General features: G+C 69.5%; 53 protein-coding genes (1 of these 53 running past the window's edge). 34 read left to right on the plus strand and 19 right to left on the minus strand.

Annotated features, from left to right (window positions below; all coding sequences use genetic code 11):
* Window positions 1-148: 148 nt before the first annotated feature.
* Genes ABZ420_RS29090 through ABZ420_RS29105 form a run of 4 tightly spaced genes read left to right on the plus strand, consistent with a single transcriptional unit; the run spans window position 149 to window position 3,002 of the window.
* Window positions 149-1,393 carry a bifunctional 3,4-dihydroxy-2-butanone-4-phosphate synthase/GTP cyclohydrolase II gene (locus tag ABZ420_RS29090; protein WP_062973658.1) on the plus strand — a complete coding sequence of 415 codons (1,245 nt, stop codon included), beginning with the start codon at window positions 149-151 and terminating at the stop codon, window positions 1,391-1,393.
* Window positions 1,394-1,423: 30 nt separating this feature from the next.
* Window positions 1,424-1,903 (plus strand): 6,7-dimethyl-8-ribityllumazine synthase, encoded by a 480-nt coding sequence (gene ribH / locus ABZ420_RS29095; protein WP_357129235.1) that lies wholly within the window; start codon window positions 1,424-1,426, stop codon window positions 1,901-1,903.
* Between the two features lie 2 nt (window positions 1,904-1,905).
* Entirely contained in the window at window positions 1,906-2,406 is a 501-nt protein-coding gene (locus ABZ420_RS29100) for a PH domain-containing protein (protein WP_357129238.1), read from the plus strand.
* Window positions 2,407-2,462: 56 nt separating this feature from the next.
* Entirely contained in the window at window positions 2,463-3,002 is a 540-nt protein-coding gene (locus tag ABZ420_RS29105) for a GNAT family N-acetyltransferase (RefSeq protein ID WP_357129241.1), read from the plus strand.
* Between the two features lie 178 nt (window positions 3,003-3,180).
* Here the strand turns inward: ABZ420_RS29105 and ABZ420_RS29110 are convergent, their stop codons facing one another.
* Window positions 3,181-5,073: a gamma-glutamyltransferase family protein gene (locus tag ABZ420_RS29110; protein WP_357129401.1), complete on the minus strand. Its 1,893-nt coding sequence runs from the start codon at window positions 5,071-5,073 to the stop codon at window positions 3,181-3,183.
* A 211-nt stretch (window positions 5,074-5,284) separates the two neighbouring features.
* On the opposite strand from ABZ420_RS29110, the gene ABZ420_RS29115 reads away from it, so the two are divergent.
* From ABZ420_RS29115 to tpiA, 9 genes are all read left to right on the plus strand, one after another.
* Window positions 5,285-5,974: an HAD-IA family hydrolase gene (locus ABZ420_RS29115; protein WP_357129246.1), complete on the plus strand. Its 690-nt coding sequence runs from the start codon at window positions 5,285-5,287 to the stop codon at window positions 5,972-5,974.
* A gap of 140 nt (window positions 5,975-6,114) precedes the next feature.
* Complete coding sequence (locus tag ABZ420_RS29120; protein ID WP_357129249.1) at window positions 6,115-6,543, plus strand: hypothetical protein; 429 nt, start codon at window positions 6,115-6,117, stop codon at window positions 6,541-6,543.
* Window positions 6,544-6,597: 54 nt separating this feature from the next.
* The gene (uvrC, locus tag ABZ420_RS29125; protein ID WP_357129251.1) at window positions 6,598-8,607 is read left to right on the plus strand and encodes an excinuclease ABC subunit UvrC; all 2,010 of its coding nucleotides are present in this window, start codon (window positions 6,598-6,600) and stop codon (window positions 8,605-8,607) included.
* A 113-nt stretch (window positions 8,608-8,720) separates the two neighbouring features.
* The gene (rapZ, locus tag ABZ420_RS29130; protein WP_357129254.1) at window positions 8,721-9,701 is read left to right on the plus strand and encodes an RNase adapter RapZ; all 981 of its coding nucleotides are present in this window, start codon (window positions 8,721-8,723) and stop codon (window positions 9,699-9,701) included.
* On the plus strand, window positions 9,698-10,744 hold the full coding sequence (gene yvcK / locus ABZ420_RS29135) for a uridine diphosphate-N-acetylglucosamine-binding protein YvcK (RefSeq protein WP_043693713.1): 1,047 nt from the start codon (window positions 9,698-9,700) through the stop codon (window positions 10,742-10,744). The genes rapZ and yvcK overlap by 4 nt, the downstream gene beginning before the upstream one ends.
* Window positions 10,735-11,718 (plus strand): DNA-binding protein WhiA, encoded by a 984-nt coding sequence (gene whiA, locus ABZ420_RS29140; protein WP_043693711.1) that lies wholly within the window; start codon window positions 10,735-10,737, stop codon window positions 11,716-11,718. The genes yvcK and whiA overlap by 10 nt, the downstream gene beginning before the upstream one ends.
* 206 nt (window positions 11,719-11,924) lie before the next feature.
* Window positions 11,925-12,944 carry a type I glyceraldehyde-3-phosphate dehydrogenase gene (gene gap / locus ABZ420_RS29145; protein WP_040867484.1) on the plus strand — a complete coding sequence of 340 codons (1,020 nt, stop codon included), beginning with the start codon at window positions 11,925-11,927 and terminating at the stop codon, window positions 12,942-12,944.
* 5 nt (window positions 12,945-12,949) lie between these two features.
* On the plus strand, window positions 12,950-14,164 hold the full coding sequence (locus tag ABZ420_RS29150) for a phosphoglycerate kinase (protein WP_357032153.1): 1,215 nt from the start codon (window positions 12,950-12,952) through the stop codon (window positions 14,162-14,164).
* Between the two features lie 2 nt (window positions 14,165-14,166).
* Complete coding sequence (gene tpiA, locus ABZ420_RS29155; protein WP_357129257.1) at window positions 14,167-14,952, plus strand: triose-phosphate isomerase; 786 nt, start codon at window positions 14,167-14,169, stop codon at window positions 14,950-14,952.
* Between the two features lie 289 nt (window positions 14,953-15,241).
* On the opposite strand, the gene ABZ420_RS29160 is transcribed toward tpiA, so the two are convergent.
* Window positions 15,242-16,024 carry an META domain-containing protein gene (locus ABZ420_RS29160; protein WP_357129260.1) on the minus strand — a complete coding sequence of 261 codons (783 nt, stop codon included), beginning with the start codon at window positions 16,022-16,024 and terminating at the stop codon, window positions 15,242-15,244.
* Window positions 16,025-16,312: 288 nt separating this feature from the next.
* Between ABZ420_RS29160 and ABZ420_RS29165 the strand changes: the two genes are divergently transcribed.
* The 3 genes from ABZ420_RS29165 to secG all read left to right on the plus strand — a co-directional run bounded on the left by ABZ420_RS29165 (window position 16,313) and on the right by secG (window position 19,168).
* A complete protein-coding gene (locus ABZ420_RS29165; RefSeq protein ID WP_357129263.1) occupies window positions 16,313-17,254 on the plus strand; it encodes a DMT family transporter in 942 nt (313 codons plus the stop codon).
* Between the two features lie 10 nt (window positions 17,255-17,264).
* Window positions 17,265-18,863: an MFS transporter gene (locus ABZ420_RS29170; RefSeq protein WP_357129266.1), complete on the plus strand. Its 1,599-nt coding sequence runs from the start codon at window positions 17,265-17,267 to the stop codon at window positions 18,861-18,863.
* Window positions 18,864-18,934: 71 nt separating this feature from the next.
* Window positions 18,935-19,168: a preprotein translocase subunit SecG gene (gene secG, locus ABZ420_RS29175; protein ID WP_039798855.1), complete on the plus strand. Its 234-nt coding sequence runs from the start codon at window positions 18,935-18,937 to the stop codon at window positions 19,166-19,168.
* A 462-nt stretch (window positions 19,169-19,630) separates the two neighbouring features.
* Here secG and ABZ420_RS29180 read toward each other — a convergent pair whose 3' ends face one another.
* Window positions 19,631-20,479, minus strand: a complete 849-nt coding sequence (locus ABZ420_RS29180; protein ID WP_357032130.1) for an SDR family NAD(P)-dependent oxidoreductase — start codon at window positions 20,477-20,479, stop codon at window positions 19,631-19,633.
* A gap of 54 nt (window positions 20,480-20,533) precedes the next feature.
* Here ABZ420_RS29180 and ABZ420_RS29185 point away from each other — a divergent pair, with 54 nt between their 5' ends.
* Together ABZ420_RS29185 and ABZ420_RS29190 are read left to right on the plus strand one after the other, a co-directional pair.
* Complete coding sequence (locus ABZ420_RS29185; protein ID WP_357129268.1) at window positions 20,534-21,523, plus strand: alpha/beta hydrolase; 990 nt, start codon at window positions 20,534-20,536, stop codon at window positions 21,521-21,523.
* 61 nt (window positions 21,524-21,584) lie between these two features.
* The gene (locus ABZ420_RS29190; RefSeq protein WP_040867476.1) at window positions 21,585-22,187 is read left to right on the plus strand and encodes a hypothetical protein; all 603 of its coding nucleotides are present in this window, start codon (window positions 21,585-21,587) and stop codon (window positions 22,185-22,187) included.
* Window positions 22,188-22,213: 26 nt separating this feature from the next.
* On the opposite strand, the gene ABZ420_RS29195 is transcribed toward ABZ420_RS29190, so the two are convergent.
* The 7 genes from ABZ420_RS29195 to tkt form a co-directional block, all read right to left on the minus strand.
* Window positions 22,214-22,693: a hypothetical protein gene (locus tag ABZ420_RS29195; RefSeq protein WP_062974903.1), complete on the minus strand. Its 480-nt coding sequence runs from the start codon at window positions 22,691-22,693 to the stop codon at window positions 22,214-22,216.
* Window positions 22,694-22,740: 47 nt separating this feature from the next.
* Complete coding sequence (locus tag ABZ420_RS29200; RefSeq protein WP_357129270.1) at window positions 22,741-25,044, minus strand: thiamine pyrophosphate-dependent enzyme; 2,304 nt, start codon at window positions 25,042-25,044, stop codon at window positions 22,741-22,743.
* 215 nt (window positions 25,045-25,259) lie between these two features.
* The gene (gene pgl, locus ABZ420_RS29205; protein ID WP_357129273.1) at window positions 25,260-26,015 is read right to left on the minus strand and encodes a 6-phosphogluconolactonase; all 756 of its coding nucleotides are present in this window, start codon (window positions 26,013-26,015) and stop codon (window positions 25,260-25,262) included.
* Window positions 26,008-26,916 (minus strand): glucose-6-phosphate dehydrogenase assembly protein OpcA, encoded by a 909-nt coding sequence (gene opcA / locus ABZ420_RS29210; protein WP_174554921.1) that lies wholly within the window; start codon window positions 26,914-26,916, stop codon window positions 26,008-26,010. The genes pgl and opcA overlap by 8 nt, the downstream gene beginning before the upstream one ends.
* Complete coding sequence (gene zwf / locus ABZ420_RS29215; RefSeq protein WP_357129276.1) at window positions 26,913-28,487, minus strand: glucose-6-phosphate dehydrogenase; 1,575 nt, start codon at window positions 28,485-28,487, stop codon at window positions 26,913-26,915. Before zwf ends, opcA begins: the two co-directional genes overlap by 4 nt.
* A gap of 3 nt (window positions 28,488-28,490) precedes the next feature.
* Complete coding sequence (tal, locus tag ABZ420_RS29220; protein WP_357129279.1) at window positions 28,491-29,627, minus strand: transaldolase; 1,137 nt, start codon at window positions 29,625-29,627, stop codon at window positions 28,491-28,493.
* Window positions 29,628-29,633: 6 nt separating this feature from the next.
* Window positions 29,634-31,775 (minus strand): transketolase, encoded by a 2,142-nt coding sequence (tkt, locus tag ABZ420_RS29225; RefSeq protein ID WP_357129282.1) that lies wholly within the window; start codon window positions 31,773-31,775, stop codon window positions 29,634-29,636.
* A 617-nt stretch (window positions 31,776-32,392) separates the two neighbouring features.
* Here tkt and ABZ420_RS29230 point away from each other — a divergent pair.
* On the plus strand, window positions 32,393-33,283 hold the full coding sequence (locus ABZ420_RS29230) for a heme o synthase (protein ID WP_040867469.1): 891 nt from the start codon (window positions 32,393-32,395) through the stop codon (window positions 33,281-33,283).
* On the opposite strand, the gene ABZ420_RS29235 is transcribed toward ABZ420_RS29230, so the two are convergent.
* On the minus strand, window positions 33,276-34,691 hold the full coding sequence (locus tag ABZ420_RS29235; RefSeq protein ID WP_357129285.1) for an FAD-dependent monooxygenase: 1,416 nt from the start codon (window positions 34,689-34,691) through the stop codon (window positions 33,276-33,278). The two genes, ABZ420_RS29230 and ABZ420_RS29235, sit on opposite strands and share 8 nt — an antisense overlap.
* Before the next feature lie 84 nt (window positions 34,692-34,775).
* On the opposite strand from ABZ420_RS29235, the gene ABZ420_RS29240 reads away from it, so the two are divergent.
* A complete protein-coding gene (locus ABZ420_RS29240) occupies window positions 34,776-35,378 on the plus strand; it encodes a TetR/AcrR family transcriptional regulator (RefSeq protein ID WP_357129288.1) in 603 nt (200 codons plus the stop codon).
* A gap of 42 nt (window positions 35,379-35,420) precedes the next feature.
* On the opposite strand, the gene ABZ420_RS29245 is transcribed toward ABZ420_RS29240, so the two are convergent.
* On the minus strand, window positions 35,421-36,386 hold the full coding sequence (locus ABZ420_RS29245; RefSeq protein WP_357129291.1) for a quinone oxidoreductase: 966 nt from the start codon (window positions 36,384-36,386) through the stop codon (window positions 35,421-35,423).
* 61 nt (window positions 36,387-36,447) lie between these two features.
* Between ABZ420_RS29245 and ABZ420_RS29250 the strand changes: the two genes are divergently transcribed.
* From ABZ420_RS29250 to ABZ420_RS29260, 3 genes are all read left to right on the plus strand, one after another.
* A complete protein-coding gene (locus ABZ420_RS29250) occupies window positions 36,448-36,798 on the plus strand; it encodes a hypothetical protein (protein ID WP_357129294.1) in 351 nt (116 codons plus the stop codon).
* Between the two features lie 3 nt (window positions 36,799-36,801).
* Window positions 36,802-37,605, plus strand: coding sequence for a transporter substrate-binding domain-containing protein (locus ABZ420_RS29255; protein ID WP_357129296.1), 804 nt, complete (start codon window positions 36,802-36,804; stop codon window positions 37,603-37,605).
* A 180-nt stretch (window positions 37,606-37,785) separates the two neighbouring features.
* Entirely contained in the window at window positions 37,786-40,017 is a 2,232-nt protein-coding gene (locus ABZ420_RS29260; RefSeq protein WP_357129299.1) for a serine/threonine-protein kinase, read from the plus strand.
* Window positions 40,018-40,029: 12 nt separating this feature from the next.
* Here ABZ420_RS29260 and pip read toward each other — a convergent pair whose 3' ends face one another.
* From pip to ABZ420_RS29290, 6 genes are all read right to left on the minus strand, one after another.
* On the minus strand, window positions 40,030-41,019 hold the full coding sequence (pip, locus tag ABZ420_RS29265; protein WP_357129302.1) for a prolyl aminopeptidase: 990 nt from the start codon (window positions 41,017-41,019) through the stop codon (window positions 40,030-40,032).
* A gap of 116 nt (window positions 41,020-41,135) precedes the next feature.
* Window positions 41,136-42,110: a heme A synthase gene (locus tag ABZ420_RS29270; protein WP_357129305.1), complete on the minus strand. Its 975-nt coding sequence runs from the start codon at window positions 42,108-42,110 to the stop codon at window positions 41,136-41,138.
* 66 nt (window positions 42,111-42,176) lie between these two features.
* A complete protein-coding gene (locus tag ABZ420_RS29275) occupies window positions 42,177-42,968 on the minus strand; it encodes an ABC transporter permease (protein ID WP_357129308.1) in 792 nt (263 codons plus the stop codon).
* A complete protein-coding gene (locus ABZ420_RS29280; protein WP_062974856.1) occupies window positions 42,965-43,897 on the minus strand; it encodes an ABC transporter ATP-binding protein in 933 nt (310 codons plus the stop codon). Before ABZ420_RS29280 ends, ABZ420_RS29275 begins: the two co-directional genes overlap by 4 nt.
* A gap of 73 nt (window positions 43,898-43,970) precedes the next feature.
* On the minus strand, window positions 43,971-45,653 hold the full coding sequence (gene mptB, locus ABZ420_RS29285) for a polyprenol phosphomannose-dependent alpha 1,6 mannosyltransferase MptB (RefSeq protein ID WP_357129311.1): 1,683 nt from the start codon (window positions 45,651-45,653) through the stop codon (window positions 43,971-43,973).
* Between the two features lie 45 nt (window positions 45,654-45,698).
* Complete coding sequence (locus tag ABZ420_RS29290; RefSeq protein ID WP_357129314.1) at window positions 45,699-46,427, minus strand: TetR/AcrR family transcriptional regulator; 729 nt, start codon at window positions 46,425-46,427, stop codon at window positions 45,699-45,701.
* A 68-nt stretch (window positions 46,428-46,495) separates the two neighbouring features.
* Between ABZ420_RS29290 and ABZ420_RS29295 the strand changes: the two genes are divergently transcribed.
* The 11 genes from ABZ420_RS29295 to ABZ420_RS29345 all read left to right on the plus strand — a co-directional run bounded on the left by ABZ420_RS29295 (window position 46,496) and on the right by ABZ420_RS29345 (window position 56,599).
* On the plus strand, window positions 46,496-47,356 hold the full coding sequence (locus tag ABZ420_RS29295) for an NmrA family NAD(P)-binding protein (protein ID WP_357129317.1): 861 nt from the start codon (window positions 46,496-46,498) through the stop codon (window positions 47,354-47,356).
* 196 nt (window positions 47,357-47,552) lie between these two features.
* Entirely contained in the window at window positions 47,553-48,245 is a 693-nt protein-coding gene (locus tag ABZ420_RS29300) for a TetR/AcrR family transcriptional regulator (protein ID WP_357129320.1), read from the plus strand.
* Between the two features lie 31 nt (window positions 48,246-48,276).
* Window positions 48,277-49,296, plus strand: coding sequence for an alcohol dehydrogenase catalytic domain-containing protein (locus ABZ420_RS29305; protein WP_357129323.1), 1,020 nt, complete (start codon window positions 48,277-48,279; stop codon window positions 49,294-49,296).
* A 313-nt stretch (window positions 49,297-49,609) separates the two neighbouring features.
* Window positions 49,610-50,410, plus strand: coding sequence for a metalloregulator ArsR/SmtB family transcription factor (locus tag ABZ420_RS29310; RefSeq protein WP_357129404.1), 801 nt, complete (start codon window positions 49,610-49,612; stop codon window positions 50,408-50,410).
* On the plus strand, window positions 50,407-51,843 hold the full coding sequence (gene sufB, locus ABZ420_RS29315) for a Fe-S cluster assembly protein SufB (protein ID WP_357129326.1): 1,437 nt from the start codon (window positions 50,407-50,409) through the stop codon (window positions 51,841-51,843). Before ABZ420_RS29310 ends, sufB begins: the two co-directional genes overlap by 4 nt.
* A complete protein-coding gene (sufD, locus tag ABZ420_RS29320; protein WP_357129329.1) occupies window positions 51,843-53,021 on the plus strand; it encodes a Fe-S cluster assembly protein SufD in 1,179 nt (392 codons plus the stop codon). Before sufB ends, sufD begins: the two co-directional genes overlap by 1 nt.
* Window positions 53,022-53,059: 38 nt before the next feature.
* Window positions 53,060-53,836 carry a Fe-S cluster assembly ATPase SufC gene (sufC, locus tag ABZ420_RS29325; protein WP_357129332.1) on the plus strand — a complete coding sequence of 259 codons (777 nt, stop codon included), beginning with the start codon at window positions 53,060-53,062 and terminating at the stop codon, window positions 53,834-53,836.
* A 1-nt stretch (window position 53,837) separates the two neighbouring features.
* Window positions 53,838-55,091, plus strand: coding sequence for a cysteine desulfurase (locus ABZ420_RS29330; RefSeq protein ID WP_357129335.1), 1,254 nt, complete (start codon window positions 53,838-53,840; stop codon window positions 55,089-55,091).
* 3 nt (window positions 55,092-55,094) lie between these two features.
* On the plus strand, window positions 55,095-55,592 hold the full coding sequence (gene sufU / locus ABZ420_RS29335) for a Fe-S cluster assembly sulfur transfer protein SufU (RefSeq protein WP_357129337.1): 498 nt from the start codon (window positions 55,095-55,097) through the stop codon (window positions 55,590-55,592).
* Window positions 55,589-55,981, plus strand: coding sequence for a metal-sulfur cluster assembly factor (locus tag ABZ420_RS29340; RefSeq protein ID WP_357129340.1), 393 nt, complete (start codon window positions 55,589-55,591; stop codon window positions 55,979-55,981). Before sufU ends, ABZ420_RS29340 begins: the two co-directional genes overlap by 4 nt.
* Before the next feature lie 189 nt (window positions 55,982-56,170).
* The gene (locus ABZ420_RS29345; RefSeq protein WP_357129343.1) at window positions 56,171-56,599 is read left to right on the plus strand and encodes a DUF4189 domain-containing protein; all 429 of its coding nucleotides are present in this window, start codon (window positions 56,171-56,173) and stop codon (window positions 56,597-56,599) included.
* Between the two features lie 194 nt (window positions 56,600-56,793).
* Here the strand turns inward: ABZ420_RS29345 and ABZ420_RS29350 are convergent, their stop codons facing one another.
* Window positions 56,794-57,047: the end of a hemerythrin domain-containing protein gene (locus ABZ420_RS29350; RefSeq protein ID WP_357129346.1), read on the minus strand. Its footprint extends 331 nt past the window's final position; 254 of the gene's 585 nt are visible here — the last part of the coding sequence; its start codon lies off the right edge, out of view — the gene reads right to left on this strand; it ends in the stop codon at window positions 56,794-56,796.

Genomic DNA, 57,047 nt, shown 5'->3' on the forward strand with positions numbered 1-57,047 from the left:
CGCGACCGCCGCGTCCGCGACGAAGTCGCCAGCGGCGGTCGCGCGAACGCGAGCCACAAAGGGGCCGCGAACACGCAGCGCCGCAGGCGCTGCAAATCGAACACAGTACTGTGGTGAGGCACCTATTTCGAGATGGAGCACAACAGACGTGACCAGGTTCGACAGCATCGAGCGCGCAGTCGCCGATATCGCCGCCGGTAAGGCGGTCGTCGTCGTCGACGACGAGGACCGCGAGAACGAGGGCGACCTCATCTTCGCGGCGGAGAAGGCCACCCCGGAGCTGGTCGCCTTCATGATCCGCTACACCTCCGGTTACATCTGTGTGCCGCTCACGGGTGACGATTGTGATCGGCTGGGCCTGCCGCCGATGTACGCGATGAACCAGGACAAGCACGGCACCGCCTACACCGTCTCGGTGGACGCGCGTGAGGGCGTCACGACCGGTATCTCCGGCGCCGACCGCGCCACCACCATGCGGCTGCTGGCGGACGCCGACGCCAAGGCCGACGATTTCACCCGCCCCGGCCACGTGGTGCCGTTGCGCGCCAAGGACGGTGGCGTGCTGCGCAGGCCCGGCCACACCGAGGCGGCTGTGGATCTTGCGCGTATGGCCGGTTTGCGTCCGGCGGGTGTGATCTGCGAGATCGTCAGTCAGAAGGACGAGGGCCACATGGCCCGCACCGAGGAGTTGCGCGTCTTCGCCGACGAGCACGAGCTGGCGCTGATCTCGATCGCCGACATGATCGCGTGGCGGCGCAGGCACGAGAAGCACGTGGTGCGCGTCGCCGAGGCGCGCATCCCCACCGCGCACGGCGAGTTCATGGCCGTCGGCTATCAGAGCATCTACGACGAGGTCGAGCACGTCGCGCTGGTGCGCGGCGACATCAGCGACGGTGAGGACGTCCTGGTTCGGGTGCACTCGGAGTGCCTGACCGGCGACGTGTTCGGGTCGTTGCGCTGCGACTGCGGTCCGCAGTTGGATGCCGCGCTGGAGATGGTCGCGGCCGAGGGGCGCGGCGTGGTGCTGTACATGCGCGGTCACGAAGGGCGCGGCATCGGCCTGATGCACAAGTTGCAGGCCTACCAGTTGCAGGATTCCGGCCACGATACGGTCGACGCGAATCTGGAGCTGGGACTGCCCGCGGACGCGCGCGATTACGGCACCGGCGCGCAGATCCTGGTGGATCTGGGCCTTCGCTCGATGCGATTGCTCACCAACAACCCGGCCAAGCGGGTCGGCTTGGACGGCTATGGCCTGCGGATCACCGATCGGGTGCCGATGCCGTTGCGCGCGAACGCGGAAAACCTGCGCTACCTGCGCACCAAGCGGGACCGGATGGGGCATGACCTGATCGGCCTCGACGAACTCGATCTCGGCGAGACGGCGCACTGAACTGCGAGCAGACCCGAAAGGCGGACATCGATGAGCGGTACCGGGGTACCGACCTTCGCGCTGGCGGATGCCAAGGACCTCTCCTTGGGTATCGTCGCCTCGCGCTGGCACACCCAGATCTGCGACACCCTGGTGGCGAACGCCGAGCGGGTGGCCAAGGAGGCGGGTGTCCAGCAGGTCACGGTGGTGCGCTGCGCCGGCGCGATGGAGCTGCCGGTGGTGGCTCAGGAGCTGGCCAGGTCGCACGACGCGGTGGTGGCGCTCGGTGTGGTGATCCGTGGTGACACCCCGCATTTCGAGTACGTCTGCGACGCGGTGACCGCTGGGCTCACCCGGGTTTCGCTGGACGAGGGCACGCCGGTCGCGAACGGGGTCCTCACCACCAACAACGAGCGGCAGGCCCTGGACCGGGCCGGGCTGCCGGAATCCCAAGAGAACAAGGGCGAGCAGGCGGCTGCCGCGGCGCTGGACGCCGCGCTGACCCTGCGCGCCCTGCGACAGTCCGCGTGACGATGCCGGTCGTCCGTATCTTCCGCAGGAACGCTGGCCCGGCCACGGCGGCCGGCGACGGGGCCGAGTGGGAGTTCGAGGTGCGTCCCCGTCGTGCGGTGCGGACGGCCTGGATCGCGGCGGTGCTGATCGCGGCCACTTTCACCGTGGGCGGCGTCTGGCTGCGCAGCGGGTCGACGGGCGTCAACTTCCGGGTGGCCGATCAGATCGCGATGATCGGGATCGGCGTACTCGGCGCCGCCGCGGTACTGCTGTTGACAAGGCCGCGGGTTCGCGTCGGCGCTCGCGGCGTGTCGGTGCGAAACATCTTGGGCGACAACGATTTCCCCTGGGACTACATCCGCGGCGTGTCGTTCCCGGACCGGAAGGCTTGGGCGCGCCTGGAATTGGTCGACGACGACTACGTCCCGATGCTGGCGATCCGCTCGAACGACAAGGAGCACGCGGCCAGGGCCATGGCTCGGCTGCGTGAACTCGGCGCGAAGTATTCCGGGAGCAAGTGAGCTGGTGCGGCATTCAGCGCTCGCACGGGCTCGGAAGCTGGTCTAGCCTCGCCGGTATGGAGCCGGGTGCGTTCGTCCTCGCGGCGGCTTTCGCCGACGATCCGCTGATGACCTATTTCTGGCCGGGGTCGCCGCGGCGGCGCAAAGCCCTGCCGCTGTTCTGGGATTCGCGCATCGCGTCGCGCCGGATGAACGGCTTCGTCGATCTCGCGCACGACGCGGAGGGCAATCTCGCCTGTGTGGCGCTGTGGGAACCGGCGGACGTGGTGGCGCCGACGGCGAAGCCGGTGACCTTGCTGCGAGCCTTGGGGCCGAGCGCGGCGCGGGCGCTGGCCGCCGGCCGGCAAATGGAGCGCGCACGCCCGGCCACGCCGCATCTGTACCTGGCCGCCATCGGGACGCTGCCCGGCGCGCAGGGCAGAGGATTGGCGAGTGCGTTGCTCCAGCGACGGCTGTCGGCGGCCGGGCAGGACGGCTTCCTCATCTCGAATACCCGCCGCACGGTGCCCTTCTATGAGCGATTCGGTTTCGAGCCGCAGGGTGAGCTGCCGATCGGTCGGGGTCCGGTGGTGTATCCGATGATCCGGAGGAAGTAGCCGCCCTTATTCCGGCGGCCATGTCGATCCTCGTCAGCCGTCAGCCGTCAGCCGTCAGCCGTCAGCCGTCAGCCGTCAGCCGTCAGCCGTCAGCCGTCAGCCGTCAGCCGTCAGCCGTCAGCCGTCAGCCGCCCGGGCTCGTTGGGACTCTCCCCAGCGAGCCCGGGACCGGGCCGATTCAGTGGGTGTCGCCGAGGACCGCGCCTTCGCGGCGCGGGTCCGCACCGCCGATCCAGCCGTCCGCGCCGTTGCGTTTGAGGGCGCTCAGGCCGCTGGACTGCGGTGCGACCGAGACCTGATGGCCCAGCTCCCGCAGCCGCACCACGAGCGGGTCGTGGTCGCCGTTGTCGGTGGCGTTGATCGCCGGATGCTCACCGCCGACACCGGTGGACGGGCCGTTCCCGGCGCCGAACGCGACCGCGGAGACCGCCTGCTGCGGATCCAGGCCCCAGTCGAACATGTTGACCAGCGTCTTCACCACGAATTGGATGATCACCGAGCCGCCTGGCGAGCCCGCGACATGGGTCAGCTCGCCGCGCGAGCCGTCGGGGGCCTTGCCGAAGATCAGCGTCGGGCTCATCGAGCTGCGCGGGCGCTTGCCCGGCTGCACCCGGTTGGCCATCGGCACGCCGTCGGCGCCCAGCGGATCGGCGTTGAAGTCGGTGAGCTGATTGTTCAGCACGAAGCCGTCGACCAGATGGAACGAACCGAACGCCGACTCCACGGTGGTGGTCATCGCCGCGGCGTTGCCGTACTTGTCGACCACCGAGATGTGGCTGGTGCCGTGCTCGGGCGGTTGCGGGCCCACGCCGAGCGGCACGGGGCCGAAGTCACCCGGCTGCGCGGTGCCCATGCTGCGGTTCGGGTCGATGAGCCCGGCGCGCTGCCGCAGATAGTCGCGATTCAGCAGGGTTTGCGCCGAATTGCCGGGCAGCGGTACGAAATCCGTGTCGGCCACGTACTTGTTGCGATCGGCGTAGGCGAGGCGTTCGGCCTCGGAGATGAGGTGCACGGCCTGCGGGTTCGGCTTGCCGCCGTTGCGGTCGATGTTGTCCGGCCGCATGGTGGCCAGGTCGAAGTTCTCCAGGATGCCCAGGGTCGCGGCGACGGCGATGCCGCCCGACGAGGGACTGGGCATGCCGCAGATCTCGTGCTCGCGATAGCCCGTGCACAGCGCGGTGCGCTTCTTCGCCTGGTAACCGGCCAAGTCCTCGGTCGTGATCAGGCCGGGGGTGCGCCCGCCGGAGGATCGGCCCGCTGCCGCGGCGATGTCCCGGGCGATGGCGCCCGTATAGAAGGCCTGCGCGCCCTCGGTGGCGACGGCGCCGAGCGTCTTCGCCATGGCGGGGTTGGTGAGGACGGTGCCCGCGGTCTTCGGGCTGCCGCCCGGCTCGAGGAAATACGCTTTGGCGTCCTCGTCCGCGGCGAGGTCCTTGGCCGATTCCGCGATCTGCCCCGCGAGGCGGGGACTGATCGGGAAACCTTGATCGGCCAGTCCGATGGCCGGGTCGAACAGCTCGCGCCACGCGGTCTTGCCGTGGTCGCGGTGCGCCAGCTCGAGCATCCGCAGCACACCGGGGACGCCGATGGATCGGCCACTGGCCCGCGCGTTCGGTTTGGGCTCGGTGCGGTCGGTGTCGCTGATCCAGCGCAGATAGTTCTCGGTGGCCGCCGTGGGGGCCACCTCGCGACCGTCGTAGGCGTCCACGGTCTTGGTGTTCGCGTCGTAGTAGAGCAGGAACGCGCCGCCGCCGATGCCGGAGGCCTGCGGTTCGACCAAACCGAGCACCGTCTGTGCCGCGATCAGCGCGTCCGCCGCGGTGCCGCCGTCGCGGAGGACCTCGCAGGCGGCCTTGGTCGACACCGGATTCGCCGTCGACACCGCGAAGGTATGCGTTCGCACCGGCGTCATGTTCGTGCGATAGCCGCTCGCTATTTCCGGGTTGGTGCTGAGATCCTTGGTGCCGCCGCCCGCCGGTCCCGCCGCGGTGGCCGTCACCGGCGTGCCGTTCGGAACCGTCTCGCACACCCCGCCCGCCTGGCTCTCGCCGGACGAACACGCGGTGGCCATTCCGACGGTGAGTGCGAACGCCGCCGCGGCGGCGACCCGACTTCCTCGCTTGTGCCCCATGCCCGGACTCTAACCCCAGGCACCGGCAGCCGCGCCGGTTTCCTTCCCACGGACGAAATCGCCGTGGCCGCAGCGTGTGTCGAGGTCGGGCCGGTGTGGACCGTCCCGCGCGAACCGGCTGCGCGATGCGAGCGGTCGGTAGGCTGGCCGGGTGGCGATCGAGGCGGTGCTGTTCGACTTCTCCGGGACCTTGTTCCGCCTGGAGGCCGACGAATCCTGGTACGCGGATCTGACCCGGCCGGACGGACGGGCGTTCGACGTGGACGAGAAGGCCGAGATCATGCGGCGGATGACGGCGCCGGTCGACCATATCGCCGAATTCGACGAAGAGACGCAATACGCGTGGGACCACCGTGACCTGGACCCTGCACTGCATCGCAAGGTGATGATGAAGGTGCTGCGCACGTCGGGCGTGCCGACCTACGAGGACGCCGAACGGCTGTACGCCCGGTTGCTCGACCCGTTGGAGTGGACGCCGTACCCGGACACCGAGGCCGTCCTCGATCTGTTGGCCGCACAAGGCGTTCCGGTCGCGGTGGTGAGCAACATCCCGTTCGACATCCGTCCGTCGTTCGCGGCGCGCGGCTGGGATCGGCTGGTCGCCGCGTTCACCCTCTCCTTCGAGGTCGGCGCCATGAAGCCCGACCCGGAGATCTTCCATGCCGCGCTGCGCGATCTGGGCGTGCCCGCCGAGGCGGCGCTGATGATCGGTGACAGCGCCGAGGCCGACGGCGGCGCCGAGGCCCTGGGCAGCCGATTCGCTCTGGTGGAGGCCCTGCCCACCGGGGAGCGCCCGGACGCACTGCTGGCCGCGCTGCGGCGGCACGGTCTCGTGGACTGACCCGCGCGGTCGGTCCGCGCCGCGACCGTCTGGGTTCATTTGCCGAACTCCGAGTTGCGCGGGATGTCACCGTGTTACGGTGCGATTCCGGCGTATTCGCAGGATGTGCCGGAAGGTTCGGTACCAACGGAGGTACGGCTGTGAGCTCGGCGTTCTCCGGTGAGGAGCCGTCCGTCGGCGTGGAAACCGCCATGCCGGAGGCGGTTCGGGATGTGCGGGAAGCCGTAGCCGGGATGGCGGGATTCGGACTCGCCTATCCCGTGCTGATGAATCTGACGCGCGGTGGCGACGCGGCCGCCACGGCGTCCACCCAGTTCTGCGTGGCGTGGGCACTGGGTCTGCTCGTGCTCGGATTCGCGGAGGGCGCGCCCGCCGTGCGCAAGCTGACGATCGGGCTGGCACTCCTGCAGGCGGTCGTCGGATGCTGGGCGATCAGGGACTCGGCGACCGTCCCGCCCGTCGTCGCCATCGTCGCGGCGGCGTATTCCCTCGCCACCTCGGCTGCCGTCGTGTACCTGCTGTGCCGCCCGGAAGCCAAGGCGTGGTTCGGGGTCCCGGGGGCCGGATAGTCACGCGCGGCCGCCGTCGGCCGGGCTGTCGGTCGCGGTCGATACGCTGGATGGGTGGCAGATCCAGCGACGTACCGGCCCGCGCCGGGCACGATTCCCGTCGAACCAGGTGTCTACAAATTCCGGGACGCCCATCGGCAGGTCATCTACGTCGGCAAGGCAAAGAGCCTGCGCAGCAGACTGAACTCGTATTTCGCCGACGTCGCCGGCCTGCATCCGCGCACCAGGCAGATGGTCACCACGGCCGCGAGCGTCGAGTGGACGGTCGTCTCCACCGAGGTGGAGGCGTTGCAGCTGGAATACAACTGGATCAAGGAATTCGATCCCCGCTTCAACGTCCGCTACCGCGACGACAAGTCCTACCCGGTGCTCGCGGTCACTTTGAACGAGGATTACCCGCGGCTGTTCGTCTACCGCGGCGCGCGCCGCAAAGGGGTGCGCTACTTCGGTCCGTTCGCGCACGCCTGGGCCATCCGCGAGACGCTCGATCTGCTGCTGCGGGTGTTTCCCGCGCGCACCTGCTCCAACGGGGTCTTCCGGCGGCACCACCAGATCGGGCGTCCCTGCCTGCTCGGCTATATCGACAAGTGCTCGGCGCCGTGCGTCGGGCGGGTGAGTGCCGAGGAGCACCGCGCCATCGTCGAGGACTTCTGCGACTTCCTCGCAGGCCGCACCGATCGGTTGGTCCGCGAACTGGAGCGCCGCATGCACGACGCCGCGGAAGATCTGGATTTCGAGGCCGCCGCCCGGCTGCGCGACGACGTGCAAGCGCTGCGCCGCGCGCTGGAGAAGCAGGCGGTGGTGCTCGGCACGGGCACCGACGCCGACGTCATCGCCTTCGCCGCCGACGAGTTGGAGGTGGCGGTGCAGGTCTTCCATGTGCGGGACGGCCGGGTGCGCGGCCAGCGCGGGTGGGTGGTCGACAAGTCGGGTGACGCGGTCGACGTCCCGGAGGCGGGCGGTGAACTCGCCGCGCTGGTCGAGCAGTTCCTCACCCAGTTCTACGGCGAGCAGGTCACGGTGGCCGAGCAGTCCGCCGACGAGTTGCTCGCCACCGTGGTGCCGCGTGAAGTGCTCGTGCCCGAATTGCCCGCCGATATCGAGCAGGTCCAGCAGTGGCTGTCCGGCCTGCGCGGCTCGGCGGTGAAGGTGCGGGTGCCCCAGCGCGGAGACAAGAAGGCGCTCGCCGAGACCGTGCAGCGCAACGCGATGGAGGCGCTGGCCCAGCACAAGCTCAAGCGGGCGGGCGATCTGACCTCGAGATCGCAAGCGCTGCAAGAGATCCAGGACGCCTTGGAACTCGACACCGCGCCGCTGCGTATCGAGTGCGTCGATGTCAGTCACGTGCAGGGGACCGATGTGGTCGCCTCGCTGGTGGTCTTCGAGGACGGTCTGGCCCGCAAGTCCGATTACCGCCACTACACGATCCGGGAAGCGGCAGGCGACGGCCGTTCCGATGACGTCGGCAGCATCGCCGAGGTGACCCGCCGCCGGTTCCTCAAGCTGCGCCGTGAGCGCGACATGATGGAGCAGGACGATCTCGCCGCGACCGGAAGCGACGACGACGCGCTCGACCTCACCTCCCGTCCGGGTATCGATCCCCGCACGGGGCGCCCGCGCAAGTTCTCCTACCCGCCCAACCTGTTCGTCGTCGACGGCGGCGCGCCCCAGGTCGCCGCGGCCGCCGAGGTGCTCGATGAACTGGGCATCACCGATGTCGCGGTGATCGGCCTGGCCAAACGGCTCGAGGAGGTGTGGGTGCCCGGCGAGAGCGACCCGGTGATCCTGCCGCGCAACAGCGAGGCGCTGTTCCTGCTGCAACGGGTGCGCGACGAGGCGCACCGCTTCGCCATCACCTTCCATCGCAGCAAGCGCTCACGCCGGATGACCGCCTCGGCCCTGGACTCGGTGCCGGGGCTCGGCACGGCGCGCCGGACCGCGCTGGTCACCCATTTCGGATCGGTCGCCAAGCTGAAGCAGGCCACGGTCGAGGAGATCACCGAGGTGCCCGGAATCGGGATGGCGACCGCGAAAGCGGTCCTTGCGGCGCTCGAGTCCGAATAGACAGTCGACAGTGCACCGGAAATTTCGGTATCGCGTACGTTGTGTGTCTGCGGCCGATACCGAAACCGGTGCGCGATGATCGGAAGGCACCCCAGACACGGATCCGGTAGGACATGACACGCGTCGAATCGAACAGCAGTGCGGGCAGTCCGCCGACGAGTGCGGGACGAGTGGCTTCGTCCGGCGCCGTCGGCGGAGCGAATCCGCAGGTCGAGGTGGTGATCGTGACCGGGCTCTCGGGCGCGGGCCGCGGCACAGCCGCCCGCGTACTCGAGGACCTCGGCTGGTACGTGGCCGACAACCTGCCGCCCGAGCTGTTCGGGCGGATGGTGGAGCTGGGTGCGTCCGCGAAGCCGCCGATCCGCCGTCTCGCGCTGGTCATGGACGTGCGCAGCCGGTTCTTCACCGGCGATCTCTCGGTGGTCACCGAGCAGCTGCGGATCCTCGGCGTACGCACCAGGGTCCTGTTCCTCGAGGCCTCCGACGACGTGCTGATCCGCCGTTTCGGCTTCGCCCGGCGCAGGCATCCGCTCCAGAGCGAGAGCAAGGACGGCACGTTGTCGGCGGGTATCGCCGCCGAGCGGCTGCGGCTGTCCGCCGTGAAGGCCGCCGCCGACCTGGTGATCGACACCACCGAGCTGTCCATCCATCAGTTGCACCGCAAGATGGAGGAGGCCTACGGCGGCGGCGCGCCCAGCGCGTTGCAACTCACCGTGCAGTCGTTCGGCTTCAAGTACGGGGTTCCGCTGGACGCCGACATGGTGTTGGATGTGCGTTTTCTACCCAATCCGCATTGGATACCGGAGTTGCGGGAACACACCGGTCAGGAGACGGTGGTCAGCGAGTACGTGTTGTCGCGTCCCGGCGCGGACGATTATCTGCGTACCTGCCACCACCTGGTCGAGCTGACCACGAACGGTTACCGCCAAGAGGGGAAGCGATACATGACGGTCGCAGTGGGCTGCACCGGAGGCAAGCACCGGAGCGTCGCGATTGCCGAGGCACTGGGCGAGTTGATGAGTGAGGTCACCGGTGGGCCGGAGGAGTCCGCCGATGTGGTCCGGGTCGTCCATCGAGACCTGGGGCGCGAATGACCGGTTGGGAATCCAATCCCAGCATCGTCGCGCTGGGTGGTGGACATGGGCTGTACGCGACACTGACCGCGGTGCGGCGGCTGACCAGGAAGATCTGCGCGGTGGTCACCGTCGCCGACGACGGCGGCTCCTCGGGCCGGCTACGCGCCGAGCTGGGGGTGCTGCCGCCGGGGGATCTCCGGATGGCCCTTGCGGCCCTGGCCGCGGACGCCGACGGCGTCTGGACGCAGACCGTCCAGCATCGTTTCGGCGGCACCGGCGCGCTGGCCGGGCATTCGGTGGGCAATCTGATCCTGGCCGGGCTCACCGAGGTGCTCGGCGATCCGGTCGCCGCGCTCGATGAAGTCGCCCGCATGTTGCGCATTACCGGACGAGTGCTCCCCATGTCGCCGATCGCGCTGGACATCGAGGCGGATGTGTCTGGGCTGGAGGCGGATCCACGGGTGAGCCGTTGCATTCGCGGCCAAGTTGCCATCGCGACCACGCCGGGTAAGGTGCGGCGGGTGCGGCTGATTCCGTCCGACCCACCGGCCAGCCCGGAGGCGACCTCGGCGATCGAACACGCGGATGTCGTGGTGCTCGGGCCGGGATCGTGGTTCACCAGCGTGATTCCGCACGTCCTCGTTCCGGAGCTACGGGAAGCCCTGGTGTACACCAGGGCCCGGAAAGTCCTCGTGCTCAATCTCGCCGCGGAGCCGGGGGAGACCGCCGGGTTCTCCGCGGAGCGGCATTTGCATGTATTGTCCCAGCACGCACCGGAATTCGTCGTCGATGAGGTGCTGGTCGACTCCGGCTCGGTGCCGGAGGGTCGTGAACGGGAACATGTGGCCAGGGCTGCCGAACAGTTGCGGGCACGAGTAACGTTCTCCGATGTCGCCGAAGCGGGAACGGACCGGCATCACCCCGGAAAGCTTGCCGCCGCACTGGATCAACTGATCCGGCAACCTCGGCCGCAAATGGCAGGGCTTCGAGTCGAGGGACGGCACATGGGCCAGGATGTGCGTTCCGGGTTGGGTGGAAAGGAGCGCGTCCCGTGGCGATGACAGCCGATGTGAAAGACGAGCTGAGCAGGCTTACGGTGTCGCAGGTGAGTTCCCGCAAGGCGGAACTGTCCGCTCTGCTGCGTTTCGCGGGCGGCCTGCACATCGTCGGCGGCCGGGTGATCGTCGAGGCCGAGGTGGACATGGGGTCCATCGCGCGCAGGCTGCGCCGGGAGATCTTCGAGCTCTACGGTTACGGCTCCGACGTGCACGTGCTCGGCGCGGGCGGACTGCGCAAAACCTCCCGGTACGTGGTGCGCGTCTCCAAGGAGGGCGAGGCGCTGGCTCGGCAGACCGGTCTGCTCGACGTGCGGGGCCGTCCGGTGCGCGGCCTGCCCGCGCAGGTGGTCGGCGGCAGCATCGCCGATGCCGAAGCCGCTTGGCGCGGTGCGTTTCTCGCGCACGGCTCGCTCACCGAACCCGGCCGCTCCTCGGCGCTCGAGGTCAGCTGTCCCGGACCCGAGGCGGCGCTGGCGCTGGTCGGCGCGGCCCGGCGGCTCGGCATCACGGCCAAGGCCCGCGAAGTGCGCGGCACCGACCGCGTGGTGGTGCGCGACGGTGAGGCGATCGGCGCGCTGCTGACCAGGATGGGCGCGCACGGCACCCGGATGGTCTGGGAGGAACGCAGGCTGCGCCGCGAAGTGCGCGCGACCGCGAATCGCCTGGCCAATTTCGACGACGCCAATCTGCGCCGTTCGGCGCGCGCCGCGGTCGCCGCCGCGGCGCGGGTGGAACGCGCGCTGGAGATCCTCAGCGACGACGTGCCCGACCATCTCGCCGCCGCGGGCCGGCTGCGCGTGCAGCACCGGCAGGCGTCGCTGGAGGAACTCGGCCAGCTCGCCGACCCTCCGATGACGAAAGACGCTGTCGCGGGCCGCATCCGGCGGCTGCTGTCGATGGCCGACCGGCGCGCCAAGGAACTGGGCGTTCCGGACACCGAATCGGCCGTCACGGCCGAACTGCTCGACGAAGCCTGAGCCCGCGCTCCGGACGTTCGCCGCGATCCCCGCGACTGGGCCAGTCGCGGGGATCGCGGCGTTTCGACTGCGGAAACCGTGTTGGTCGGGCGTCTGACCAGGCATCCCGTCCTGGCGAATGCCAGGTGCGTGTCGGCGAGGTCGCCGCAGGACGTTAGTGTGAGTGGGCATCGGAATGATCCGCTGGAAAGTTGAGGAGCGATAACGTGACTGTCCGGGTAGGCATCAACGGCTTCGGTCGTATCGGACGTAACTTCTTCCGGGCGGTGGAGGCGCAGAAGGCGCTCGGCACCACCGACATCGAGATCGTCGCGGTCAACGACCTCACCGACAACGCGACCCTCGCGACCCTGCTCAAGTACGACTCGATCCTGGGCCGTCTGCCCCAGGACGTCTCGCTCGACGGCGACGACACCATCGTGGTGGGCGACCAGCGGATCAAGGCGCTGGCGATCAAGGAAGGCCCCGCCGCGCTGCCCTGGGGTGACCTGGGTGTCGACGTGGTGGTCGAGTCCACCGGCATCTTCACCGATGCCACCAAGGCCAAGGGCCACCTCGCCGCGGGCGCCAAGAAGGTCATCATCTCCGCCCCGGCCAAGGGCGAGGACATCACCATCGTCATGGGCGTCAACGACGACAAGTACGACGGCAGCCAGAACATCATCTCCAACGCGTCCTGCACCACCAATTGCCTGGGCCCGCTGGCCAAGGTGCTCAACGACGAGTTCGGCATCGAGCACGGCCTGATGACCACCATCCATGCCTACACCCAGGACCAGAACCTGCAGGACGGCCCGCACAGCGACCTGCGTCGCGCCCGCGCCGCCGCGCTGAACATCGTGCCCACCGGCACCGGCGCCGCGAAGGCCATCGGCCTGGTGCTGCCCGAGCTGCAGGGCAAGCTGGACGGCTACGCGCTGCGCGTGCCGGTCCCGACGGGCTCGGTCACCGACCTGACCGCGACGCTGCGCAAGTCGGCCTCGATCGAGGAGATCAACGCCGCCTACAAGGCCGCCGCGGAGGGCCCGCTGAAGGGCATCCTGAAGTACAACACCGACCCGATCGTCTCCAGCGACATCGTCACCGACCCGGCCTCGTCGATCTACGACGCGCCGCTGACCAAGGTGATCGACAACCAGGTCAAGGTCGTGTCCTGGTACGACAACGAGTGGGGCTACTCGAACCGTCTCGCCGATCTCATCGGCCTCGTCGGCAAGTCGCTCTGACGCGCATGGCTGTCAAGACACTCGCGGATCTGCTCGGCGAGGGCGTCGAGGGCCGGGGCGTGCTGGTGCGCTCCGACCTGAACGTCCCCCTCGACGACCAGGGACAGATCACCGATCCCGGCCGCATCATCGCCTCGGCGCCGACCATCAAGGCACTCGCCGAGGCAGGCGCCAAGGTCGTCGTCACCGCGCACCTCGGCCGCCCGAAGGGTGAACCGGACCCGAAGCTCTCGCTGGCGCCGGTGGCTGCCCGCCTCGCCGAGGAACTGGGCCGCAATGTCCAGCTCGCCGGTGACGTGGTGGGCCAGGACGCGCTCGCGCGGTCGGAGGGCCTCACCGACGGCGACGTGCTGCTGCTGGAGAACATCCGGTTCGACGCGCGCGAGACCAGCAAGGACGACGCCGACCGGGCCAAGCTGGCCGCGGCGCTGGTCGAGCTGGTCGGCGACGACGGCGCGTTCGTCTCCGACGGTTTCGGCGTGGTGCACCGCAAGCAGGCGTCGGTGTACGACGTCGCCGAGCTGCTGCCGCACTACGCGGGCACGCTGGTCGCGGCCGAGGTCGAGGTGCTGGCCAAGCTGACCGAGAACCCGGACCGGCCGTACGCGGTGGTGCTCGGCGGTTCCAAGGTCTCCGACAAGCTGGCGGTCATCGAGGCGCTCGCGCCGAAGGTCGACACCCTGGTGATCGGCGGCGGCATGTGCTTCACCTTCCTTGCCGCACAGGGCCTTTCGGTAGGCGACTCGCTGCTGCAGGAGGAGATGGTGGACACCTGCAAGCAGCTGCTCGAGCAGTACGCCGACGTCATCCACCTGCCGCGCGACATCGTGGTGGCCGACAAGTTCGCCGCCGACGCGGAGTCGAAGGTGGTACCGGCGCACGAGATCCCGGACGGCTGGCTGGGTCTGGACGTGGGCCCGGACTCGGTGCACCGCTTCGCGGTCCTGCTGACCGAGGCGCGGACCGTCTTCTGGAACGGGCCGATGGGCGTGTTCGAGTTCGAGAAGTTCGCCGCGGGCACCCGCGGGGTCGCCGAGGCGATCGTGACCGCCACCGGCAAGGGCGCGTTCACCGTGGTCGGCGGCGGCGATTCGGCCGCGGCCGTGCGGGCGCTCGGCCTGCCGGAGGACGGCTTCTCGCACATCTCCACCGGTGGCGGCGCGTCACTGGAGTACCTGGAGGGCAAAGAGCTCCCCGGCATCGCGGTGTTGGAGGACTGAGCATGGCACGCAAACCGCTCATCGCGGGCAACTGGAAGATGAACCTCAATCACCTCGAGGCCATCGCCCTGGTGCAGAAGATCGCGTTCGCGTTGCCGGAGAAGTACTTCGACAAGGTGGACGTCGCGGTGATCCCGCCGTTCGTCGACCTGCGCAGCGTGCAGACGCTGGTCGAAGGCGACAAGCTCCTGCTCACCTACGGCGGCCAGGACGTCTCGGTGCACGAGGCGGGCGCCTACACCGGTGAGATCAGCGCGAGCATGCTCGCCAAGCTGGGCTGCACCTTCGTCGTGGTCGGGCACTCCGAGCGGCGGCAGTACCACAACGAGGACGACGCCACCGTGCTGGCCAAGGCCAAGCAGGCGTTGAAGCACGGGATCACCCCGATCGTCTGCATCGGCGAAGGCTTGAACGTCCGCGAGGCGGGAACGCACGTCGAATACAACATCGAGCAACTGCGCGGATCGCTGAAAGGCCTGTCGGCGGAGGACATCTCGAAGATCGTCATCGCCTACGAGCCGGTGTGGGCGATCGGCACCGGCAAGGTCGCCACCCCCGCCGACGCACAAGAGGTCTGCGGCGCGATTCGCGGGGAGCTGGAGAAACTCGCCTCGTCGGAAGTCGCGGCAGAGGTGCGCGTGCTCTACGGCGGATCGGTGAACGCCAAGAACGTCGGAGAACTGGTCGCGCAGAGCGACATCGACGGCGCACTGGTGGGCGGCGCTTCGCTCAAGGGTGACGAATTCGCCACCCTTTCCGCGATCGCCGCGGGCGGCCCCCTGCCCTGACCCGGGTCCGACGCGCGACAGCCCGGTATCGCCTCCCGCGATACCGGGCTGTGCTGTAAGCGCCGAGAGCGATCAGGGGAGGAAGCCGAGGACGTCCACGGCAGCAGCGCGTACGACTGGCTCGGGCGCCTCGGATTCGGACCGACCGACAATCGCTACGAGTGGACGACCGTAGACGGTGTCACGCCGATGGCCATGAGCTACAAGGGCGCCAAGGGGAGCGGCGGTGACCCCGACATCGTGATGGCCGGTAGATTCTCCGATCTCGATGCGCACGGTGATCCGGGCGTCACTGCGCGTGCAGGACCAGACCCGCGCCGTTGTCGTTGCGCAGGGTCAGCGTGTCGGCGTCCACCGTGGCGGTCGCCGTGCCGTCCAGGGTTCTCAATACGGCCTGCTCGACCTCCATCACCTCCGGTGAGCACAGCATCTTCGTGGTGGCGATCCGGAAGGTGATCCGGGTGCCGGACACCTGGGCGCTGCCGGTCATGCGATTGCACCCGGCGCCGCCGGAGACGCTGTCGTCCGCGGCGATGGTGAGCGTCGGCTGTGCCTCGTCGAGGGCACGCGAACGGATCCGGCTGTTGTCCGTGATGAACGCGGTGACCAGCCAAGGCGTGCCAACGATCGGTTTGTCCGGCTGAGCGACCTTCTTGTCGATCAAGCTCACCGTGCGGTCGGGGCTGTGCAGGGTGAGCCGCGAGTCGTCCAGCCGCCAGGTGGGCTGCGAGTTCAGCAGGCCGCTGAGCCACTCGTCGGCGCCGCGCCGATCGTCCTCGCAGGCCATCAGGGTGGTGGCCAGACCGGAGACGTGCAGCACCTGATCGTCCAGGGAGGCCGCGCCGGTGAACTTGTTGCATCCCGCGTCGGCCGCTACCCGACCCTCGGTGAAGCTGATGGTCAGCGGCCCGCCACCGGGAATCGGGGTGCCTTCGACGCCGGTGGAGAGAAATGTGCGGCCCACCGGGGTCGGCTCGTCGGCGCCGCGGTCGGGCTCGCCGCTCGAACACGCCGCCACCGTGCAAAGGGCGAGCAAGACGAGCGGTCCTGATCGCGCGAGGAGTGCCGCCATGCGGCGATGTTACCGACGACCGGCCGGGCCACCGAGGTCGCGTCGGTCGTCACGGCCTGCCGGTGAACTCGCCGGCCGCCGGAATCAAGACTCATGGGATGACTCACTCGGCCCCGTATTAGTATCTGTGCCGTGCACCGGTGCTTCCCGATCACTCCGCCGCCCGCTTCCTGAGCGAGGTGTAGGCATCCAGCGCGCCGCCGAACGGGTGGGCGCGCTTCTTTCGGCAGCACTGTGCACCTCGCTTCCGCGACCCCAATCCCTCTTGTCGCAGGAGCGCGATCTCTCATGTCCTCCACTGTGTTCGCCGCCCGTCCCGGGCTGGTCTACCTCGTCGGCGCCGGCCTCCTGTGGGGCACCGGCGGTCTGCTCGGCACGTTGGTGCACCGGGCCACCGGATTGTCGCCCGTCTCGGTGGCCACCTGCCGGCTCGCTGTCGGCGGGCTGCTGCTGGTGGTTCTACTCGCGGGCACGCGGCGGCCGTGGCCGCGAGACCCGCTGGCCTGGCGCCGGATCGGCGCGGTCGCCGTGCTCGCGGCGGCCTTCCAGGCGGCCTACTTCGGCGCGGTCGCCGCCTCCTCGGTCAGCGTCGCGACGCTGATCACGATCGGTATGTCGCCGGTGGTCGTCGCCGGGTTGGAGCATGTCACCGGACGACACGCGGTGGACCGTCGCCGCGCGGCGACGATCGGCATCGCGGTGTGCGGACTGGCCTTGCTGGTCGGGGTACCGAGCGATGCCGGCGGCGCGCACGGGTTGCTGGTGGGCGCGGCGTTCGCGGCGGTGGCCGCTGCGGCGTTCGCGACGGTCACCGTCCTCAACGCCGTGCCGGTGCCCGGGCTCGACGCGATGACCACCACCGGCCTCGGGTTCACCGGAGGCGCGTTGCTGCTGGCGCCACTCGCGGCCACGAGCGGGCTGGCGTTCGTCCCGACGCCCGGCAGTATCGCGCTGGTCCTGGTGCTGGGGCTCGCGCCAACCGCGGTCGCCTACACGTTGTACTTCCGCGGCCTTTCGGACGCCGGTCCGGGGATCGCCGCGGTACTGGCCCTGCTGGAACCGCTCACGGGAGCGGCGCTCGCGGCGGTGATCCTCGGTGAACGCCTCACGTCGGCGGGCTTGGCGGGAGCCGCGCTGCTGATCGTGGCGTTGCTGCTGGCCGCGACAGCGGCGCGTCCGGCGGTCGGGGGGCCGGACGCGGCGTCGGGGCGGGGGCACCGCCGCGACTAAGCTTCGGCGAGTGACGATAGCCGCGACGACCCCGATTTCCACTTGGGCGCCGCTGCGTTCACCGGTGTACCGCGCGCTGTGGGTGGCGCAGCTGGTGTCGAATCTCGGCACCTGGATGCAGACCGTCGGCGCGCAGTGGATCATGGTCGACCAGCCCAACGCGGCGGTGCTGGTGTCGTTCGTGCAGACCGCCATCACGCTGCCGGTGATGCTGCTGGCCATCCCGTCCGGGGTGATCGCCGACCTCGTGGACCGGCGCAGGCTGCTGCTCGGCGCCCAGTCCGCGATGGCGGCGCTGGCCGCGCTGCTCGCCGTGTCGACGGCGACGGGTCACACCACCCCCGGCGTGCTGCTCACCTTGTTGTTCCTGCTCGGTTGCGGGCAGGCGCTGACCGCGCCTGCCTGGCAGGCGATCCAGCCCGAACTGGTCTCGCGCGAGCAGATCCCGGCGGCCTCCGCGCTGGGCAGCATGAACATCAACATCGGCAGGGCGGTCGGTCCCGCGCTGGCCGGCGCGCTGGTCTCGTTGTCCGGGCCGACGCTGGTGTTCGCGCTGAACGCCGTGTCGTTCGTCGGCATCGTCGCCGTCCTGACGGTCTGGCGCAGGCCTGCGATCGACCGGCGCCTGCCCACCGAGCGCCCGCTGGCGGCGTTGCAGGCGGGCACCCGGTTCATCCGCGCGGCGCCAGCGATCCGCCGGGTGCTGCTGCGGTCGATCCTGTTCATCGCGCCCGCGAGCGCGGTCTGGGCGCTGCTGCCGGTGATCGCGCGCGACCGGCTCGCGCTGTCGTCGTCCGGGTATGGCCTGATGCTCGGGGCGCTCGGCGTCGGCGCGGTGCTCGGCGCGGCGATGCTGTCCCGGTTGCGGGCATGGCTCACCCCGACGCAGCGGCTCACCATCGCCGCGATCCTGTTCGGGGCGGCGACGGCGGGCACCGCGCTGCTGCGTGTGGTGCCGGTGGTATTGGTGCTGCTGGTCTTCGCGGGACTGGCGTGGCTGCTGGCGATGTCCACGATGAACTCGACCATGCAGCTGCTGCTGCCCGCCTGGGTGCGTGCGCGCGGGTTGTCGGTGTATCTGCTGGTCTTCATGGGCGGCCAGGCGATCGGCTCGCTGGTCTGGGGCTTGGTCGCCGGCGCGATCGGCTCGGTGCCCGCGCTGCTGTGGGCCACGGCGCTGCTCGCGTTCTGCGCGGTGAGCACGGTGTGGCTGCCCATCCGGAACGATCCCGAGGTGCTCGACCTGACGCCCTCGGCGTTCTGGCCCGAGCCGCAACTGGCGGTGGAACCCGATCCCGACGACGGTCCGGTGCTGATCCTGCGCAGCTACGACGTGCCGCCGGAAGACGTCGAGGAATTCCTCGCCGCCATGGCCTTCGTCGGCCGGTCCCGGCAGCGCACCGGCGCGATGGAATGGCGCCTGTACCGCGACGTGGGGGTGATCGACCGTTATGTCGAGGCGTTCGTCGTGCGGTCCTGGGCCGAGCACATGCACCAGCACCAGGTCCGGCTCACCGCGCAGGATCAGCTGCGGGAAGAGGCCGTCGCGAAATTCGGCGCCGTCGAGGGAGAGCAGGTCACCCACCTCGTGGCGGTCGACCGGCGCTAGGGCGGTGCCCTGCGCGCGGCTGCCGAGTGCCTGATTCGGTGCGGTCGCCCCGACCGCATACACTGTCCGGCATGCGGATGTTCCTGGATATCCTCCTGATCATCACCAGCGTGCTGCTGGTGCTGCTGGTGCTGCTGCACCGCGCCAAGGGTGGAGGTCTGTCCAGCTTGTTCGGCGGCGGCGTGCAATCGAGCCTGTCCGGATCCACCGTCGTGGAGAAGAACCTCGACCGCGTCACCATCTTCACCGGCGTCATCTGGTTGATCGCCATTCTCGGCATCGGCCTCGAGATCAAGTTCGCCTGATCCCGGCGATCACCACGCCCGCCGTGAGCGTCGCCGCGCCGAGCACGACCGCGGCGATGACGAACGCGGCGGGATAGGACGTCCCGAGCACCGGGGCCACCGGCCCGAGGATCTGTCCCGCCCCGTAACGCGCGGTCAGCGGCGCCGCCGCGGCCCGCGTCGGGCAACTCTGCGCCGACTCGCAGCGCGAGCATGACGATTCCGACGAACGTTCCCCCGAATAGCGCCGCGGCCGTCACCGCGGCCCAGATCGCACCGATACGGCCGGGAGCACCGCCGAGACAATCGGTCGCGGTCGATCGCGGTATCGATGTCGTACCCGATCTCGTGCGCACCAGGGCAGCCGCATCCCGGCGTCGTCTATCCGGACATCCCCGACGCCCGCCCTCGTACGTGTACGTGGCGGCCAGGCCGGTCCCGCCGCGCTCGGTGCGGCGCTTCCTCGGCGCGCTGTGAACGGAGTCAGTCGACGCGCGGGATGCGCCCGTCGATGTCGGTGAACCCGTAGTACTCGGCGAGATCGGCTACCGGCCATGGCAACCCGGTGCGGGAGCGACGCCCCGCGTCGGTGGCGAGCGCGACGACGGCGCGGCCGGTGAAGCGCGGCGTCTGCGCGTCGCCGAGGTCGAAGGTGCCCTCACCGGGCAGCGTGACCAGCCTGCGGCCGTCGGCGCCTGCCGGAACCAGTTGCAGCAGTTCGGTGTCGACGATGCCCGGCCAGAGCGAGACCACGGTGACCTCGGTGCCCGCGAGGTTGTGCGCCATGTCGGCGGTGAGCCGGTCCAGGGCGGATTTCGCGACGCCGTACACCGCGTTGTGCATGTACCTGCGCGCCCCCGGCGAGGAGATGTTGGCGATCAGCCCGCCCGATTCGATCAACAGCGGCGCGGCGAAATAGCTTGCCACGTAATGCGACCGGACGCCCACGTCGAACGACTCGTCCCACGCCGCGGGCGGCACCTCCCAGAACGGCTTACCCAGCCATCGGGCAGCGGCGGGGGAGTTGTAGACGTTGTTCACCAGCACGTCCAGCCTGCCGTGCTCGGTGCGGATCAGCTCGAACAGTCGCTCCACCGCGTCGTCGTCGCGGTGGTCGCAGACGAACGGGATGCCGACCCCGCCCGCGGCATCGATTTCCGCGGCCGTGGCGTGTACGGTGCCGGGTAGTCGTCCCTGCGCCGCCGAGCGTCCGGTGACGAACACCGTGGCACCCGCCGCACCGAGTTCCAGCGCGATCCCCTTGCCGATGCCGCGGCTGGCGCCGGTGACCACCGCGATCTTGCCTTCGAGCCTCTCGGGTATTCCGCTCACGAAACCGGAACATTACCGTGAAACGATAACGTGTTCTAGGTTTTGGAGGCCCGAGTGGAGCTGACGCATCGGTTCGTGACGACCGGCGGGGTCCGTATGCACGTCGCCGAGCAGGGAACCGGGCAGCCGGTGGTCTTCTGCCACGGCTTTCCGCACACCTGGTACATCTGGCACCGCCAGCTTCCCGCGGTCGCCGCCGCCGGGTACCGAGCTCTCGCGCCGGACCTGCGCGGCTATGGTCGCACCGACGTCCCGGCCGACCCTGAGGCGTACACCAATCGCGCGGTCTGCGGTGATCTACTCGCTCTGCTCGACGACATCGGCGCGCAGCAGGCGGTGTTCGTCGGCTTGGACTTCGGCGCGGCACTGGTGTGGGAACTGGCATTGCGCGCGCCGGAGCGGGTGCGCGGCGTGATCGTCTTGAACAATCCGTTCGCGCCACGTCCGCCGCGTGCTCCGTCGCAGCTGTGGGCGAAGGCCGCGGCTCGGCACTTCCTGCACCTGCACTACTTCCAGACTCCGGGTGTGGCGGATGCGGAACTCGGCGCGCGTCCCCGGGAGTTCCTGGCTCGCGTCTACTATGCGCTCAGCGCCGACTATCACTACCTGGATACCTGGCGCTTCCCGGCCGAGGGCACCGGCTATCTCGATGTGCTGCCGGAGGCGCCCGCGCTGCCGTGGAGCTGGCTCGGCGCGGACGAGCTGGACGTGCTCTCCCGAGATTTCGAACGCACCGGGTTCACCGGCGGATTGAACTGGTATCGCAGCCTGGACCGCAACTGGGAACTCACCGCCGAGTACGCGGACGCGAAAGTCGCTGTGCCCGCCTATTTCCTGTACGGCGACCGCGATCCCGACATGGAAGGTTTCAGTGGCCGCGACCCGCTGGCCACGCTGCGTGAGCACGTCGCCGACCTGCGGGCGGTCACCGAGATCAGCGACGCGGGCCACCTCGTACAGCTGGAACGGACCGAGCAGGTGAACGCGTTGCTCACCACTCATCTCGCCCACTTGGCCGCGCATCCGGCCCGGCTCCCGGCCTGAGGTGAAACGCCTTCGGGCTCAGCGATGTTCGTTGTCGGTGGGCACCGCTAATGTTCGGTGAATGAGTTATAGCCTGAGCATCTACGTCGTCGAACTGGACAGGGTCAAGGGCGCCATCGGGTCCCGGGACGACAAGCTCCGGCGGATGATCGGCGGCCGGTTCAAAGCCCAGCTGACCCACGACGACGACTGGTTCGCCGACGAGATCGCGGCCGGCGCGCCCACCCGTTACGAGGCGGTGCGCGCCGTCGTGGACGGCGGTCCGTTCGACCCGGCCTACGGTTTCCAGTACGGCTACGCCTACCAGACGATCTGCCAGTTCTACGGTCGCTTCGTGGACAACCGCTACTTCTCGGCGTTCCGGGGTCGCTGGCTCGACCACATCGACGACGGCCTGGCCACACTCGGCATCAAAGCGGTGAGCGTCCGCGCGTTCATGTATCACTCGCTGCCGCCTTCGCTGCCGCAGCCGGATGAATTGCCCGGCTACGGCGAATGGACGCCCGAGCAGTGCGCCGAAGCGCTCGTGCAGTGGGAGTCGACCACGCCGCCGCAGCGTGAGGAGGTCGACCACGAGGTCCTCGCGGCGATCGAGTCCTGCGTCGAGTGGATCCGGGAGGCGCAGGCGCGTCCCGGCTGGGGTATCGCCGGGTTCTTCTACTGAACACGCCCGGCGGGAGGCTCGGTGGTCTAGCGGTATTCCTCCGCCAGCTTCGGGTAGTCCGACCACCGGGGCAACGGTTGGAAATCGAGGTAGGCGGTGAGGCGGTCGAGCAGGTACTGCCAGCGCGGGCCGATCGCGCCCGCGTCGGCGGGACATACGTGGCGGCGGGTCAGTTCCACGGTGGTGACCACGCCGACCTGGGTCATCCGGACTTCGAGCAGGCAGCCATCGATGTGCACGACCAATTCGTGCGGCGCCTGGCAGTGGTCGACCCGCACCGCGACCGGGCCGGGGACCGGACCGTCGAACAACTCGATGGTGAGGTTGCCGTTGCCGCCGGAGACGGCCCCGAGCCAGCGGGCGAGTTGGCCGCGCTCGGTGGCGGCCGACCACACGTCCAGTACGGGCTTGTGGAACGACCGCAGGTAGTGCAGCAACACCAGATCGCCGTCGGTCGTGTGCTCGTGCTCCGGCCGCACCTCGCCGAGCATGGACATCGTGGTCATCGCGAGTCCTTTCCACTGCTGGTCACCGTCACGTCACTGTATTTCCACTATTCCCCGGTCGAATCGGATTCCGGGGAATGCCAGGCCCCGGCGCGCCGCGGTTCCACGCCGGTCGCGTCGCGGAGCAGCCGGAGGGCGGCGGCTTCGATGCGGTCCTCGTCGAGTAGCACCGTCGCGGCGGCCGGACCCAGCGGCACGAAACTGTCCTCGCTGGTCACGCGCGCGAGCCTGCCGGTGAAACCGGCGTCGATCAGCGCGGCGCACACCGCCTCCGACACACCTCCGCTGCGCCGGGTCTCGTCCGCGACGAGAACCCGACCGGTCGCGCGTGCGTGCCGCAGCAGATCGTGCAGCGGCAGGGGAGCGAGCCAGCGCAGGTCCAGCACCCGCGCGCGGATCCCGAGCCGGGCCAAGCGCTGTGCCGCGCGCAGGCTCATCGGCACGCTGTTGGCGAAGCCGACCAGGGTCAGGTCGGCCCCGTCGCCGTAGACCCGAGCACGGCCGATCTCGACGTGTTCGTCAGGAGACGGGCGGGCCAGCCAGTCGTCATCGCCCGGATGGTGCAGGTCGCGGGTGTGATACAGCGCGATGGGCTCGAGATACAGGCACACTCTGCCGTCCACCCGGGCCGCCGACACGCACGTGCGCAGCATCGCGGCTGCGTCGTCGGCGCGGGACGGGGAGGCGAGCACGACGCCGGGGATGTCGCGCAGCGCGGCCACCGAGTTGTCGTTGTGGAAGTGGCCGCCGAAACCCTTCTGATAGGCGTATCCGGCGATCCGCACCACCATCGGATTCCGGTAGCGGCCGTCGGAGAAGAAGGACAGCGTGGCCGCTTCGCCGCGGATCTGATCGGCGGCGTTGTGCAGGTATGCCAGGTACTGGATCTCCGGGATCGGCAGGAATCCGGCCAGCGCCGAGCCCAGCGCGGTCCCGAGGACGCTCTGCTCGTCCAGCAGGGTGTCGAACACGCGGCGGGCGCCGAACCTCCTCTGCAAACCCTTGGTCACGCCGTATACGCCACCCTTGCGGCCGACGTCCTCCCCGAAGACGAGCACGTCGCGGTCGCGCGCCAGCAGGCTCGCGAGCGTGTCGTTGATCGCCTGCGCCAGGGTCACCGGATCACCCTGCGCGGCGCCGTTGCGATGATGCGGCGTATCGATGTCGGCGATCGCGGGGCCGGTCTGCGTAATTCCGCGGCTGTCGCGCCGGAGTACGTCGGCGCGCACGAGTGCCGGACGGTAGAGGCCGATCGGGGCGGTCACGGCCGCCGCCGAGGTGAGTTTCGGCTCCGTGGAGACGAGTTCGGCCGTCGCGGCCACGCGGCGGCCCAGGTCGGCGTATCGGTCGAGCAGGTCGGCGGGGGTGGCTACGCCGGACTCGATCAGCAGCCGTGCGGTCGCCAGGACCGGATCGCGAGCGAGATCGGCGGCGATGTCGGCGGGACGGCGGTAGGCGGTTTCGACGTCCGAGCCCGCGTGACCGAGCAGCCGCACCGTCCGCAGATGCAAGAACGCGGGCGCGCGGCCGGCCCGCACATACCGGACGGCAGCGTCGGCGGTTGTCAACGCGTCGAGTGCGGCGCAGCCGTCCGCGTGGAAGTAGGCCAGACCCGGGCGGTGGCCGTACGCCTGCTCGATCCAATCCGGGGGAGTGGGGACGCTGATCCCGATGCCGTTGTCCTCACAGACGAACAGGACCGGCATCGGAATCCCTTGCCCGGCCGTATGAATCGCGGCATTGATCGCTCCGGCCGCGGTGGAGTGGTTGGCCGACGCGTCGCCGAAACTACACAGCACGACCGCGTCGACGGGCCAGGGACCGGCGACGCCGAGCCGTGCCGCGCGATCGATCGCGAACGCCAGACCTACCGCGCGGGGCAGATGCGACGCGATGGTCGAGGTCTGGGGGATGACGTGCGCGGCCGCGCTGCCGAATACCTTGTGCCGCCCACCGGAAATCGGGTCCGCCGCCGCCGCGACCACACCGAGCAGCACGTCCCGGATCGGGTCGAGCCCGGGCACACGCCGGGCCCGGTGCACGAAGAACGCTCCCGAGCGGTAGTGCAGCAGGGCGGGGTCGGTGATCCGCAGCGCAGCCGATAGGGCGGCGTTGCCCTCGTGACCGGACGATCCGATGCTGTAGAAACCGCGCCGGGCGCTGCCGAGGCGGCGTGCCGCGAGATCGAGATGCCTGCTCGTCGCTTGCGCGTCGAACAATTCCAGGCACGTCGCGCCCGTGACCGCGACGCCGGGTGCGACCGGCTGATCCGCCGGACGGCCGGGTCGCGGCCGAAGTGCGGCGACCGCGGTGCGCCACCGCTCGTCCAGATCCACTGCCTGCTCGGTCACCGACCGATCATCTCGTAAACGTCGCTGTTCGGCTGCGTTATCCGGCGGTGTTCTTTCGGCCGTCGGGCATAGTGGCGGACAAATTTACGAGATCGTCCCGGGCTCGGCAGCAGTGACCCTGCTGCCCCGCGAGGGCCGGATCAAGCCACGGCGCTCCGGCTCCTGCGCGCGGCAGCGCGCGCGGACGCGGCTACGCCCGCTCGGGCGTGGCCCGCTCAGCGCAGTGCGGACGCGGCCTCTTGATCGAGCAGCCAGGTGGTGGAGTCCAGACCGATCGCGCCGGCCGCGGGCACCTCCACCGGCTCCGCGCCGCCGATGGCCGCGGCGACCGCCTCGGCCTTGGCGGCGCCGCCGACCACCAGCACCACGTGGCGGCTGCGGCGGATCGCGGGCAGGGTGAGCGTCACCCGCACCGGCGGCGGCTTGGGCGAATTCGTCACGGCGACGACGAGTTCGTGCTGTTCCCGCACCGCGTCGGTGTGCGGGAACAGCGAATTGACGTGGCCCTCGCCGCCCATACCGAGCAGGTGCAGATCGAACGCGTCGTGTTCGGCGAGATAGGCGTGCACCGTCGCGGAGTACTCGGCCGCCGCCTCCACCGGGTCGGGGTACTCGCCGTCGGAGACGGCCACCGGATGCACCCGCGCCGGGTCGACCGGCACGTGATCGAGCAGCGCCTGCCCGGCTTGCAGGTCGTTGCGCTCCGAATCGTTCGCGGGCACGAAACGCTCGTCACCCCAGAACACCTCGACCCGGGACCAGTCGATATCGCCGGGGGACTTGCGCACCAGCTCCAGCAGGGCGATGCCGGTTCCGCCGCCGGTCAGGACGACCGACGCGGAACCCCGCTCGGCCTGTGCCGCGACGACGACCGAGACGAAGCGGGCCGCCGCGGCGGCCACCAGCGACTCGGTGTCGAGGTGCACCTCGACGGTGTCGCTGGGGAACGGTGAATCGGTGTGCTCACTCATAGATCACCTTCTCGATTCCGGCCAGCGCTTCCGCATAGGTCTCGTCGGCGTCCAGCCTGCGTAGGTCTTCGGCGAGGCAGTCGCGCGTCTCCCTGCGCGCCAAGGCGATCCGTTGCACCGGCTCACCGGTGCGGGTCAGCGTCGCGGTGCGGCCGGTCTGCGGGCGTTCGATCGCGATGGAGACGGTGGGGCGGTGCAATTCCACCTGCAGCGGGCCGGTGCGGCGGCGCACGGGGCAGTCCAGCCGGGCGGCCAGCCAGCCGGCCAGGATGTCCAGGGCGGGCTCGTCGCGCAGCCCGGACACCGTCACCGAATCCACCGTTTCGAACGGCGGCTCGTCCATCGCCGCGGCCAGCAGGGCACGCCAGTAGGTGATCCGGCTCCAGGCCAGGTCGGTATCGCCGCTGGCGTAGGACTGCAGCCGCTTCTTGATCGCCGCCTGCGGATCGGGCGCGAACGTGGCGTCGGTGATGCGGCGGCCGGCCAGGCGGCCCACCGAGTCCTTGGACGGGAACTCCGGCGCTCCGCGTGGCCACCAGGCGACCACCGGCGTGTCCGGCAGCAGGAACGGGGTGACGACGCTGCTCTCGTGATTGACGAGTTCGCCTTGCAGCCGCAGCACGATGACCTCGGCCGCCCCCGCGTCGCCGCCCACCCGGATCTGCGCGTCCAGCCGGGTAGCGGCCTCCCGGTCACCGCGCGCCAGCACCACGACGCGACAGGGGTGCTCGCGGCTGGCCTCGTTCGCCGCGTCGATCGCGTCCTCGGCCTCGGAACTGTCGAGCGTGCACACCACCAGGGTGAGCACGCGGCCCACGGTGATCACGCCGTTGCTCTCGCGCAATTGCACGATGCGCTTGGTGACCTCGCCGGTCTTGGTCTCGGGCATGTCGACGATCACGGGCGCCGCCATTCCCGCCCGGTGCGGGCGATCATCTCGTCGGCCGAGGGCGGACCCCAGGTGCCCGCCTCGTACGGCTCCGGCCTGCCTTCGGCGGCCCAGTGCTCGAGCACCGGATCCAGGATCCGCCAGGACAATTCGACCTCCGCGTTCACCGGGAACAGCGACGGCACCCCGAGCAGCACATCGAGGATCAGGCGTTCGTATGCCTCGGGAGAGGATTCGGTGAACGCCTCGCCGTAGGTGAAGTCCATGTTGACGTCGCGCACCTCCATGCTGGAGCCGGGCACCTTCGAGCCGAACCGGGTGGTGATGCCCTCGTCCGGCTGTACCCGGATGACCAGCGCGTTCTGCCCGAGTTCCTCGGTCATGGTCTGGTCGAACGGCAGGTGCGGCGCCCGCTTGAAGATCACCGCGATCTCGGTGACCCTGCGGCCCAGCCGTTTTCCGGTGCGCAGGAAGAACGGGACACCCGCCCAGCGGCGGGTGTCGATCTGCAGCCTGATGGCGGCGTAGGTCTCGGTCTTCGAATTCGGATCGAAGCCCTCCTCCTCCGCCAGGCCGAGCACGTGCTCGCTGCCCTGCCACCCCTCGGTGTACTGGCCGCGCGCGGTGGTCTCGTCCAGTGGTTCGACGAGCTTGGTCGCGGAGAGCACCTTGATCTTCTCGGCTTGCAACTGCTTGGGCTCGAAGCTGATCGGCTCCTCCATGGCGGTGAGCGCCAGCAATTGCAGCAGGTGGTTCTGGATCACGTCCCGCGCGGCGCCGATGCCGTCGTAGTAGCCCGCGCGACCGCCGAGGCCGATGTCCTCGGCCATCGTGATCTGCACGTGGTCGACGAAGTTGGCGTTCCAGATCGGCTCGTAGAGCTGGTTGGCGAAGCGCAGTGCCAGGATGTTCTGCACCGTCTCCTTGCCCAGGTAATGGTCGATGCGGAACACCCGCTCCTCGGGGAAAACCCCGTTGACCAGTGCGTTGAGCTCCTGTGCGCTGTGCAGGTCGTGCCCGAACGGCTTCTCGATCACCACTCGTCGCCAGGGTTTGCGCGCGGCGTCCGGCCCGGTCGTCTGGGCCAGGCCGTGCGCGCAGAGCTGATCGAGCACGACCGGGAACATGTTCGGCGGGATGGACAGGTAGAACGCGTGATTGCCGCCGGTGCCGCGCTCCTTGTCCAGCGTGGTCAAGGTGTCGGCGAGCCGGTCGAACGCCGCGTTGTCGTCGAAGCTGCCCTGGACGAACCGGATGCCCTCCGAGAGCTGGTCCCAGACCTCCTGGCGGAAGGGGGTGCGCGCGTGCGCCTTCACCGCCTCCAGAACCACCTGGGCGAAATCCTCGTCGGCGTAGTCGCGGCGCGCGAAGCCGACCAGGCCGAAGGCCGGGGGCAGCAGCCCCCGGTTCGCCAGGTCGTAGATGGCCGGCATCAGCTTCTTCCGAGACAGGTCACCCGTGACACCGAAGATGACCATGCTGCACGGTCCGGCGATGCGCGGCAGCCGTTTGTCGCGTTTGTCACGCAGCGGGTTCTGCCATTCGGCGGCCTCGGGCCGATCCGTCGGCGCTGCCCCGGCCATCGATCAGCCGTTCCCGGTCGACGCCGACTTCAGCTCGTCGGCGGTGGCGGAAAGCAGCTCCTCCCAGGATTTCTCGAACTTGTCCACGCCCTCGCGCTCGAGCACCGCGAACACGTCGTCGAGATCGACGCCGACCGCGGCGAGCCGATCGAAGACCTCCTTGGCCTCCTCCGCCTTGCCCGACACGGTGTCGCCGCTGATCGCGCCGTGATCGGCGACCGCCTGGAGCGTTTTCTCCGGCAGCGTGTTCACCGTATTCGGGGCCACCAGCTCGGTGACATACATCGTGTCGGGGAAGTCCGGGTTCTTCACGCCGGTCGAGGCCCACAGGGGACGCTGCCGATTCGCGCCCGCGGCGGCCAGGTTCAGGAAGGTGGAGGTGTGCTTGCCACCGTCGAAGACGTCCTGGTACTCGGCGTAGGCCAGGACGGCGTTGGCGATTCCCGCCTTGCCGCGCAGCGCGAGCGCGTCCTCGGTGCCGAGCGCCTCCAGCCGCTTGTCGATCTCGGTGTCCACGCGGGAGACGAAGAACGAGGCGACGGAATGGATCTTGGCCGGATCGTGGCCGGCGACCTTGGCCTTCTTCACACCCTCGAGGTAGGCGCCCATCACCGCGCGGTAGCGCTGGACCGAGAAGATCAGCGTGACGTTCACGCTGATGCCCTCCGCGATCACCGCGGTGATGGCGGGCAGGCCCTCCTCGGTGGCGGGGATCTTGATGAACAGGTTGGGCCGGTCGACGATCTTCCACAGTTCGACCGCCTGCGCGACGGTCCGGTCGGCGTCGAACGCCAGGCGCGGGTCGACCTCGATGGAGACCCGGCCGTCCACGCCACCGGAGGCCTCGAAGACCGGAGCGAACACGTCGCAGGCCGCGCGGACGTCATCGGTGGTGATGGTGCGGATCGCGGCGTCGGCGTCCGCGCCTTGCGTGGCAAGCTCTTTCAGCTGGCCGTCGTAGGCGTGGCCCTGGCTGAGCGCACCCTGGAAGATCGTCGGGTTGGTGGTGACCCCGACGACCGAGCGGGTCTCGATCAGCTCGGCGAGGTTGCCGGACCGGATGCGGTCCCTGGACAGATCATCGAGCCATACGGACACTCCCGCCGCCGACAAAGCGGCGAGATTCTCGTTCTGAGCCATGAGCGCTTATCCCTTCACGTTCTCGAGCGTGCGCTGCGCGGCGGCAACGACGGCTTCCGGAGTGAACCCGAATTCGCGGAACAGGGTCTTGTAGTCGGCGGAGGCGCCGAAGTGCTCGATCGACACGATCTCGCCCGCGTCACCGGCGAACCGGTGCCACGGCATCGCGATACCGGCTTCGACGACGACGCGAGCGGCGACCGCGGGCGGGAGCACCTCGTCCCGGTAAGCCTTGTCCTGCGCGTCGAACCACTCCACGCACGGCATCGACACCACGCGGGTGGCGATGCCCTGCTCCTCCAGCGTAGTGCGGGCGGCGACCGCGAGCTGCAGCTCCGAGCCGGTGGCGATCAGGATCACTTGCGGTGTGCCCGTGGACGCCTCGGCCAGCACGTAACCGCCCTTCGACACACCCTCGAAACTGGTGCCCTCCAGGATCGGCAGATCCTGGCGGGTCAGCGCCAGCCCGGACGGGCCGTCCTGGTGCGGCGGCTCGGACACCGAGAAGTGTGACCGGTGCTCGCTGCTGTCGCGTTCGAGGATGGTGCGCCAGGCGTAGGTGGTCTCGTTGGCGTCGCCCGGACGGACCACGTTCAGGCCCGGGATGGCGCGCAGCGCGGCGAGTTGCTCGATCGGCTGGTGCGTCGGGCCGTCCTCACCGAGACCGATGGAGTCGTGGGTCCAGACGTAGATCGCGGGCACGCGCATCAGCGCGGCCAGGCGGACGGCGGGACGCATGTAGTCGCTGAACACCAGGAAGGTGCCGCCGTACGGACGGGTCGGGCCGTGCAGCGCGATGCCGTTGAGGATCGCGCCCATCGCGTGCTCGCGGACGCCGAAGTGCAGGGTCCGGCCGTACGGGTCGGCCTTCCACATGCCGGTGGAGATCGACTCCGGCCCGAAGCTGGGCTGGTCGGGCATGGTGGTGTTGTTGGACTCGGCCAGGTCGGCCGAGCCGCCCCACAGCTCGGGCAGCACCGGCGCCAGCGCGGCGAGCACCTTGCCGGACGCCTTACGGGTGGCCATGCCCTTCGGATCCGGTTCGTAGCTGGGCAGATTCGCGATCCAGTTGTCCGGCAGCCGCCGCTCGATCAGGCGGTCGAACAGCGCCTTGTTCTCCGGGTTGGCCGCGGCCCACGCGTCGAAGGACTTCTGCCACTCCGCATGCGCCGCGCGCCCGCGTTCGACGACCTTACGGGTGTGCTCGATGACCGCGGGATCCACGTCGAAGCTCTTGTCCGGGTCGAAGCCGAGGATCTTCTTGGTGGCGGCCACCTCGTCGGCGCCCAGCGCCGCGCCGTGCGCGGTACCGGTGTTCATCTTGCTGGGGGCGGGGTAGCCGATGATGGTGCGCAGCACGATGATCGAGGGCTTGCCGGTCTCGGCCTTGGCGGCCTCCAGCGCGGCTTCGATGGCGACGACGTCCTCGCCGCCCTCGACCACCTGCACGTGCCAGCCGTAGGCCTCGTAACGCTTCGCGACGTCCTCGGTGAAGGCGATGGTGGTGTCGTCCTCGATGGAGATCTTGTTGTCGTCGTAGACCACGACGAGGTTGCCCAGCTGCTGGGTGCCCGCCAGCGACGACGCCTCGGAGGTGACGCCTTCCTCCAGGTCACCGTCGGAGGCGATGACGTAGACGAAGTGATCGAACGGGCTCGCGCCGGGCGCGGCGTCCGGGTCGAACAGGCCGCGCTCGCGCCGCGCCGCCATCGCCATGCCGACCGCCGAGGCCAGGCCCTGGCCGAGCGGGCCGGTGGTGATCTCGACGCCGTCGGTGTGCCGGAACTCGGGGTGGCCCGGGGTGAGCGAGCCCCACTTGCGCAGGTTCTTCAGGTCGTCCAGTTCCAGGCCGTAACCCGCCAGGTAGAGCTGGATGTACTGGGTGAGGCTGGAATGACCGCAGGACAGCACGAACCGGTCCCGGCCGACCCAGCTCGGGTCGCTCGGGTCGATGCGCATGGTGCGCTGGTAGAGCGTGTACGCCAGCGGCGCCAGGCTCATCGCGGTACCGGGATGGCCGTTTCCGGCGTTCTGCACCGCCTCGGCGGCCAGGACCCGGATGGTGTCGACAGCCTTGGTGTCCAGATCCGTCCAGTCGTCCGGGTGGTTCGGCTGAGTGAGGGCGCGGATGTCGTCTGTGATCGACACGACCGAGGTTCTCCTGACATTGGTTCGTCGACGGCGGGTGGGTTCTGACGGCGATGATCGCGCGGCAGCTACGGCATGCTCACCGGGTATACCCAACTACCCTAGATGTGCCCGGTGACCGGCACACCATTAACCCTGTCTTGGTTTCGCGGCCTGTGTCGCGCTGCGTGTTCGCTCGGTATTCGGGCCGCACCACGAACGACACGGACCCGATGCGAGGACCGGGCGGCCAGAGCCTCGGACGAGAGTCCTACCGGCGGGTCGCCGCCCCTGGCGAAGACCGTCCGTGCGGTGCCGGACCGGCGGTACGGCGCGTCACATACCGGCGACGTTGCGCGGGGGCGAGGAAAGGGGCGGGGGCGGCGGGGGTCTACCATCCTTTGTAGTAGTAGTCGCGCCGCACCGGTCGGCAGGGGCGCCGGGGCGGACGGAAGTCCGGCGCGGGCTCGTCCGTACCACCGGAACCAGCGCACTGCTGGTCCATGCCGGATGCGATGCACAGCGTGCGAGGAGAGACAGTGCGGATTGGGCAACGGCCGGGTGGCGATGGTGCGCACGGCTCCTCCGCGACGGCGCTGGCCGACCGGTTCACGGGTCCCGGCCTGCCGTCCCGGCTGATGCGACGGGCGCTGGCCTACATCGCGCTGACCAAGCCCAGGGTGATCGAGCTGCTGCTGGTCGCCACGATCCCGACCATGTTGCTCGCCGATCGCGGCACCGTCGACATCCGCCTGATCCTCGCGACCCTGTTCGGCGGCTGGATGGGCGCGGCGAGCGCGAACACGCTCAACTGTGTCGCCGACGCCGACATCGACAAGGTCATGAAGCGCACCGCCAAGCGGCCGCTGGCCCGGGAGGCGGTGCCCACCCGCAACGCCTTCGTCTTCGGCGTCGTGCTCGGCCTCGGCTCCTTCGCCTGGCTGTGGTGGCAGGCCAACCTGCTCAGCGGCCTGCTCGTCGTCGCGACGATCCTGTTCTACGTCTTCGTCTACACGCTGGGCCTCAAGCGCCGCACCTCGCAGAACGTGGTGTGGGGCGGCGCGGCGGGCTGCATGCCCGCGCTGGTCGGCTGGTCGGCGGTGACCGGCGGCATCGGCTGGCCCGCCCTCGCGCTGTTCGGCGTCATCTTCTTCTGGACGCCGCCGCACACCTGGGCGCTGGCCATGCGCTACAAGGAGGACTACCGCGCGGCGGGCGTGCCCATGCTGCCGGTGGTCGCCACCGAGCGGACGGTCACCAAGCAGATCGTCGTCTACACCTGGCTGACCGTGCTCACCACCCTCGCCCTGGCGCCCGCCACCGGCGTGATCTACACGGCCGTGGCGCTGGTGGCCGGAGCGTGGTTCCTGCTCATGGCGCACCAGCTGTACGCGGGCGTGCGGCGCGGCGAATCGGTGAAGCCGCTGCGGCTGTTCCTCCAGTCGAACAATTACCTGGCCGTCGTGTTCTGCGGTCTCGCGGTGGACTCGGTGCTCGGCTGGGACACCATCGGCAGCTTCTTCAGCTGATCGCGCCGATGTAGCCGTCCGGACGGACGAGCACCCGGGTGCCCTCGACCGCGGCATAGGCCGTGAAAGCGTGCCCGTCGACGTCGACCACATGCGGCCCGGCTACCGGTGTCCCCGGGCGAACCACCGCATACGCGTCCGGTCCGGCCGCAGGCGGCGTGCCGAAGGACAGCACCGTCGCGTGCGGCCCGCGGAACAGGTCGAACAACCGGACCGGCCGCCCCGCGTCGTCCTTCACCGGCGCGTCCGGCGCCCGGTCGCCGGTCGCCAGCTGGTCGCGCACGGCCGGGTCGCGGTAGCTGATGTCCAGCTGCTGGGTCTCCGGCCCCCGCCGCATCGCGTCCTCGTCGCCGTCGATCAGCTTGTCCAGCAGTTCGGAACTCAGTCCGAGCACCCTGGCGGCGACCGTCCTGCGCTCGATCTCGTAGCTGTCCAGGAGGGTGTCGTCTCCGGCCAGGGCGGCGGCCAGCTTCCACCCGAGGTTGTAGGCGTCCTGGACGCCGGTGTTCAATCCTTGGCCGCCGGTGGGCGGATGCGCGTGCGCGGCGTCGCCGGCGAGGAAGACCCGGCCGTCCCGGAACCGTTGCGCGAGACGGACATTGGGCCGCCAGACCGTCGCCCAGGTCAGGTCGGTCATGGTGACGTCGTCGCGCCCGCAGTAGCGGTCGGCGTACCGTTGCAGCAGGTCCAGGCCCGGCTGCTCGTCCGCGGTGAGCGGCGCCGCGAACTGGAAGTGCCGCCCACCGGGCAGCGGGGACAACGCGATGCCCTGCATCGGCTGGTCGGCGGCGGCGAACCAGTAGCCGAATTCGTGGTCGAGCGCGTCGGCGCGCACGTCGCCGAGCAGCATCCGCAGCGACTCGTCGGTCTCGCCCTCGAACGCGATGCCCAGCGCCTTGCGGACGGTGCTCTTGCCGCCGTCGGCGCCCACCAGGTACGCGGCGCGCACAGTCTCACGCACGCCGTCGCGTTCCAGCGTCGCCGTGACGCCGCTGTCGTCCTGGTCGAAGGCGGCCAGTGCGGTGCCCAGCTCCACGCGCACGCCGAATTCGGCGAGCCGATCGCGCAGGATCGCCTCGGTCTGCGATTGGCCGAGCACCCACGGGTTGGGGTAGGGGACAGCCGGGGTGGGCTCGACCGGCTCGCTCATCCTGCGCTCGGTGACGAACTCGCCGCCGAGGTGCACCCGCATCACCGGTGTCGGCATCCCGGCCGCGTGCACCGCGTCCAATACCCCCAGGTCGTCGAATACTTCCAGCGTGCGGGGCTGGATGCCGTCGCCGCGCGAGCCCGCGAAGAACGTGGCCGCCTTGTCGACGATGCGAACCGGGATGCCGCGGCGAGCGAGATCGAGGGCGAGGGTGAGACCGGTGGGCCCGGCGCCGGCGACGAGAACGAGCTGTGCCATGAGCTACTCCTGATGAATCAGAATTCACTGAATGCAAATTCAGTTTTGCTCTTGGTACGTTGCCTTGTCAAGGAGGTGAGGTGGGTGTCGCTGAGTCGCAAGGAGAAGTCGGCCGAGACCGAGCAGGCGTTGAAGGCCGCGGCGTTGCGCTTGTTCGCCGAGCGCGGCTACCTGAACACCAAGATCACCGACATCACGGCGACCGCGGGCCGGGCGGCCGGGTCGTTCTACAACCACTTCGCGAGCAAGGAAGAACTGCTTCAGGCCCTGCTGAACGACTTGGCCGCGGCGGGGGACGAGCGCGCGGAGGGGCCGGATCACAACCCGGATTTCAGCGATCCGGAGTCGGTGCGCTATCACGTCGCCGGGTACTGGACCTTCGCGCGGGAGCACGCGCCCGTGCTGCGCGCGGTGAATCAGGCCGCCCTGGTCAACGAGGAATTCGCGCGATTGGTCGCGCGCTTCGGCATCCAGCAGCGCGCGGACATCGCCGATCACGTGGCGGGCTTCGCCGACCAGGGATTGCGGCTGCCGGCCACCGCCGATGCCAGCCTGGCGATGATGTTCCTGCTCACCCAGAGCCTGCTGGCGGCGGTCGAGGAAGGAAACGTCGAACTGACCGACGAGCAGGCCGTGGAAGGCCTGACTCGCTTCATCTATCGCGGTCTCACCGGCCGCGACTACTGATGCGACGGTGGGCGACTCGTCGGGTCGCCGACCGTCGGCGGCTCATGGCAGCAGGACGATGGAACCGGTGGTCTTGCGGCCTTCCAGGTCGCGGTGTGCTCGTTCGGCGTCGGCGAGCGGGTAGGTGGCGCCGATCCGGATGTTCAGCGTGCCCTTGGCGATGGCGTCGAGGATGTCACCCGCGCGCCAGGTGAGTTCGGCGCGGTCGCGGGTGTAATGCGCCAGCGTGGGCCGGGTGACGAACAGCGAACCGGCCGTGCTGAGCCGTTGCAGGTCGAACGGTGGCACCGGGCCGCTCGCGCCGCCGAACAGGGCGAGCGTGCCGCGCACGCGCAACGCGGCGAGGCTCGCCTCGAAGGTGGCCGCACCGACGCCGTCGTAGGCCGCCGCCACGCCCACGCCGTCGGTGAGCGCGCGCACCCGCTCGGCGAGGTCGTCACCGTAGCGCAGCACCTCCGCGGCGCCCGCCGCGCGCGAGAGCGTCTCCTTCTCGTCGGTGGACACCGTCGCGATCACCCGCACGCCGCGTGCCGTGAGCAGTTGGGTGAGGATCAGGCCGACGCCGCCCGCGCCCGCGTGCACCAGCACCGTCTCGCCGGGCTCGGGCCGGTAGATCGACTCGATGAGATAGTGCGCGGTCATGCCCTGCAACAGCGCCGACGCGGCCACCGGCGGGTCGACGGCGTCGGGCACCGGGATGGCGACGGCCGCGGGCACCGCGACCTTGGGCGCGTAGCTGCCCGGCGCGGCCGACCACGCCACCCGGTCGCCGACCGCGAACTCGGTGACGTGCGCGCCGACCTCCGCGACGACGCCGGTGCCCTCCGCGCCCGGGACGTACGGAACGTCCTGGGGGTAGCGTCCGGTGCGAATGTAGGTGTCGATGAAGTTGACACCGATCGCCCGCGTCTCGACCAGCAGCTGGTCCGGTCCGATCCGCGGATCGGGCACCTCGACGTACTTCAGGACCTCGGGACCACCGTGTTCGGAAACCTGAATGGCGCGCATGTGTTTTAGTTCTACACCCGCGCGGCGGGCGTGGGGCCTACCGGTCGGTAAACTGCCTGCCATGAGTACTGAAACCGCCACGGCGCCGGCGAAGCTGCCGGGCGCCCTCGTGGAGTCCGTCAAAGGGTTCGTCGCTGACCACGGCGGATCGGCCACGGCCGTGCTCCAGCCCATCGGTCGCGCGGGCGTGCGCGTCACCTTGGTCGGCGCCGACGGCGTCCTCGGTGACCGGGTCGTTCCGGACCTGGACACCGCCAAGGCAGTGATCGAGACCATCGACGGCCTCACCGAGGCGGACGAATGGGACCGGGAACTCAGCTCGATCGTCACCCCGCGCAAGGGCCACTGGGCCAAGATGGCGGGCTGGGTCGCCAAGCAGTCTCGCTTTCCCAAGGCGCGCAACGAGAAGTGATCGGTGCGTAGCCGAGTGACGCTGCCCGGCCGCATCGGCGCGGTGCTCGTCGCCGGGTGGACAGCTCTTGTCGCAGCGGCGATTCCGGCCGCCGCGCAGCCGTCGGAGACTTCGAACGTGCTGCGCGCCTGCACGCCCGGCGACTATCCGCCCTACTCGATCAGAGATGAGGCGGGCGGTTACCGGGGTGTGGACGTCGACCTCGCGCGGGGGTTCGCCGCACTGCTCGGCCGCCCGCTCGAGTTCGTGCCCGTGACCTGGGCGACCCTGAAGACGGACTTCGCCGAACGGAATTGCGATCTCGCGGTCGGGGGCATCTCCGACCTGCCGTCGCGCCGGATGTTCGCCGACTTCTCGATCACCTACGGGACCGACGGCAAGGCCCCGATCACCCATCGTGCGAACGGCGCGGCGTACTCGGCCATCGCGGAGATCAACCGTCCCGGTGTGCGCGTGATCGCCAATCGCGGTGGGACGAACGAGGAATTCGCGCGCAACAACTTCCCCGAGGCACAGCTCACTTTGTGGCCGGACAATCTGACGATCTTCGGCGAAGTCGAACAGGGCCGTGCCGACGTGTTCGTCACCGATTCGGTCGAGGGCCGCTACCGCGTGCGTCAGCACCCGGACCTGCAAGTGCTGCATCCCGAAGCGCCGTTCGACTCGTTCGGGAAGGTGCTGCTGGTGCGCAAGAACGATCCGGTCCTCGCGGCGCTGGTGGACGCCTACCTGGCGACCCGGCTCGCGACCGGCGCGGTGGACCGGTTGTTCGAGCAGTGGATCGGGCCGAACGCCTCCGTCGGCTGAATCCGTTCGCCGTCCGGGGAGCGCGATGGACAGCGCCGAAGTCAGCAGCGCCCACCCCTCGCTGGGCGATACCCTTGAACAGGGCCCTTCAACTCGAGGAGCTGATGTGGGAGACCTACCAGGCAGGACGCACCGTGTGTAGCCGCCGTATGAACGATCCTGGCTGATTCCGAGCTACCGATGCGTGAGCCGATCGACCTGGTCGATTCAGCCGAACGAACCCGCGCGGCGCTCGCCGCCGTCGTGGCGCAGTTCTCGGAGGCCTGGGCGGCCGGCTCCCCGCCCGACCTGTCCGCTTACCTACCCGCCGAGCAAGCCGAGCGGCGCACGATCTTGATCGAACTGATCAAGGTCGACCTCGAGTATCGCTGGCTGCGCTACCACTTTCCGAAGCGGCTCATCGACTACCGCGCGGAGTTCCCCGAACTGCGCAATGGTCCTTTCCCGGCCGATCTGGTCTACGAGGAATACCACGCCATGCGCCGCGGTGAGCAGGGCGGCGACACCACCGACGTGACCGCCACCGCCACCGCGGCCGCCGCGGAACTCGACCGGCTCACCAGCGACTACCGCAGCACGATGATCGCTCGCCCGAGTGCCCAGGTCGCGCTCGACGCCATCGACGTCGGCGACCAGGTCGATGATTTCGACCTCCTGATGCGGATCGGGGTGGGCGCGTTCGCCCAGGTGTATCTCGCTCGCCAGCAATCGATGCAGCGACTGGTCGCGGTCAAGATCTCGCACAACCACGGCAACGAGCCGCAGACCCTCGCCCAGCTGGACCACGAATACATCGTGCGCATCTTCGATCAGCGGCTCATCGCCGACGACGAGCTGAAGCTGCTCTACATGCAGTACCTCCCCGGCGGGACGCTGCTCGACGTGCTGCGCCTGGCGCGCGCGACGCCGCCGCAGCAGCGGGGTGGGCAGTTGCTGCTCGATGCCATCGACAAGGTGCTCGCCGACAAGGGCGAGGTCCGGCCGACCGAATCCGCCGTTCGGGCGCGGATCGCCGCGTTGACCTGGCCGGAGACCGTCGCCTGGCTGGGCCGCCGACTCGCGGACGCTCTACAGCACGCGTCCGAACGAGGGGTGCTGCATCGCGACATCAAACCCGCGAACGTGCTGCTGAGCGCCGAGGGAAGCCCGAAGCTGGCCGACTTCAACGTCAGCTTCAGCAAACGCGTCAAGGGCACCAGTCCGCTGGCGTACTTCGGCGGATCGCTGGCGTACATGTCGCCCGAACAGCTCGAAGCGTGCCATCCCGGCCTCCCGGCGACCGCGGGGGAGCTGGACACGCGCAGTGACATCTTCGCGCTGGCCGTCATGCTGTGGGAGTTGCTCACCGGGCACCGCCCCTTCGCGGACGAAACGTCCGCGGGTGATTCGCAGACGTCGCTGGCCCGCATGATCGAACTGCGGCGCAGCCCCGTCGAGCCTGCGTTCCTGTCGGAGCTGCCGCCGGATTGCCCCATGGCGCTGCGCCGGGTACTGCTGACGTGTCTGTCGCCCGACCGCGCGGACCGCTACTCGTCCGGTTCGGAACTGGCTCAGCAGCTCGACTTGTGCCTGGAGCAGCGGGCACGCGATCTGGTCTATCCGCCCCCGGACAGCTGGCGCGCACGACTTTCCCGCAGGCCCACCCCGATCTTGTGGCTGTCTTCGCTGGTCGGCGTCGGGCTGGCCACGGTCTACATGGCGGTGCACGTTCAAGAACTGATCAGGGAGCGCTTGTCCGATGCCACCAATGCGCAGCTCAACATGGGCGTCTACGTTTTCGTTCTCATCGCGGGGACGCTGTCGATCGTCATCTACGCGTATATGTCGCGTGATCTGATCGCGGTTCCCCGCGGCTTGCGCAGTGGCAGACGCTATGACGACGCGCTGCTCGCGCGAGCGCGGTCGCGAACGCTGTTCTGGGGTGACATGTGCGCGCTGAACACCTTCCAGACCGGGGTTTCGGCAACCGTGACAGGGGTCTTCCTGTGCCTGTGGCTCACCGACCTGCCCGCGCGGCTGGTGATCCACGCGGCGATGACCGTTTTCATGGCGGGCATCATCTCCGTTGCCTACACGTTCTTCCTGTCGACGTTCTACATCGTCCGCTGCGTCTATCCGGTCTACCTGCGCTACAGCCGCGCGACCGCACTCGACTCCGGTGACATCCGCGCGCTGCGGCGCAGAACCACGGTGTATCTCGCGGTCACGGCCTCCGTGCCGCTGGTCGGGGTGCTGGCCGGATTCAGCCTGCTCGAACCCGCGGAACTTCCACTGGTACGCGACTCGGTCCTGGGCTTGTGCGCGGTCGGTGGACTCGCCTTCGTCGCCGTGTACTGGCTGTACCGAACGCTCGACGCGGACCTGCGCGCGCTTCAGCGGGTGGTCAGAAGACCGGCGGCGGGCGTCGGCTGATCGGCCGCGGGGCTAGAGCTGTCCGGCGAACTCGGCGATCGCCCGCCGGATCGCCGCACCCATGGCGGGGCTGCCGGTGTGCCCGGAATCATCGATGACCCGCAATTCCGCCTCGGGCCATGCCTGGGCCAGCTGCCAGGCGGTGTACAGCGGGGCACTCAGGTCGAGTCGGCCGTGGATCAGCACGCCGGGAATGCCCGTCAGCCGGTGCACGTCGCGCAGCAACTGCCCGTCCTCCAGCCAGGCCGCGTTGGCGAAGTAGTGCGTGCAGATCCGGACGAACGCCATACGCGCGGCATCCGGTTTCGCGCTGTATTGCCCGGGGCTGCCGAGGTTTTCGTGCGCGATCACGGCGTCCTCCCATGCGCACCACCGCCGCGCCGCCGACTCGCGGGTGGCGGCGTCGGGACTTTCCACCAGCCGCCGGTAGGCCTCGACGAGATCGCCGTAGCGGTCGGCGAGCGGGACGCCGGTGCGGAAGGTCTCCCACTGCTCGGGCAGCAGCCGCGCCACGTCGCGGTAGAGCCAGTCGATCTCCTCTTGCCGGGTCATGGTGACGCCGGCCAGCACGATCTCGCCGACTCGTTCGGGAAAGCGCTGCGCGTAGGCGAGGATCAGCGTCGCCCCCCAGGACCCGCCGTAGAGCAGCCACCGGTCGATCCCGAGGTGTTCGCGCAGCCGTTCCATGTCCGCGATCAGGTGATGCGTGGTGTTGTGCGCGAGCTCGACCGCGGGGTCGGAGGCGTGCGGCAGACTCTCCCCGCAGCCGCGTTGATCGAACAGGACGATCCGGTAGGCCGCCGGGTCGAAGCTCTTCCGCGCTCCGCGCCGTCCACCGCCGCCCGGGCCGCCGTGCACCACCAGCGCGGGTTTGCCATTCGGGTTACCGCTGGTCTCCCAGTAGATCCGTTGGCCGTTTCCGACGTCGAGCAGCCCGTGGGCGTACGGCTCGACATCGGGAAAGGGCTGCGGCGCATCGGATCGCGGCTCAGGCGTGGACACGACCGATCACGCTACCGCCGAGCGTGGATCGCCGCCCGGCGTCGGAAAATCGCCGAGGAGAGCTTCCGCAAGGGCACGCGCCGCGAGCGATCCGTCCCATGGCCCATGCAACTCGCTCAGGCAGGCTGCGTCGCGGGGTCCGGCTTCGGGACGGTGACCCGCTCGCGCGTGCGCAGCGAAGCCCACAGTGCGGCGGTGGCGGCGGTGCACGCCGCGGCCCCGCCCACGTGCACGACGACCAGCGCCGCGGGGACGTCGGTGAAGTACTGCACGACGCCGACCAGCGCCTGCGAGCACACCAGGGCGAGCAGCACGAACAGCCGGGTGCGCACGGCGGGAGCGATGCCGACCGCGAACAGGCCGAACGTCAGGCCGACCAGCAGTGCGACATACCCGACGAGTAGCTGCGAGTGCAGATGCACCAGGGTGACGATCTCGACCTGCAACCGCTCGACCTGACGCTCGATGCTCTTGTCGCCCGCGTGCGGACCCGCCGCGGTCACCAGGGTGCCCGCGATCAGGACTGCGCTGAGCGCGACCCCGGCGAGCGCGGTGAGCCAGCGCAGCGGCGCGGGGGCGCGCACGGCCTCGATGCCGTCGTCGGGCTCGCCGATCTTCGCGTACAGCACCATCGCGAGCCACACCATCACCATGGACGCGAGCAGGTGGGTCGCCACGGTCCACCACAGCAGTCCGGTGCGCACGGTGATGCCGCCGATGATCGCCTGCACGACGGTGCCGCCGGGCATCAGCCACGCGTACACCAGCACCTCGCGGCGGCGGCGCGCCCTGGTCACCGCCAGCACGACCGCGGCGGCGCACAGGGTGACCAGGAAGGTGAGCAGCCGGTTGGAGAACTCGACCGCCTGATGGATCGCGGGAACCTCCGATACCGCGACCGGGGTGAAGCTGCCGGGGAAGCACTGCGGCCAGGTCGGGCAGCCCAGACCGGACGCGGTGACCCGCACGACGGCGCCGGTCACCGAGATGCCCGCTTGCGAGAGGACGACCGCGAGCGCGATCAGGCGCTGCGCTCGCAGCGAGGGCAGTGGCAGCTTGTCGACGAGTCGCAAGAACGCGCGATACAGCACGTCGAAAATGGTAGCCGGGCCGGATCCGGCGGCTTCACCCGGTCTACTACATTTCGTCGTTGAGACTCAGTGGAAGCGGAACAGGCGAGTGGCCGCCACGCCCGACACCACGCCCCATACGGTGAGAACGGCGATCCCGAACCAGTCGACACCGGTGTCCATCGCGGTTTCCAGCGCTTCGGCCAGCGCGCCGGACGGCACCAGCCGGGCGAGCACGCTCACCACGGCGGGCAGGTCGTCGGCGGCGAACACGATGCTGGCGACGCCGAGCATGACGAACCACAGGATGTTGGCCAGCGCGAGGACGACCTCGGCTTTCAGGGTGCCGCCCAGCAGCAGGCCCATCGCCGCGAAGGTCGCGGTGCCGAGCGCGATCACCGCCGCGCCCAGCAGCAGCCCGACGGGTTGCGGTCGCCATCCCAGTGCGAAGCCGATGAGGCCGAGCAGGACGGCTTGCAGAACGACCACGATGAGCACGGCCGCGCTCTTGCCCGCGATGACGCCCCAGCGCGGCAGCGCCGTCGCGCCGAGCCGCTTGAGCGCGCCGTAGCGGCGGTCGAAGCCGACGGCGATGGCCTGACCGGTGAACGCGGTGGACATGACGGCCACCATCATCACCGCGGGCACGATCTTGTCCACCCGGTGCGCGCCGAGATCACCGAACGGCAGCAGGCTCAGGCCGACCAGCAGGGTGATCGGAATGAACATGGTCAGTAGGAGTTGTTCGCCGTTGCGCAGCAACAGGATCAGCTCGAGCCTGGTCTGCGCGAACAGCATCGCGGCGCGGCTGCTCGGGCGCGGGCCGGGGGCGAAGGTGCCCGGCGTGAATCGGTTGGCGGTCGCGTCGTGCTCGCTCATCCGCGCAGGTCCCGTCCGGTCAGTTCGAGGAAGACGTCTTCGAGGCGGCGCTGATCGATCCGGATGTCGGTGGCCAGCACGTTCATTCGCGCGCACCACGCGGTGACGGTCGCGAGCACCTGCGGATTGATCTCGCCCTCCACCAGATAGGTGCCGGGGGTGGTCTCCCGGGGCGCGAACCCTTCGGGCAGGGCGTTCGCCAGCAGTTCCAGGTCCAGTTTGGGCGGCGCGCTGAACCGCAGCTGCCCGGCCGCTCCGTGCGCGGTGACCTCGGCGGGGGTGCCGGAGGCGACGATGCGGCCGTGGTCGATGATCACCAGTTGGTCGGCGAGTTGCTCGGCCTCGTCCATCATGTGCGTGGTCAGCACGACGGTTACCCCGTCGCGGCGCAGGGCGTCGATCAGCTCCCAGACGATCAGCCGGGCCTGGGCGTCCAGGCCCGCGGTCGGTTCGTCCAGGAACACGATCTCCGGTTTGCCCACCAGCGCGCAGGCGAGGGCGAGCCGCTGCTGCTGGCCGCCGGAGAGGCGGCGGTAGGGGGTGCGGCGGTTGTCCTGGAGGCCGAGCGTGCGCAGCAGCCAGTCCGGGTCGAGCGGATCCGCCGAGTAGGCGGCCACCAAGTCGAGCATTTCCCCCGCGCGCGCACCGGGATACGCGCCGCCGCCTTGCAGCATGACGCCGATGCGAGGGCGCAGCCGTTCGGAATCGGCGACGGGGTCCAGGCCGAGCACGCGCACCGTGCCCGCGTCCGGCGTGGCGAATCCCTCGCACATCTCCACCGTCGTGGTCTTGCCCGCGCCGTTCGGGCCGAGCAGCGCGAGCACCCGTGCCGGTTCGACCTCGAACGTCAGTCCGTCCACGGCCGTGGTCTCGCCGTACCGCTTGACGACGGCGTCGACGCTGACGGCCGGTCCGGAAGTCGTGGTCACGACTCAGCCTCGCGGGCGCTCGGTTTCGGCGCACCCGGTGATGCTGTGTAGATGGCTCCCTCGCCACGCTCGGTCACGATGTCACACCGTAGGAGGTGGGCACCTGTGACGGAGCCGACACCCCCGTCTGCCCGCGCCAGGGCAGCGAGTTGCGCGTGATCACGATGAACAGCACCCCGACGATCACGGTGGCGATCGCGGCGCCCACGATCTGGAACACCTCCAGATCGGCGCCGCGCGGCATCAGGATGACGCTCACGATCGCCGAGAACGCCACCGCCGGAACCCGGAACACCGGCCGGGTCGCCCAAGCCGCCATCGGCACGATCGCCCACAGCAGGTACCAGGGTTGCACCACCGGGAACAGCAGCACGATCGCACCGAGCGCCACGCCCAGCGCGCCGACCGGATGCAGCCGCCCGGTGCCGGTGGCGACCAGCATCCGGACGGTGAAGAAGCCCGCGACCAGCGCCGCGATCGGGCGGGTGATGCTCAGCAGCGCGGTGGTGTGATCGCCGAGTCCGAGCAGCACACCGCCGAACCCGGTGATGATGCCGAGCACGGTCGGCAGCGACATCCAGCTGCGCACCACGCTCGCGGTGTTCAGCGTGTAGATCCAGCCGAATCCGAGCCCGCTCACCGAACTGATGAAAAGCGTTGTGCCGATGGCGATCGCGCCGAGCATGGCCGCGGCGATGGCGACCGTGCGCAGCGAGGCGCCCCAGCGCCGCGCCAGCGCCATCCCGACGAACCCGAGCACGATGATCGAGGTGAACTTGATCGATGACGACAGCGTGATGATGATCGCCCCGCTGATCAGCCACGCGTAGGCCCGGCCGTCGAACGGGTGGGTGTCCTCGATGGCGCGCAGACAGAACTCCAGGCCCGCCAGCATCAGGCCGAGCATCAGCGCGTCGTTGTGCACGCCGCCGACCAGATGGAACAGCACCAGCGGGTTGGCCGCGCCGAGCCACAGCGCGCTCACCGGTGCGACGCCGCAGCGCACGGAGAGCCGGGGCAGCGCCCAGACGATCAGCGCGACGCCGCCGAGCGCGAGGATCCGGTGCACCCACACGCCCGCGATGATGTTGTCACCGGTGAGTTCGGCGATGCCACGGCCGATCCAGAGGAACAGCGGACCGTAGGGCGCGGGGGTGTCGCGCCAGATGGTCGGCACGTTGTTGGTGAGGACGTTGTCGATCCCGAGTCCCGCGACCGGGCCTTCCTGATACGGGTCGATGCCGCGCGCGGCGATCTCGCTCTGTGCCAGATAGGAGTAGACGTCGTTGCTGAACAGCGGGGGAGCGACGCTGAGCGGGATCAGCCACAGCAACAGCGTGCGGTCAAGCTGCGAGCGGGTCAGCCGGTGGATCGGGGAGCCGCCGATGCCGCCGATCGCGAATCGGCCCAGCAGCAGCCAGGCCAGCACGACCACGACGGTGCCGGTCATGCACATGGCCAGCGAGCCGGTATGGGCGCGGGCGAAGATGCCCAGCACGCGGACGCCGGAGGTCGGGTTCTGGTGCACCGGCTGCGCGCCGATGCCGAGCGCGCTGATCGCCATCAGCACCGTGCCTGTCGCGCCCATCAGGCGGATCCGGTCGAGCTGCGCCAGCTCCTTGCGGTCGAGACCGGGCACCTCCGACTCGTCGCTGTGCAGCACCGCGATGGTGTGATCGGCCGCGGGCACGTCGAGTCCGAGTGCCCGGCGCCCGACCGCCAGTGTCCTGCGCCGCGCGCCGTCCAGTACCGCCACGCAACGCAGCCTAGTTGGTGCGCACCCCGGTCTGTCGGGTCGATGTCAGCGGGGACGGGGAGTGTTGCCGGTGGGGTTATCGTCGGTTCGTCCCAGCCATTCCGACAGCAGGGCGCGTTCGGCGTCGGAGAGCATCGGCAATTCCGGTGCGGCGGCTCGTAGTGCGGCCGCGGTGGCGTCGCCGGCGGAAAGTGGTGGGACGTCGGTCAGGATCGCGTGGGTCACCGCCTCGTACATCGCGTCGGCAAGCCCGAGGTCGCGGTCTTGTGGCGGGACGGACAACAGGGCAAGGGCGGCCCCGGTCCCGGCGGCGTGGACGAGTTCGACGGCGCGGCGCTCGCCTACCCGGAGCCGGCCGGCCGCCGCGACGCGATGCACCCGGGCGCGCAACACCTGCAGCCCGGCGGCCGCGGCGGGTGAGGCGGTCCCGCGGTGGGGGTCGGTGAGCATCGAGAAGACCGCCGGATTGGTCAGTGCGAAGTCGATGTGCATGTCCCATCCGGCGCGAAGATCGGCCACCGGGTCGCCCTGCTCGTCGGCGCGGGCCTTGCCCGCCACGTAGGTCGTGAAGACGTGCTCGGCGACGGCATCGAGCAACGCGTCCTTGTCGTCGAAGAACCGGTAGATGGTCGGTGCCTGCATGCCCGCCGCGTGCGCGACCGCGCGGGTGGTGACGGCGTGCGGGCCCTGTTCGCGTAACAGCCGCCCAGCCACCTCGACGATGCGCTCCCTGGTCTCGTGCCTGCTCGCGCTGCTCGACCTCGACTCTGCCATGCGGCCATCCTAATCGGTGCTAATATCGGCGTTGATAACAGTGATATTATCAATGTTCAGGAGTGCGGATGATCATCGTTACCGGAGGCACGGGACTGCTCGGCTCTCAGATCGTCGATCGGCTGCTGGAGCGGGTACCAGCCGCTCGGGTCGGCGTCAGCGTCCGCGATATCGACCGGGCGGGTGAGTTGGCCGCCCGCGGTGTGCGGGTGCGGCGCGGCGACTTCACCGACCCGTCATCCCTGGCCGAGGCATTCGAAGGCGCAAACCAAGTGCTGATCGTCTCGGCGAACCTGACCGGGGAGGCGGCCGTCGCCGCGCACGTCGCGGCGATCGACGCCGCACGCGCGGCCGGGGTCGGACGCATCCTCTACACCAGCCATCAGGCCGCCGCCGATGATTCGGTGTTCTCGCCCATGCCGGATCACGCCGCGACCGAGCGCTACCTGGCGGCCACGGGCATACCGTTCACCGCACTGCGCAACGGGTTCTACGCAGGCACGGTCCCGCTCTTGCTGGGCTCGGCGCTGGACACCGGTGAACTGATCGCACCGGCCGATGGCCCCGTCTCTTGGACCGCCCATGCCGACCTCGCCGAAGCGGCGGCGATCATCCTCGCCGACGAGGACCGGTTCGACGGGCCGACCCCGCCCCTGACCGCCCCGGAGGCCCTCGACCTCGCCGACATCGCCGCCATTCTCACCGAACAGAGCGGACGAACGATCCGCCGCGTCATCGCGGAGGACTCCGAATGGGCCGCTTCCCTGGTCGCTCACGGAGTCCCGGAGGAGCGGGCCGCCATGCTCCTCGGCATGTTCCGGGCCGCCCGCCGCGGGGAGTTCGCCACTACCACCGGCCACCTCGAAAGCCTGCTCCAGCGTCCCGCCGTACCGGTCAGTTCGATTCTGTCGGCGGCCACTCCTCGCTGAGCACGGCCTACGCATGCCTGGACCGCGGACGATCAATCGCACTCCTCGGTGACAAGGCGCTGTAGGCACCCGCCGAATGTGCGGCATCGCGGGGAGTTCCGGATTCCGCGGCCTGGTTCGAGCGACGATCCCGTACCGCGAACGGACCCCGGTCGTTCTGTCCGGACTTGCTCCGCTCGCGGGGCACAATCGACAGATGGTTTCGGAGTCCAGGCGGCGGATCGAGGTGGCCGCGTCCGGGCTGCTGGCGCGGCACGGGTATCACGGGTTCGGTCTGAAGGCGTTGAGCGAGGCGGCCGAACTGCCGTATGGCTCGATCTATCACCACTTTCCGGGGGGTAAGGAGGAGATCGCGGTCGCGGCGATCACCGGGACCGGTGTGCTGACCGGCCGGATGATCCGGCAGGCGCCCACCGATGTGTTCGCCACCTTGGCCACGCTGTTCGAATTCATGGTCGGCAAGCTCGCGGACTCGGAGTGGACCGACGGATGCCCGGTCGGGACGCCCGCGCTGGACGGTGGCAGTGACGTCGAGGCGGTGCGCTCGGCCTGTGTGCACGCCTTCGAGGCGATGGAGCAGGCCTTCGCAGGACTGCTCGCCGAACTGGGGCTCGGCGGCGAGGAGGCGGCAGAGCTGGCCACGACGGTGGTCGCCGCCTATGAGGGCGCCACGATTCTGGCCCGGATCCGGCAGACGGACGCCCCGCTACGCACGGTGGCGAAGTCGATGGAGCGGCTGATCCGGGCGACGTTCGCGGCGGAGGGGATCGGCGGTCCGGTGCCCGCGCCGCGCCGAGCGGCGGCCACCGGCGAGTCCGGCGCCGCCGCGCGTCCCGGAAAATTTCCGGAAACTCCTGCGCAGGAAGGCGATACGGCATGGAACGCTTGACTAGAAAGAACGTTCTAGCGACACTCGGACGATGAAGCGTCTGATGCTGACCGGTCCTGGTGCGATGCGCTGGGAAGAACATCCCGAACCCGTGCTGAGCGGGCCCGGCCAGGCGCTGGTGCGGCCCGTCGCGCTGGCCACCTGTGACATCGACCCGGCCGTTCTGCGCGGAGCCTTCCCGCTGCCCGGTCCGTATCCGTTCGGGCACGAGGGAGTGGCGGAAGTCGTCGAGATCGGGCCGGAGGTACGCGGCGTCGCCGTCGGCGACCTGGTGGTGGTGCCGTTCCAGATCTCCTGCGGCGCGTGCCGGGCGTGCGCACGCGGGCGGACCGGCAACTGCGTGAGCCATCCGCGGCTGTCGTCGTTCGGCCTCGGCGCCATGGGCGGGCTGGACTGGGGCGGGCTGTGGGCCGACCTGGCGCTGGTGCCGCACGCGGACGCCATGCTGGTGCGGCTGCCCTCCGGCGTCGACCCGGCCGCGGTGGCCAGCGCGAGCGACAACATCCCGGACGCCTATCGCTCGGTCGGCCCGCAGCTGGCCGACGACCCCGCCGCCGAAGTGCTGGTCATCGGCGGCCCTGCCGCGCCGTCGATCGGTCTGTACGCCGCCGGGCTCGCCGTCGCCCTCGGCTCCGCCCGGGTGGTCTATCTCGACGACTCCGGCCGACGACTGGACATCGCGAAGTCGCTCGGCGCGGAGGCGATCGAAGGGCCCCGCGACGCGCGGGTGGGGCGGTTCCCGATCGTCGTGGAGGCGGCGGGCGGGGCGAAAGCGTTGCGCGGGGCGATCGACGCGACGGCGTACGACGGCTGGTGCACGAGCGTCAGCGTCCAGACGCAGGACGTCGCGCTGCCGCTCTTCGGCATGTACACCCGCTGCTGCACCTTGCGCACCGGCCGCGCGCACGTGCGCCCGGTCATTCCCGAGGTCCTCGATCTCGTGGCGGCCGGTCGCTTCGATCCGTCGCTGGTCACCACGGCGACGGTCCCGTGGGAGGACTCGATGGAGGCGCTGCTGGAGACGCCGATGAAACTGGTGGCCGTGCGCTGAACGTCTGTGACGAATCGCACTGCGGACCGTCGCGACCCGGTGTCCGGTGGCGACGATCACTTCGCGGAGGCGGCCGCGGCGGTTCCGAGTTCGCGCGAACTCGCGCCGACCGGTTCGATCAGCGTTTTCTCTACGCAGGTCAGGCGGGAAAGACGGCTTCCGGCCCAGCGCCGCGCCGGTGGACACCTGTCCGGATGATCGGGACGTGACCCACCGCCGGACCGGAATCCCCGCAGGTCGATCGCACCGCTGACGCAGGGCACCCTTATTAGATTTCCGGAAGGAATTCCGCCACACTGATGTTGTGAAAACCGTGGGTTTGCGGAGGAACGACGAAGGGACTGGTCGCCGGACCGGTGCCGGGTCGGTTGCTGCGCCCGCGGCGGTCGGCGGCGAAGGGCATACCCGAGCGGCCATCGTCCAGCTCCTGCTGGAGGAAGGACCGATCACCGCCACTGCCATCGGGAACAGGCTCGGCCTCGCCCCGGCGGGCGTGCGCAGGCACTTGGACGCCTTGATCGACTCCGGCCGAGCGCGGGCGACTCGATCGGCGCCCTGGCAGCAGAAGGGCCGGGGCCGCCCGGCCAAGCAGTACCAACTCACCGCGGCCGGACGAGGCGACCTCGGCCACGCCTACGACGATCTGGCGGGGGCCGCGATCCGGCAGCTCGGGGAGATCGGCGGCGACCAGGCCATCACCGAGTTCGCCCGCAAACGAGCACGCACTATCGTGGCCGGGATCGAACCGGTCGGTGAGCACACCACCGAACAAACCGAGGCCAAGGCCGAGGAGATCGCCGAGGCGTTCACCGACGCCGGGTTCGCCGCCACCACCCGCAAGGTGGGCGCGGGCGTGCAGATCTGCCAGCACCACTGCCCCGTGGCACACGTCGCCGAGGAGTTCCCTCAGCTGTGCGCGGCGGAGCTCGAGGCGTTCCGGGAGCTACTCGGCACGCACGTGCAGCGGCTGGCCACGATCGCCAACGGCGACTGCGCGTGCACCACGCACGTGCCGCTGCTGGTCCTGCCCGCCGCCCGGACCGGAACTTCAGCACCAACCGCTGCACAGCCCGCAGCGGTACGAACGAACGACTCCGGAAGGAGTGCCGAATGACGACGACCACCGACCAGGTGCAACCGCTCACCCAGGAAGAGGCCATCGCCTCGCTGGGCAAATACGGTTACGGCTGGGCCGATTCGGATGTGGCCGGCGCCAGCGCGCAACGAGGCCTGTCCGACGCGGTTGTCCGCGACATCTCGGCGAAGAAGAGCGAGCCCGAGTGGATGCTCGAGCAGCGGCTCAAGGCGCTGCGCATCTTCGATCGCAAGCCGATGCCGCTGTGGGGCTCCAACCTCGATGGCATCGATTTCGACAACATCAAGTACTTCGTGCGCTCCACCGAGAAGCAGGCCGCGTCCTGGGACGAGCTGCCCGAGGACATCAAGAACACCTACGACAAGCTGGGCATCCCCGAGGCGGAGAAGCAGCGGCTGGTCTCCGGTGTCGCCGCGCAGTACGAGTCCGAGGTCGTCTACCACCAGATCCGTGAGGACCTGGAGCAGCAGGGCGTCATCTTCCTCGACACCGACACGGCGTTGAAGGAGCACCCGGAGATCTTCCGGCAGTACTTCGGCACCGTGATCCCCGCGGGCGACAACAAGTTCTCCGCGCTGAACACCGCCGTCTGGTCGGGTGGGTCGTTCATCTACGTGCCGCCGGGCGTGCACGTCGACATCCCGCTGCAGGCCTATTTCCGGATCAACACCGAGAACATGGGCCAGTTCGAGCGCACCCTGATCATCGTCGACGAGGGCGCCTACGTGCACTACGTCGAGGGTTGCACCGCGCCGATCTACAAGTCCGATTCGCTGCACTCCGCGGTGGTGGAGATCATCGTGAAGAAGGGCGGCCGCTGCCGCTACACCACCATCCAGAACTGGTCGAACAACGTCTACAACCTGGTCACCAAGCGGGCCAAGGCCGAGGCGGGCGCGACCATGGAGTGGATCGACGGCAATATCGGTTCCAAGGTCACCATGAAGTACCCGGCGGTCTGGATGACCGGCGAGTACGCCAAGGGCGAGGTGCTCTCGGTGGCGTTCGCCGGCGAGGGCCAGCACCAGGACACCGGTGCGAAGATGCTCCATCTCGCGCCGCACACCTCCTCGACCATCGTGTCGAAGTCGGTGGCACGCGGCGGCGGCCGGGCCTCCTACCGTGGCCTGGTCCAGGTGAACAAGGGCGCGCACGGCTCGAAGTCGACGGTGAAGTGCGACGCGCTGCTGGTCGACACGATCAGCCGCTCGGACACCTACCCCTACGTCGACATCCGTGAGGACGACGTGACCATGGGCCACGAGGCGACCGTCTCGAAGGTCTCCGAGGACCAGTTGTTCTACCTGATGAGCCGCGGCCTCACCGAGGACGAGGCGATGGCGATGGTGGTGCGCGGCTTCGTCGAGCCGATCGCCAAGGAACTGCCGATGGAGTACGCGCTCGAACTGAACCGCCTCATCGAACTGCAAATGGAAGGAGCCGTCGGCTGATGGCCGTGGAGAACATTGCCGAAGCCGCCGAAGCTCGCACCCCCGCGGTCAACAAGGGCGAAGTCTTCACCTCGTTCGACGTCAACGCCTTCGAGGTGCCTTCCGCCAAAGACGAGGCGTGGCGGTTCACGCCGCTGCGCCGCCTGCGCGGATTGCAGGACGGCACCGCCGTTCGCGACGGCCACGCGACCGTCGAGGTCGCGGCGGCGGAGGGTGTGACCGTGGAGACCGTCGACCGCGCCGACACCCGGCTCGGCGCGGGCGGCGTGCCGTCCGATCGCGTTGCCGCGCAGGCCTACTCGGGCTTCGAGCAGGCCACCGTGGTGTCGGTCGGCAAGGAGATCGAGGTCGCCGAGCCGGTGATCGTCACGATCACCGGTCCCGGTGAGGGCAAGACCGCCTACGGCCACCTGCAGATCCGCCTGGAACCCTTCGCCAAGGCCACCGTGGTCATCGACCAGCGGGGCAGCGGAACCTACGCGGAGAACATCGAATTCGTGCTCGGCGATTCGGCCAAGCTGACCGTGGTCGCGGTGCAGGACTGGGCCGACGACGCGGTGCACGCCACCGCGCACCACGCCAAACTCGGCCGCGACGCCACCCTGCGGCACATCTCGGTCACCCTCGGCGGCGACCTGGTGCGCCTGACCGGCAACGTCCGCTACGACGGCCCCGGCGGTGACGCCGAACTCCTCGGCCTGTACTTCGCCGACGCGGGCCAGCATTTCGAGCAGCGCCTGCTGGTCGACCACGCGGTGCCGAACTGCAAGTCGAACGTGCTGTACAAAGGTGCGCTGCAAGGCGATCCGCACTCGTCGAAGGGCGACGCCCGCACGGTGTGGGTGGGCGATGTGCTCATCCGTGCCGCCGCCGAGGGCACCGACACCTTCGAGGTGAACCGCAACCTGGTGCTCACCGACGGCGCCCGCGCGGACTCGGTGCCGAACCTGGAGATCGAGACCGGCGAGATCGTCGGCGCCGGACACGCGTCCGCGACCGGCAGGTTCGACGACGAGCAGCTGTTCTACCTGCGCGCCCGCGGCATCCCGGAGGACGCCGCCCGCCGCCTGGTGGTGCGCGGTTTCTTCCACGAGATCATCCAGAAGATCGCGGTGCCCGAGGTCCGGGAGCGGCTGGAGGCGGCCATCGAGGCCGAACTCGCCGCCATCGGCGCCTGATCGACAAACCCCATACCTGGCAAAGGAATTCGAATTCGATGACCACCCTGGAAATCAAGGACCTGCACGTCGAGGTCGCCAACCTCGACGAGTCCGGCGAGCCCATCAAGATCCTCAAGGGCGTGAACCTCACGGTGAAGTCCGGTGAGACGCACGCCATCATGGGCCCGAACGGCTCCGGCAAGTCCACGCTGTCCTACGCGATCGCCGGTCACCCGAAGTACACCGTGACCTCCGGCTCGATCACCCTCGACGGCGAGGATGTGCTGGCGATGTCGGTGGACGAGCGCGCGCGTGCGGGCCTGTTCCTCGCCATGCAGTACCCGGTGGAGGTTCCCGGCGTCTCGATGTCGAACTTCCTGCGCACCGCCGCCACCGCCGTGCGCGGCGAGGCGCCGAAGCTGCGGCACTGGGTCAAGGAGGTGAAGGAGTCGATGAGCGAACTGGAGATCGACGCCGCCTTCGCCGAGCGCAGCGTGAACGAGGGCTTCTCCGGCGGTGAGAAGAAGCGCCACGAGATCCTCCAGCTGGGTCTGCTCAAGCCGAAGATCGCCATCCTGGACGAGACCGACTCCGGCCTGGACGTCGACGCGCTGCGCATCGTCTCCGAGGGCGTCAACCGCTACAAGGAGCGCGAGAACGGCGGTGTCCTGCTGATCACGCACTACACCCGCATCCTGCGCTACATCCAGCCGGAGTTCGTGCACGTGTTCGTCGGCGGCCGCATCGTCGCCGAGGGCGGCGCCGAACTCGCCGAGGAACTCGACGCCAACGGCTACGTTCGTTTCACTCAGACTGCAACCGCTGGAGCCTGACATGACCGCTACGGTCCGCACCCTCGACGTCGCCCGCATCCGGGCCGACTTCCCGATCCTGAACCGCACGGTCCGGGACGGGAAACCGTTGGTGTACCTGGACTCCGGCGCGACCGCGCAGCGGCCGATCGAGGTGCTCGAAGCCGAACGTGAGTTCCTGATCACCAGCAACTCCGCGGTGCACCGCGGGGCGCACCAGCTGGCCGAGGAGGCGACCGACGCCTACGAGGGCGCGCGGGCCGACATCGCGCGGTTCGTCGGCGTGGACGTGGGCGAGATCGTCTTCACCAAGAACGCCACCGAGTCGCTGAACCTGGTGACCTACGCGCTGGCCGACGACCGGTTCCCGCACCACGTGGGTCCCGGCGACGAGATCGTCATCACCGAGCTGGAGCACCACGCGAATCTGGTGCCCTGGCAGGAACTGGCCCGCCGCACCGGCGCCACGCTGAAGTGGTACGGCGTGACCGAGGACGGCCGGATCGACCTGGACTCGCTGGAACTGTCGCCCGCCACCAAGGTGGTCGCGTTCACCCACCAGTCCAACGTCACCGGCGCGGTGGCGCCGGTCGAGGAGCTGGTGCGCCGTGCGAAGGCGGTGGGCGCGCTGGTCGTGCTCGATGCCTGCCAGTCGGTGCCGCACATGCCGGTGGACTTCCGCACGCTCGGCGTGGATTTCGCCGCGTTCTCCGGGCACAAGATGCTCGGTCCCTCCGGCGTCGGCGTGCTCTTCGGCCGCCGTGCGCTGCTCGAGGAGATGCCGCCGTTCATCACCGGCGGGTCCATGATCGAGACGGTCTTCATGGACCACAGCACCTACGCTCCGCCGCCGCAGCGGTTCGAGGCCGGAGTGCCGATGACCTCGCAGGTGGTCGGGTTGGGCGCGGCCGTGCGATATCTCGAACGCATCGGCATGGACGCCGTCGCGGCGCACGAGCACACGCTCGTCGGCGCGGCGCTGGAAGGGCTGGCCGGGATCGACGGCGTGCGCGTCATCGGACCCACCGAGAACGTCGACCGCGGCGGTGCCGTTGCGTTCGTCGTAGACGGCATCCACGCGCACGACGTCGGGCAGATCCTGGACGACGAGGGCGTCGCGATCCGGGTGGGCCACCATTGCGCGTGGCCACTGCACCGGCGTTTCGGCGTCGCCGCCACCGCGCGTGCCTCGTTCGCGGTCTACAACACCGTCGCCGAGGTGGACGCGCTGGTCGCCGCCGTGCGGAAGGCCCAGAGCTTCTTCGGAGTTGCATAAGACATGCGCATGGAGCAGATGTACCAGGAAGTGATCCTGGACCACTACAAGCACCCGCACCACCGGGGGCTGCGCGAGCCGTTCGGGGCCGAGGTACACCACGTGAACCCGACCTGCGGCGACGAGGTGACGCTGCGCGTGCAGCTCGGCGACGACGGTGACATCGCCGACGTCTCCTACGACGGGCAGGGCTGCTCGATCAGCCAGGCCGCCACCTCGATCCTCACCGACCAGGTCATCGGGCTGCCGGTGCAACAGGCGCTGAAGGTGGTCGACTCCTACAGTGAGATGATCTCCAGCCGCGGCACCATCGAGGGCGACGAGGACGTGATCGGCGACGGCATCGCCTTGGCGGGAGTCTCGAAGTACCCCGCGCGGGTGAAGTGCGCGCTGCTCGGGTGGATGGCGTTCAAGGACGCCGTCCTCAGGATCGGCCCCGAGCAGCCCACCGGCGCCGCGGAGAGAACTGACCGTCCGATGCGAAACGGGGAAGCGTCATGACTGACACACCGGTTACCGACACGACCGAGCAGGCCGCGCCTGCTGCCGAACTGTCCGAGCTGTCCGCGGAGGACATCAAGTTGCTCGAGGACATCGAAGAGGCGATGCGTGACGTCGTCGACCCGGAACTGGGCATCAACGTCGTCGATCTCGGCCTGGTCTACGGGTTGCGCGTCGAGGAGGACAACATCGCGATCCTCGACATGACGCTGACCTCGGCGGCCTGCCCGCTGACCGACGTCATCGAAGACCAGTCCCGCAACGCGCTGGTGCGCAGCGGTCTGGTGGAAGACCTGAAGATCAACTGGGTCTGGATGCCGCCGTGGGGTCCGGACAAGATCACCGAGGACGGCCGCGAGCAGCTGCGCGCCCTCGGGTTCACGGTGTAATCGCCAGGACTGGTAGCAGCCGCCGAGCAGCGCCCCGACAGGGTGCTCCGGCGGCTGAGTCGTATCCGCCGCGCGGGGCTTCGCCTGTGCCGCACACCCGCCCATGGTGGGAAGCCCGCACTTCGACAAACCACCTGTGCCCGACGATGATCTGAGCGCTGAGTCGTCCGAAACGGGGAGGATCATCACATGTCGCTGCCGCACAAGGCTGCCCTTGGGCTCGCGGCGGTCTCGGCCGCCACCTGCGCCGTCGTCGGCGCACCGGCGGGTGAAGCGCGCGCGGCGACCTACTATGGAGCGCTGGCGCTTTCGCCCAGTACCGGTGCCGTCGTTTCGGCGGTGGACTACGCGAGCGCCGCCGCCGCCGACACCGCGGCCCGCGCCCAATGCGGTGTGACCGACTGCCAGACGGTCGTGCAGTTCTGGAATGCCTGCGGGTCGGTCGTGCGCGGCGCCGACGGGAAGCACGGATGGGCATGGGGTCCCACCCGCGCCGAAGCCGAACGCCGGGCCATCGAGGTCCTCGGTCCCAGCGCTCCGCCCTTCCCGAGTCTCGGCAGCGCGATCCCTCGGCCCGCGGCCGTCCGCCTGACCGCTTGCACGTCGACAGCCGGATAGCTCACCGGCGCAGACTTTTTCGGACCGGGTAACGGCCGAAAGCTTGGTTCGCCCATTCGCGAGGATCAGCATCGCGACAAGCGTGACCTGCGAGTCGAAGCGCTGATAGCCGTGGACGGGGTAGAGGCCGAGGCAGCCGAAGGCGTGTCGCGTCGCCGGGCATTCGGCTGGGTGTCGGCTCGGCCGCGCAGCGGTCAGGCGGGGGGCGCAGTCGGCGGGTAGTGGGAGCGCCTGCCGGTGATCCGGTCGCGGATCTTGTCCACGCCCGCCGACACCATGCCCAGGGTCTTCAGATAGCCGGGGCGCGATGGGGTGCCGGGATGCGGCCTGGTTGGGGCCATGGCCTTGGCCGCGGCCATCTTCCGCCCCAATTCGTTCGACGTCTCGGGCGGTATCGCGTCCGCGAAAGCGGGCCAGACCTCGGATTGCTCGAACTCGATATGTGCCC

The organism is Nocardia sp. NPDC005745 (assembly GCF_040630775.1).
Classification (GTDB): domain Bacteria; phylum Actinomycetota; class Actinomycetes; order Mycobacteriales; family Mycobacteriaceae; genus Nocardia.

What these genes read in the sequence shown, in the direction of transcription:
- ABZ420_RS29100 (WP_357129238.1), top strand. Translation starts at nt 1,906, where the DNA reads ATGCCGGTCGTCCGTATCTTCCGCAGGAACGCTGGCCCGGCCACGGCG.
- ABZ420_RS29235 (WP_357129285.1), bottom strand. Translation starts at nt 34,691, where the DNA reads ATGGCACAGCTCGTTCTCGTCGCCGGCGCCGGGCCCACCGGTCTCACC.
- ABZ420_RS29305 (WP_357129323.1), top strand. Translation starts at nt 48,277, where the DNA reads ATGAAGCGTCTGATGCTGACCGGTCCTGGTGCGATGCGCTGGGAAGAA.
- tpiA (WP_357129257.1), top strand. Translation starts at nt 14,167, where the DNA reads ATGGCACGCAAACCGCTCATCGCGGGCAACTGGAAGATGAACCTCAAT.
- ABZ420_RS29290 (WP_357129314.1), bottom strand. Translation starts at nt 46,427, where the DNA reads ATGGCAGAGTCGAGGTCGAGCAGCGCGAGCAGGCACGAGACCAGGGAG.
- ABZ420_RS29245 (WP_357129291.1), bottom strand. Translation starts at nt 36,386, where the DNA reads ATGCGCGCCATTCAGGTTTCCGAACACGGTGGTCCCGAGGTCCTGAAG.
- tal (WP_357129279.1), bottom strand. Translation starts at nt 29,627, where the DNA reads ATGGCTCAGAACGAGAATCTCGCCGCTTTGTCGGCGGCGGGAGTGTCC.
- ABZ420_RS29340 (WP_357129340.1), top strand. Translation starts at nt 55,589, where the DNA reads ATGACTGACACACCGGTTACCGACACGACCGAGCAGGCCGCGCCTGCT.
- pgl (WP_357129273.1), bottom strand. Translation starts at nt 26,015, where the DNA reads ATGAGTGAGCACACCGATTCACCGTTCCCCAGCGACACCGTCGAGGTG.
- secG (WP_039798855.1), top strand. Translation starts at nt 18,935, where the DNA reads ATGCGGATGTTCCTGGATATCCTCCTGATCATCACCAGCGTGCTGCTG.
- ABZ420_RS29295 (WP_357129317.1), top strand. Translation starts at nt 46,496, where the DNA reads ATGATCATCGTTACCGGAGGCACGGGACTGCTCGGCTCTCAGATCGTC.
- ABZ420_RS29190 (WP_040867476.1), top strand. Translation starts at nt 21,585, where the DNA reads ATGAGTTATAGCCTGAGCATCTACGTCGTCGAACTGGACAGGGTCAAG.
- zwf (WP_357129276.1), bottom strand. Translation starts at nt 28,487, where the DNA reads ATGGCCGGGGCAGCGCCGACGGATCGGCCCGAGGCCGCCGAATGGCAG.
- ABZ420_RS29160 (WP_357129260.1), bottom strand. Translation starts at nt 16,024, where the DNA reads ATGGCGGCACTCCTCGCGCGATCAGGACCGCTCGTCTTGCTCGCCCTT.
- sufC (WP_357129332.1), top strand. Translation starts at nt 53,060, where the DNA reads ATGACCACCCTGGAAATCAAGGACCTGCACGTCGAGGTCGCCAACCTC.
- sufB (WP_357129326.1), top strand. Translation starts at nt 50,407, where the DNA reads ATGACGACGACCACCGACCAGGTGCAACCGCTCACCCAGGAAGAGGCC.
- ABZ420_RS29345 (WP_357129343.1), top strand. Translation starts at nt 56,171, where the DNA reads ATGTCGCTGCCGCACAAGGCTGCCCTTGGGCTCGCGGCGGTCTCGGCC.
- ABZ420_RS29275 (WP_357129308.1), bottom strand. Translation starts at nt 42,968, where the DNA reads ATGAGCGAGCACGACGCGACCGCCAACCGATTCACGCCGGGCACCTTC.
- ABZ420_RS29195 (WP_062974903.1), bottom strand. Translation starts at nt 22,693, where the DNA reads ATGACCACGATGTCCATGCTCGGCGAGGTGCGGCCGGAGCACGAGCAC.
- ABZ420_RS29230 (WP_040867469.1), top strand. Translation starts at nt 32,393, where the DNA reads ATGCGACGGGCGCTGGCCTACATCGCGCTGACCAAGCCCAGGGTGATC.
- yvcK (WP_043693713.1), top strand. Translation starts at nt 9,698, where the DNA reads ATGACCGGTTGGGAATCCAATCCCAGCATCGTCGCGCTGGGTGGTGGA.
- rapZ (WP_357129254.1), top strand. Translation starts at nt 8,721, where the DNA reads ATGACACGCGTCGAATCGAACAGCAGTGCGGGCAGTCCGCCGACGAGT.
- ABZ420_RS29105 (WP_357129241.1), top strand. Translation starts at nt 2,463, where the DNA reads ATGGAGCCGGGTGCGTTCGTCCTCGCGGCGGCTTTCGCCGACGATCCG.
- ribH (WP_357129235.1), top strand. Translation starts at nt 1,424, where the DNA reads ATGAGCGGTACCGGGGTACCGACCTTCGCGCTGGCGGATGCCAAGGAC.
- ABZ420_RS29110 (WP_357129401.1), bottom strand. Translation starts at nt 5,073, where the DNA reads ATGGCCACCGCGTGTTCGTCCGGCGAGAGCCAGGCGGGCGGGGTGTGC.
- ABZ420_RS29330 (WP_357129335.1), top strand. Translation starts at nt 53,838, where the DNA reads ATGACCGCTACGGTCCGCACCCTCGACGTCGCCCGCATCCGGGCCGAC.
- ABZ420_RS29300 (WP_357129320.1), top strand. Translation starts at nt 47,553, where the DNA reads ATGGTTTCGGAGTCCAGGCGGCGGATCGAGGTGGCCGCGTCCGGGCTG.
- ABZ420_RS29150 (WP_357032153.1), top strand. Translation starts at nt 12,950, where the DNA reads ATGGCTGTCAAGACACTCGCGGATCTGCTCGGCGAGGGCGTCGAGGGC.
- ABZ420_RS29165 (WP_357129263.1), top strand. Translation starts at nt 16,313, where the DNA reads ATGTCCTCCACTGTGTTCGCCGCCCGTCCCGGGCTGGTCTACCTCGTC.
- ABZ420_RS29250 (WP_357129294.1), top strand. Translation starts at nt 36,448, where the DNA reads ATGAGTACTGAAACCGCCACGGCGCCGGCGAAGCTGCCGGGCGCCCTC.
- sufU (WP_357129337.1), top strand. Translation starts at nt 55,095, where the DNA reads ATGCGCATGGAGCAGATGTACCAGGAAGTGATCCTGGACCACTACAAG.
- ABZ420_RS29260 (WP_357129299.1), top strand. Translation starts at nt 37,786, where the DNA reads ATGCGTGAGCCGATCGACCTGGTCGATTCAGCCGAACGAACCCGCGCG.
- sufD (WP_357129329.1), top strand. Translation starts at nt 51,843, where the DNA reads ATGGCCGTGGAGAACATTGCCGAAGCCGCCGAAGCTCGCACCCCCGCG.